Origin of the sequence: Streptomyces sp. NBC_01198 (assembly GCF_036010485.1) — a bacterium.
GTDB lineage: Bacteria > Actinomycetota > Actinomycetes > Streptomycetales > Streptomycetaceae > Actinacidiphila.
In genome coordinates this window covers 1,713,001-1,768,565 of record NZ_CP108568.1, presented here as the reverse complement: position 1 = coordinate 1,768,565, position 55,565 = coordinate 1,713,001, and the positions used below count along the sequence as shown (strand labels likewise).

Below are 55,565 nucleotides of genomic sequence, written 5' to 3'. Positions count from 1 at the left end.
ACCCTCGCCGGCCTGACCTGACCCCCAGGCGTTGACTGGGTCACACGCCGAGGTTCGAGCGCCCCGTAAAGTGGTCCGATGTTCGATCGCCTGAAGATCAGCGTGTTGCCGCCCGGGCGCCGGTTCCCCGCCCAGGTGCGGTTCTGGGTCAACGACGAGGACGTGGTCGAAGAAGCGGTCGGCAAAGGGGGCCGCGGACCCTACGCGGCTGATGTGTTCCCAGCCGGCCGGCCCAGCACTCTCCGGGCGACCAGCGAGGCGCGGCGCGTGGAGCTGGGGGAGCCGGAGTGCACCGGTGGTTGCTGCGGCTTCATGACCGTGGTCGTGCAGCGGTTCGGGGAGATCGTGCAATGGTCGGACTGGGAGGTCCCATGGGAGTGGGGCCCACCTCCCCGCCCCCCGATAGACCACCACTTCGAGGCGATCCAGTACGACGCCGAAGTAGCGCGCGCTGAGGCAGACCGCTGGTGGCAGGTGTATTCGTAGCCCGGCACGGGCTCGTCTTGTGGCGCTTGCGGACGGGGGCTCCGTGGCGGATCCGCCGGAGCGGTGCGGGCCGACCCATCGACCGTCAGGGGCTGTTCAGGCGGCGGCCATCACCCGGACCGCGCCAGCCGACGTGAATCCCGGCACCCGAACCGAGGTCAGAGTCAGACGCCATGCCTGTCCGCGTTCCCCCATCGCGCCGCTGCTACCGTCGCGCGAGCACTGGCCACATGCGACGCGCACTGGACACGACGGTAGTCGGTAGGTTCAGGAGGCAGACATGCGAGGCTGAGCGGCTGCGCCGCGTGCCGCTTGGACTCGTCAACAGGGGGACGGGATGAATGAGTCAGGAAGAGTCGAAGCGTTCAGTGATGGGGTCTTCGCCATTGCCATCACCCTGCTGATCCTGGAGATCAAGGTGCCCGAGGACGCAGGGGACAACCTGTGGTCCTCGTTGGGCAGGCAGTGGCCGTCCTACGCCGCTTACGTGGTGACCTTCCTGGTCATCGGCGTCATGTGGGTCAACCATCACACGGTCTTCCAGTACATCGCCCGGGTCGATCGGACGCTGCTGTTCCTCAACCTCATGCTGCTGATGGGTGTTGCCGCGCTGCCGTGGCCCGCGTCGGTGGTGGCGGCGTATCTTCGGGACGGCAACGCGGCGCATGTCGCCCTTGCCGTGTACGGGCTGTTCATGGTTTTCCACGGGGTGGTCTTCGGGGCCATGTGGTGGCACCTGACCCGCAGCGGTCATCTCTTCATCGACCGGGTGGACGTCGAGGGGGCCCGGGCGACCCGGGCGCGGTTCGCGCTCGGCACGATCGTGTACCCCGTCACGGTGGGACTGGCCTTCGTGTCGGCGCCGTTGACGCTGGCGGTGCACGGGTTGCTCGCCGTGTACTACGCGTTCAACCAGGTGCCCGTGCCGACCAAGGCGGAGGCCTTGCCCGGGTGAGCCCTGCGGCGGCCGGGACGGGTCCCTGCCCCGGACCGTCCGGAGCAGGGGGCGGGGGCCGTGCGTCTCACGAGAAGGGACGGGGGGCGGGGCTCAGTCCGTCAGCTGCTCGTAGGCGGGGAGCGTCAGGAAGTCGACGTATTCGGCGTCCAGCGCGGTGCGCAGCAGCAGGTCGTACGCGTCGGTCCAGCGGCCCGCTGCGAAGGCGGCTTCGCCGGCCTCGGCGCGGATGGCGGCAAGTTCGTCGGCCGCGACACGGCGGACCAGTTCGGGGGCGGCCTTCTCGCCGTTGTCGAAGACCACACCGGTGTTGGTCCACTGCCAGATCTGCGAGCGGGAGATCTCCGCGGTCGCCGCGTCCTCCATCAGGTTGAAGATCGCGACCGCGCCCATGCCGCGCAGCCACGACTCGATGTAGCGGATGCCGACCTGGACGGCGTTGCGCAGCCCCTCATAGGTCGGGTGGGCGTCCAGCGAGGCGATGTCGATCAGCTGGGCCGCGGTCACCTGGACGTCCTCGCGCTGCCGGTCCTTCTGGTGCGGGCGGTCGCCGAGGACCGCGTCGAAGGAGGCGCGGGCGATGGGCACCAGGTCGGGGTGCGCGACCCAGGAGCCGTCGAAGCCGTCCGCCGCCTCGCGGTCCTTGTCCGCCTTGACCTTCTCGAAGGCGACCTTGTTGACCTCGGCGTCCCGCCGGGACGGGATGAAGGCGGCCATGCCGCCGATGGCGTGCGCACCGCGCTTGTGGCAGGTGCGGACCAGCAGTTCGGTGTAGGCGCGCATGAAGGGCGCGGTCATGGTCACCGCGTTGCGGTCCGGCAGCACGAAACGGGCCCCGCCGTCACGGAAGTTCTTCACGATCGAGAACAGGTAGTCCCAGCGGCCCGCGTTGAGCCCGGAGGCGTGGTCGCGCAACTCGTAGAGGATCTCCTCCATTTCGTACGCGGCGGTGATCGTCTCGATCAGCACGGTCGCCCGGACGGTGCCCTGCGGGATGCCGAGCCGGTCCTGCGCGAAGACGAACACGTCGTTCCACAGCCGGGCTTCGAGGTAGGACTCGGTCTTGGGCAGGTAGAAGTACGGCCCCTTGCCCAGGTCGATCAGCCGCTGCGCGTTGTGGAAGAAGTACAGCCCGAAGTCGACCAGGCCGCCCGGCAGTTGCTCGCCGTCCACGGTGAGGTGCCGCTCGCTGAGGTGCCAGCCGCGCGGCCGCATCACCACGGTGGCCAGCTGGTCGGCGGCGGCCAGCGCGTAGGACTTGCCCTCGGGGGAGGTGAAGTCGATCCGCCGCTCGTAGGCGTCGATCAGGTTGAGCTGGCCGCCGATGACGTTCTCCCAGGTGGGCGCGGAGGCGTCCTCGAAGTCGGCGAGCCAGATCCGGGCGCCGGAGTTCAGCGCGTTGATCGTCATCTTGCGGTCGGTCGGGCCGGTGATCTCCACCCGGCGGTCGTTCAGCGCGGCCGGGGCCGCGGCCACCCGCCAGCTCTCGTCCGCCCGGATGTGCGCGGTCTCCGGGCGGAAGTCCAGCGTCGCGGTGCGGGCGATCTCCGCGCGGCGCTCGGCACGCAGCGCCAGCAGTTCCGCGCGGCGCGGGGCGAAGCGGCGGTGCAGTTCGGCGAGGAAGTCCAGCGCCTCGGGGGTCAGCACCTCCTCCTCACGCGGTACGCGGTGCCCGGCGGTCCCGGTGACGACAGCGGCGGACGAAGGGGTCGGTGCGGACATGCGGTCATTCCTCCAGAGCGGGCCGGCGTCCGTCGGTGCGTCGTGCGGACGGGCACGCCGTCGTGCGTCGGGGCACGCCGCCGTGCGTGCCGTGGCACCCGGGGGTACGGGTGGTGGCACGCGGTGCCCGGCCGCCGCGAGCGACGGGCGCTTCTGCACAATGGAGCATAGTTTTCGCAGTGCGGAAGTTCAACGTTTTGTGGCACGTGGTGCGGGCGGCTTCAGAAGCCGCAGGTCGGCGGGGGTGTCGATATCCGCCGGGTCGGCGATGTCGGAGCAGTCCACCAGGAGCGTCTGGTCGACGTGCTCGCGCAGATACGTGCGCGCCCCCCGGTCCTCGCCCGCGCTGCCCGCGACCCCGGCCCAGCGGGCGGCACCGATCAGCACCGGGTGCGCGCGGCGCTCCCCGTACGCGGCCGACACCAGCGCCGACACCAGGTCGTCGCCCGCCCGGGCCGCGGCCACCACCCGGGCGACCGCCGCCGCGCCCACCCCCGGCTGGTCGACCAGCGCGATCACCACCGCAGCCGGCCGCCGGGCCGCCGCCGCGAGCGAGGCAAGGCCCGCGCGCAGCGACGAGCCCATGCCCTCCGGCCAGTGCGGATTGTCGACCAGGACGCAGCCGGGCAGCTCCGCGGCGGCCCGCACCTCGTCGGCCGCCGCACCGAGCACCACGTGCAGCGGGCCGCAGCCGCCGTCCCGCAGCGCGCCCAGCGCGTGCTCCACCAGCGGGCGGCCGCCGTACGGCAGCAGCGCCTTCGGCCGCCCGCCGAGCCGCCGCCCCCCGCCGGCCGCCAGCAGCAGCCCGGCCACCTCGTCCCTTGTGTCCATGCCTCCTGCTTACCGCGTGCGAGCCCGCAGCGGAACAGGCCGCGGACGCCTCGGCGTGTTCCGGTATCGTCTGGCCAGGGCCGGGAGGGGCGATACGAGGGCGTGTCCGCGCAGGCCTTCCGCCTTGTCCGGGTAGGCCTTGTCCGGGTGGGCCGGAGGAACGGGGACTGATGGGCGCTCAGCACACCGGCGGCGAGGTCCACGCCGGGCACCCCGGGCATCCTGGGCCGCTGTACCAGCCGCCCGCGCCGGACGACCCCGCGATGGTCGGCGGCCACCGGATCGCCGCCAGGCTCGGCGTCGGCGCCCTCGGCCCGGTCTACCTCGCCTACGCGCCGGACGGCAGGCCCGTCGCGCTGACCGCGGTCCGGCCCGAACTGGCCGCGCGCAGCGGCTTCGCGGCGGCCTTCGAACACGACGTCCAGGCCGTGCGCCGGGTGCACGGCCCCTACGCCGTGCCCGTTCTCGGCAGCGGCCACGACGGCACCCGCTACTGGCTGGCCGCCGGCTACGTGCCCGCGCTCACCCTGCACGCCGCCGTGTCCGACAGCGGGCGGCCGCTTCCGGTGCCGATCGTGCTGCGCCTGGTGGCCGGCGTCGCCGAGGCACTGCGTGCCGTCCACCACGCCGGCGTCGTCCACGCCGGGCTCGGCCCCGGTACGGTCCTGCTCGCCGCGGACGGCCCGCGCGTGACGGGTTACGGCGTCACCCGGGCCACCGCCGACTCGCCCGGGATACCGGCGTTCTCCTCGCCGGAACAGGCCGCGGACAAGCCGCCGGTCCCGGCCACCGACGTCTTCGCGCTCGGCCAGATCGCCGCCTACGCGGCCATCGGCGCGGCTCCGTTCGGCGCGCGCGCCCTGCACGAGGAGCCGGACCTGTCGGAACTCCCCGGTGAGCTGCGCGAGATCGTCACCCGCTGCCTGATCAAGGACCCGGCCCTGCGGCCGTCCCCTTCCCAGGTCATCGCCATGTGCACCCAGGCCACCCACCACCGGCCGCCCACTCCCTGGCTCCCCACCTTCCTCCAGACCCTCCTGACCCTGCCCCCGCCCCTCCCCCCTCTCCCGCCCCCGGGCACCTGGCCCCGCCCCACCCCGCCGCCGCCCGGCGGGACGCCGGCGCACGGGCTCGTCCCGGGTGCGCCGGCGGCGCCAAGTGCTCCTCCGGCGGGGCCGGGTGGCCTGCGAGCGCCCGCACCGCCCCCGGCGGCCCCCGGGCCCGGCCCGGGTGTGCCGGTGCTGCCTGCGGGGTCGACTCCGCCCGGGGGTACGGCGATCCCGGCGCCTGGCGCCCGGCCCGCGCCGCCAAGTGCGCCCCCGGCCACGCCGGTTGGCGGCGCGGCGCCCCGCATGCCGACCGGCCCCGTAACGCCCGCCGGGGCGACCCGGGGCGGCGCGACGACGGTTCCGCCCGGGGCGCCGCTTGGCGGGCAGCCGGGGGAGCCGTACCGGGAGGTCCCGCGCGGGACCGGGACGCGGGGGAGGCGGCGCGCCGGCGGGTGGGTGGCCGCGGCCGTGGTGACGGTGGTGGGGGCGCTGGCGCTCGGTGGCCTGTTCGGATGGGGGCACGGCGGCGCCGGGCAGCCGCGGACCGACGCGGCGCAGGCCGGCCCGCCCGGGCAGCGGGAGTACGACGGGGTCGGGCTGGACGCGGGTGACGGGCTCGTACTGGAGACCGATCCGCCGCAGACCCGGCCGGGAGCCGAGAACGGCACGTTCGGTTACTCCCCCGACGGCGAGTCCTTCGTGTCCGCCGCCACCCGCGGAGCGCTGGTGCTGCTCGGCCCCCGGGCCCCCGGCACCCTCGACGGGTGCCGGGCCGCAGGCGACCTGGTCGGATCCGTTCCCCGGACGCACCTCACCGCGGGCTCCCGGCTGTGCGTGGTCGGCGCTGACGGCACCACCGCGCTGGTGACGTTCCGTCAACTCTCCGCTCCCGGTGGCCCCTCCGCCCACGCCACCCTCGACCTCACCGTGTGGCCCGCGCGGCAACTTTGACGCAGATTTCGCCGACCGTGTGGCGCAAATGCGTCGTGTCGCGTTTACTGATCGACCCCGGACCCCATGACTCGGAGGCGCCGGGACCTGAGTACGTGTGAGGCAGGGGCACATGGTGGTGGGGGAAATGCAGGCGGTCGACGCTGACCGCAGCGGATCGGTCGCAGGAATGTCGGCGGGCGGTGGCGTGGCGTTAGGCGCCGCGGTCGCCCGGATGGAGCGGGACCTGGCGGCGTACCGCGCCGTCTTACCGGATCGGGCCGTCGCCGAGGACCAACTCGCGGAGCTGGCCCGGCAGTCGGCGGGCGCTCCGGCGCCGGAACAGCTGCGGCACTCGCTGCTGCTCATCGCCTCGGCCCTGGGGTCGGTCAGCGCGCTGACGGCCCCGCTCGCGGTCCTGCGCGAGGCCGTCGAACAGGAGTTGAACCGGTAGCGGCGGGGGCCTGCCCTACACCGCCGGCGCCGCGCTGCTCAGCGCCAGCGCCAACTCCCTTGCCACCCCGTGCAGTACAGGCACGATCTTCTCGGTGGCCTCGTCCGTGACCCGCCCGGCGGGTCCCGAGATGGAGATCGCCGCGGCCCTCGGGGACCCCGGCACCGTCACCGCGAGGCACCGCACCCCGGTCTCCTGCTCGCCGTCGTCCACGGCGTGACCGGCCGACCGGATGCGGTCCAGCTCGGCGAGGAAGGCATCCGGCTCGGTGATGGTGCGCTCGGTCGCCGCGGGCATACCGGTACGGGCCAGCAGTGCCCGCACCTCGGCCGGCGGCACCTGCGCCAGCAGCGCCTTGCCGACGCCGGTGGAGTGCGGCAGCACCCGCCGCCCGACCTCGGTGAACATCCGCATCGAGTGCCGCGAGGGCACCTGCGCCACGTAGACGACCTCGTCACCGTCGAGCAGCGCCATGTTCGCCGTCTCGCCGGTCGCCTCGACCAGTTCCGCCAGATAGGGCCTGGCCCAGGTGCCGAGCAGCCGGGACGCGGTCTCGCCGAGCCGGATGAGCCGCGGCCCGAGGGCGTACCGCCGGTTGGCCTGCTGGCGTACGTATCCGCTGCCCAGCAGGGTCCGCATCAGCCGGTGGATGGTCGGCAGCGGAAGGCCGCTGCTCGCGGACAGTTCGCTCAGGCCCACCTCGCCGCCCGCGTCGGCCATCCGCTCCAGCAGGTCGAAGGCCCGTTCGAGCGACTGGACGCCCCCGGCGCGGTCAGCTGACACGTGCGATCCCCTCTGATCCGTTGCTCGCGGAAGGTGACTTTCGCTGTGCGGAATCGTACCGCTCTTGACGCCCGGGCGAAGGCTATCCACCATGTCCGTCAACAGAACGTTGAATTCTTCCGGCCCGTACGAGCTCCCGCTCCCGCACCTGGAGGTCACCTGGTGGACGCCGTGGACGAAGGCGCCGTGGACGAGCTGGTGCTGCGCTCGACCCGGGTCGTGACCCCGCAGGGCGAGCGCCCGGCCGCCGTCGCGGTCCGCGCCGGCACCATCACCGCCGTCCGCGCCCACGACGCGCCGGTCCCGCGCGGCGTCCCGGTCACCGACCTGGGCGACGACGTGCTGCTGCCCGGCCTGGTGGACACCCACGTGCACATCAACGACCCGGGCCGTACCGAGTGGGAGGGCTTCGCGACCGCCACCGCCGCGGCCGCGGCCGGCGGGATCACCACCGTCGTCGACATGCCGCTGAACAGCATCCCGCCGACCACGACCACCGCCCACCTGGAGATCAAGCGCGACACCGCCCGCGGCCGGCTGCACACCGACGTCGGCTTCTGGGGCGGCGCGGTGCCGGGCAACCTCGCCGACCTGCGCCCGCTGCACGACGCAGGCGTCTTCGGCTTCAAATGCTTCCTGCTGCCCTCAGGCGTCGAGGAGTTCCCGCAGCTGACCTGGCCCGAGGTCGAGGCCGCGCTCACCGAACTCCGCAGGTTCGGCGGCCTGTTGATCGTGCACGCCGAGGACCCGGGCACCATCGACGGCGCCCCCCGGCACACCGGCCGCCGCTACGCCGACTTCCTCGCCTCCCGCCCGCCGACCGCCGAGGACCGGGCGATCGCCGGCCTGATCGCGCTGGCGAAGCGGCTCGACGCCCGCGTCCACATCCTGCACCTGTCCTCCGCGTCCGCGCTGCCGCTGATCGCCGCCGCGAAACGGGACGGCGTACGCCTGACCGTCGAGACCTGCCCGCACTTCCTCACCCTGACCGCGGAGGAAGTCCCGGACGGGGCGACCGAGTTCAAGTGCTGCCCGCCGATCAGGGAGGCCGCCAACCAGGACGCGCTCTGGCAGGCGCTCGCCGACGGCACCATCGACTGCGTGGTCTCCGACCACTCACCCGCCACGATCGGCCTGAAGGCCAAGGACACCGGGGACTTCGCCGCCGCCTGGGGAGGTATCTCCTCCCTCCAGCTGGGCCTGCCCGCGGTGTGGACCGAGGCCCGCCGCCGCGGCCACAGCCTCTCCGACGTGGTCCGCTGGATGTCCGCGGGTCCCGCGGCACTGGCCGGCCTCACCGCCAAGGGCGCCATCGCCGAGGGCCGTGACGCCGACTTCGCCGTACTCGACCCGGAGGCGTCCTTCACGGTCGACCCGGCCCGGCTGCGGCACCGCAACCCGATCACCGCCTACGCCGGCCGCACCCTGCACGGGGTGGTCCGCGGCAGCTGGCTGCGCGGCCGGTGCGTCGCGGCCGACGGCGCCGTCACCGAGCCGCCCACCGGCCGGCTGCTGTCCGCGCCGAGCTGACCGGCCCGTGCCGAGCCCGCGCCGGGAAACACCGAGCGCCAAAGCGCGCCCGGGAAAAAACAGGGCGAGGGGCGACGCACCGGCGGACCGGTGGCGTCACCCCTCGTCAACGGGCGCCCTGGCGGGCGGACCCGCTCAGGCCGCGCGGCGGGCCTTGCGGCGGTGGGCCGCGATGATCTCCGCGTAACGGCGACCGCTGCCCTTGATGGTGCGCTTCTGCGTGGTGTAGTCGACGTGGACAAGGCCGAAGCGCTTGTCGTAGCCGTACGCCCACTCGAAGTTGTCCAGCAGCGACCAGGCGTAGTAGCCGGCCAGCGGCACCCCGCGGCGGACCGCGCGGGCGCAGGCCGCCAGGTGCTCGTCCAGGTAGGCGGTCCGCTCGGGGTCGTCGACCTGGCCGTCGGCACCCACCGTGTCGCGGTAGGCGGAGCCGTTCTCCGTGACGAAGATCTTGCCGGCGCCGTACTCCTCGGACAGCCGCACCAGCAGCTGCTCCAGGCCGTCCGCGTTGACCTCCCAGTCCATCGCCGTCCGCCGGACGCCCGGCAGGTAGACCGACTTGGCGTACGGGGCGGGCCCGGTCGGGTCGTCGGTGATGACGTTGCGGAAGTAGTAGTTCAGGCCCAGCCAGTCCAGCGGGGCGGCGATCGACTCCAGGTCGCCGTCCTTGATCGGCAGGTCCACACCGTAGAGGTCGAGCATGTCCTGCGGGTAGCCGCGGCCGTGGATCGGGTCGAGCCACCAGCGGTTGGTGTGGCCGTCGGCCCGGCGGGCGGCGGCCACGTCGGCGTCGCGGTCGGTGGCCGGCTCGCACGGGCTGAGGTTGTTCACGATGCCGACCCGCAGGTCGGAGTGCGCCGCCCGCAGCGCCTGCACGGCCAGGCCGTGCCCGACGTGCAGGTGGTACGACGCGCGCACCGCCGCTGTCAGGTCCGTCCAGCCGGGGGCCATGGTGCCCTCGAGATGGCCGATCCAGGCCGAGCACAGCGGCTCGTTGAGCGTCGCCCAGTCCTTGACGCGGTCGCCCAGTGCCTCCGCGACCACGGCCGCGTAGTCGCCGAAACGTTCCGCCGTCTCACGCTCGGGCCAGCCGCCCCGGTCCTGCTGGGCCTGCGGGAGGTCCCAGTGGTAGAGGGTGGCGTTGGGCGTGATGCCCGCTTCGAGCAGCGAGTCCACCAGCCGGTCGTAGAAGGCCAGACCGGCGGGGTTGACCGCCCCGCCGCCCTGCGGGACGATCCGCGGCCAGGCGATGGAGAAGCGGTACGAGTCGAGGTCGAGGGCCTTCATCAGGTCCAGGTCCTCGGCCGTGCGGTGGTAGTGGTCGCAGGCGACGTCGCCGGTGTCGTCGCCGTCGATCTTGCCGGGGGTGTGGGAGAAGGTGTCCCAGATGGACGGGGCCCGGCCGTCCTCGTCCACCGCGCCCTCGATCTGGTACGCGGCGGTGGCCGCACCCCAGACGAAATCGGCGGGAAGAGCGCTGAGGTCGTTCACAAGCTGCCTTTCGGGAGGGGTTACTTGACGGCGCCGGCGGTGAGCCCGGCGACGAGGTAACGCTGCAGGAGCAGGAATCCGGCGACCACGGGTACGCTCACGACGATCGAGGCAGCCATGACCTGGTTCCAGTACACGTCGTTCTGGGTGGCGTACTCGCGCAGGCCGACCGCCAGGGTCCTGGTGGACTCGTTGGTCATCACCGACGCGAACAGCACCTCGCCCCAGGCCGTCATGAACGCGTAGACGCTCACGGCGACGATGCCGGGGACCGCGGCCGGGACCACGACCCGGAACAGCGCGCCGAGCGGGCCGCAGCCGTCCACCTTCGCGGCCTCGTCCAGATCCCGCGGGATCGAGTCGAAGTAGCCCGCCAGCATCCAGATGGAGAAGGGCAGCGAGAAGGTGAGGTAGGTGATGATCAGGCCGAGCCGGCTGCCGTTGAGCGTGATGCCCGTGGTGTTGCCGATGTTGACGAAGATCAGGTACAGCGGCAGCAGGAACAGGATGCCGGGGAACATCTGGGTGGACAGCACCGTCACGGTGAAGACCTTGCGGCCCATGAACCGGTAGCGGCTCACCACGTAGGCGGCGAAGATCGCCAGCACCACCGAGAAGACGGTGGCGCTGACGCAGACGATCACCGAGTTCACGAAGTAGTGCGCGAGCGGGATGGTCTTCCAGATGTCGATGTACGGCTTGAACGTCAGGCTGTGCGGTATCCACTTGAACGAGCCCTGCACGTCCTGAAGGCTCTTCAGGGACGAGCTGAGCATCACGTACACGGGGACGAGCACGAAGGCCAGCAGCAGTGTCAGGACGACCCGCCGGGTCCACAGGAAGGACTTCGGCTGCGCCATCGGGGACGGCTGGTCGGTGAACCTAGACATCGTTCTCGCTCCTTCCCCTGGAGGTGACCAGCAGGTAGACAGCCGTTACCACGAGCAGGAAGAGCAGCAGCAGGACGGACATCGCAGAACCCGACCCGAAGTTCCAGTTGATGAACGACGACTGGTAGATGTGGATCGAGATCAGGTCCGCCTGGTGCGGCGGGTTCTGACCGAACATCACGAACGGGGTGTTGAAGTCGTTGAAGGTCCACAGGAACAGGACCAGCACGATGACCTGGTTCACCGGCCGCAGCGACGGCATGGTGATCTTCCTGATCTGCTGCCAGACGCCGGCGCCGTCCATCGCGGCGGCCTCGTACAGCTCGCGCGGGATGTTCTGCAGACCGGCCATCAGCGCCAGGAAGGCGAACGGCCAGGACTTCCAGACCGAGACGATGACCATCGCCCAGAAGCTGTTGTCGCCGATGAGCCAGAACGACTTGCTCGACGTCACGTGCAACTGGTCGTGCAGGACGTGGTTCACCAGGCCGGTGTCCTGCTGGAACATGAACGTCCAGGTGATCAGCGCCGCGTAGGCGGGCAGCGCGTAGGGCACCAGGAAGATGGTGCGGATCAGCCCGCGGCCGCGGAACTTGTCCTGCAGCAGGATGGCCGCGGCGACGCCCAGCAGCCAGGAGAACGCCACGGACAGCAGGGTGTAGGACAGCGTCACCCAGAACGAGTGCAGCAGCGCCTGGCCGATCGGCTGGTGGATCTTTACCGCGGCTTTGTAGTTGTCGAACCCCGCCCAGGGAGCGGTGTTCCAGTGATGGATGTAGAACAGTGTCAGGTTCTTGAAGCTGATCAGGATGCCGAAGAACATCGGCACGATGTGGATCAGCAGCTCGGCGAGGACGGCGGGGAGCAGGAGCAGGTACGGCAGTCCGCCTTGGCGGAGCCGTTCGACGATACGCGGCCGGAGCCGGCGCCCGGCAGCGGACTTGCCGCTGCTGGGGCCGGCTTCGGGTGCGCGCCTCGGGGGGGCGGTGGCAGTCATGGAGGAGAGCCGATCCTTACGAGGCGGGCATCTGCTGCTGCGCCTTGGTCAGCGCCGCCTTGACGGATGCGTCGGTCACGGGCTTGCCCGCGGCGGCCTCGGCGAACAGGCTCTTGACGGCGGGGCCGACCAGGTTCTCGAACTGGCTCTCGTTGGCCACCTGCGGCAGCGGTGCGGCGGACTTCTGCAGCACGCCGGCCAGCACCTTCAGGTCCGGGGTCTGGAAGGCCGGGTCGCTCTGCGCCTCGATGACCGGCGGGATCGAGCCGTACTTGCCGTTGAGCGCCTTCTGCTCGTCGGTGCTCGTCATGAACTTCACGAACGCCTCGGCGGCGTCCTTGTGCTTGGTGTCCTTGAAGACGGCGATGTTGATACCGGCGACCATCGAGGTCACACCGGCGTCACCGGTGGCACCCGCGGTCTGCGTCGGCACCGGCACCACGCCGTACTGGTCGGGCTTCATGCCGTGCGAGGCGATCGCCGGGGCGGCCGACTGCCACATCATCATCGCGGCCTTGCCGGTGGCGAAGTCGGTGATGGTCTGGTTCTGCACGTACTCGGCGTTGCCCTTGGCCGCGATCTTGTCGCCGGCGATGAAGTCGACGTACTGCTTGACCGCCGCGACCTGCTGCGGACCGGTGAAGGTCGGCGCGCCCTTGTCGTCGAACCAGCTGGCGCCGCGCTGCTTGGCGAGCACGAAGATGTGGTGGATGTTCTCCGCGCCGTTGGCGCCCTCGACGGCTATGCCGTAGTGGCCGTCCTTGGTCAGCTTCTTGCCGTCGGCGACCAACTCGGCCCAGGTGGTGGGCGGGTTGGCGATACCGGCGTCAGCGAACTGCTTCTTGTTGTAGTACAGGCCGTATGCCATCGAGTACAGCGGCACCGCGGCGGGGTCCTGGCCCGGCGCGCCCGCGGAGGCGATCGCGGCCGGTGCGAAGCGGTCCTTGCCGCCGATCGTACTGAACGCGGCGCTGTCCCACGGCATCAGGGCGCCGGTCGCCTGCAGCGAGGCCGACCAGGTGTTGCCGATGTTGAGCACGTCGGGGCCCTGGCCGGAGGTGGCGGCCGCCAGGATGCGGTTGAGCAGGTCGGCCCAGCCGATGACCTCGAGCTTGACCTTGATGCCGGTGGAGGCGGTGAACTTGTTCAGCTCGGCGGTCAGGGTCGTCTTGTCGGCGTCCAGGCTGGTGCCCTGGTTGCTCGCCCAGTACGTGATCGTCTGGCCCTTGAGGCTGTTGGGGTCGGCGGTCTTGCCGCTGCCGGAGCTGCCGCTGCTGTCGTCGTCGGAACCCCCGCCGCACGCGGCGAGAGTCAGACCGAGCGCGGCCACGAGGGCGGTGGCCGCGAGGAGTCTGCTGGAGGTGCTGGAAGAGCGCATGACGGTTCCCTCTCAGGGGTGGGATCGCTTCAGGAAGTGAACAGCGCCTGTGTCTTAATTCAGGGCGTGATTTAACTTGTGAGAAAAGGTGGCGTCAAGACCTTGTGCAGCGATAGATTCACGCCGGACCCCCCGGGAGGGAGACGAGATGGCTGAGCGAGGCAAGCGCACCGTTCGTGACCTGCGGCGCGGCAACCGTGCATCGCTTCTGCGTCATTTGTATTTCGAGGGTCCCCTGAGCCGCCAGGAGCTGGGTCGGGACACGGGTCTGAGTGCGGGGTCGATCAGTAACGTCGTTGGAGAGTTGATCGCGGACGGCATGGTCGAGGAGGCCGGCGCCGTCGAGTCGGACGGCGGACGGCCGCGGATCCTGCTGCAAGTCGCCCCCGGGTACGGCTACGTGGTCGGCGTGGACGTCGGCGAGACCCGGGTCAGGGTCGAGCTCTTCGACCTCGCGCTGACCGAACTGGCCGCCGCTGACCTGCCGTTGTCCGACAGCGGCCACGACGTGGACCATGTGGTGCGCCTCGCCCTCGACGGCATCGAGCGGGTGGTCCGCGAGGCCGGGATCGACGACAGCGAAGTGCTCGGGGTCGGCATCGGCGTCCCCGGCATCGTCGCCCAGACCGACGCGCCCGGCGCCGCCCCCGGCGAGGGCGACGGCATCGTGGTCCACGGCCAGACCATCGGCTGGGACGCCGTACCGCTCGGCCGGCTGCTGCGGGCCGGCACCGCGCTGCCGCTCTTCATCGACAACGGCGCCAAGACCCTCGGCCAGGCCGAGATGTGGTTCGGCGCCGGACGCGGCTCGGACAACGTGGTGATCGCGCTGCTCGGCTCGGGCGTCGGCGCCTGCGTCGTCACCAACGGCAAGCCCTACCACGGCGCCAGCAGCAGCGCGGGGGAGTGGGGCCACACCACGCTGCGGGTCGGCGGCCGCACCTGCCGCTGCGGCTCCCGCGGCTGCCTGGAGGCCTATGTCGGCGCCGAGGCGCTGCTCGGCCGCTGGCCCGGCGCGCGCGGGGAGGTCAGCGAGGAGATCGCGCTGGCCGAGCTGATCGCCGCCGCGGACCGCGACCCGCAGGCCGGCGCACTGCTCGCCGAGGCCGCCGAGTACCTGGGGGCCGGCATCGCCGACCTGATCAACCTCTTCAACCCGCAACGCATCGTGATCGGCGGCTGGGCCGGGCTGATGCTCGGCCCGCGGATCCTGCCCACCGTCCGCGAGGTCGCCGCCGCCTACGCCCTGCACCACCCCTGCGCCCAGACCTCCATCGAGCTGGGCCGGCTCGGCGCCGACGCGGTCACCGTCGGCGCGGCCACCCTGCCGCTGGCCCGCTTCCTGGATACCGGCGGCGAGCGCCCGGTCGGCCTGCCGGCCCAGGCCGACGCCGAGCGGCACCCTGAGCCCGGGTCCGTGCGGAACAGAATCGCCCGGGCGGTACGTTGACGGGACGGCGCCACCCGCGCCGTTATCGCCCCATTCGGCACCGCTCGTCCCAAGGAGTACCGCCGTGACCCTGCAGCAGCAGATCGTCGGCAATGCCATGCAGATGGCCGTCTGCACTCTCAACCCGGGCCAGACGGTCTACTGCGAGGCCGGGAAGTTCCTGTTCAAGACCGCCAACGTCTCGATGGAGACCCGCCTCGGCGGCCCCGGCACCCGCGGTTCCGGCGGCGTCGGCCAGCAGGGCGGGGGCGGCGGAGGCATGGGCGGGCTGCTGCGGCAGGCCGTGGGCACCGCCATGCAGGTCGGCCAGCGGGCACTGGCGGGGGAGTCGCTGGCCTTCCAGTACTTCACCGCGTCCGGCGGCGAGGGCACCGTCGGCTTCGCCGGGGTGCTGCCCGGCGAGATGCGGGCCCTGGAGCTGACCGGGTCGCGGGCCTGGTTCGCCGAGAAGGACGCCTTCGTGGCCGCCGAGGACACCGTGCAGTTCGGTATCGCCTTCGCCGGCGGCCGGCAGGGCATGAGCGGCGGCGAGGGCTTCATCCTGGAGAAGTTCACCGGCCACGGCACCGTGATCATCGCCGGCGCCGGCAACTTCATCGACCTCAACCCCGCCGACTTCGGCGGCCGCATCGAGGTCGACACCGGCTGCATCGTCGCCTTCGAGGAGGGCATCCAGTACGGCGTCCAGCGCATCGGCGGCCTCAACCGCCAGGGCATCATGAACGCCGTCTTCGGCGGCGAGGGCCTGTCGCTTGCCACCCTGGAGGGCAACGGCCGGGTGATCCTGCAGTCCATGACGATCGAGGGTCTGGCCAACGCGCTGAAGAAGGCTCAGGGCGGCGACAAGCAGGGCCCCACCGGTGGCCTGTTCTCGACCCACACCGGGTGAGCCGGGGGGCCGCCCCTTCCCTCTCATGCTCCTCTCATGTCACGGTGCGGTGACAGCTCCCCGATCGACCGGCGGCGGGCCCCCGCCCGGCGAGTAGCGTGCTGATCGCGGTCCACACCCGCCGCATCATCCGGGCAGCACCATCCGGGCAGCACCGTCAGGAAGGACCGCGATCCTCCGTGTACCGCTGGGAGACCACTAGGACCGCGCTCGCACAGCGGGTTTTCGCCACGATCCGCAGCGAGACGTACGACCAGGCCGCGGCGACCGCGGACACGCTGCTGTCGGCCGGCCTCACCACCCTGGAGATCTCGCTCACCACGCCCTTCGCGCTGGAGGCCGTCACCACCCTGGTCCGCGAGGTCGGCGACGACGCGGTCATCGGGGCGGGCACGGTAGTCGACGCGGTGTCCGCGCGGATGGCCATCGACGCCGGCGCCCGCTTCCTGCTCGCCCCGAATCTGGACGAGGAGGTGCTGCGTACCGGCCACCGCTACGGGGTGCCGGTCTTCCCCGGGGTGGCCACCCCGACCGAGGCGGTCCTCGCGATGGAGCTCGGCGCGGACGCGCTGACCCTCTACCCCGCCTCGTCCTTGACCCCGCGCTGGGTCGCGGACCTGCGGACGATCCTCCCGCAGGCGGCGCTCATTCCGATCGGCGGCATCACGGTCGCCGCCGCCCCCGAATGGGTCGCCTCCGGCGCGGTCGCCGTGGGCATGGGCTCCGCCCTCACCGACGGCGACCGGCCCACGGTGACCAAGCGCCTCACCGACCTCCTCGACCGGCTGGCCGACCCGACCTGACCTGATCCGACCACCCGGCGGGCCCGCGCAGGGGGCACCACCCGCACGGCAACGCCGCGCTCCGGGCGAGGAACCGCCCCCGGGCCCGCCGCGTTGGGACATTCAGCGGTGCCACACACCGGTGGCCCGGGGACGAGCCCCGCGGGGCGGATGAGGGGGCGGGCATGGGAAACGTCGAGGACTTACGGGCCGAGGGATTCGTCGAGGACCCGTATCCGACGTATGCCAGGCTCCGGGAGAAGGGCCCGGTGCACCGGGTCAGGATCGCCGACGACGAGGAGACCTGGCTCGTGGTGGGCCACGAGGCCGCCCGCGCGGCGCTCGCCGACCCGCGGCTGGCCAAGGACTTCCGCAAGATCTCCCCGGACGTCGACTTCACCCCGGGGAACGCGAACATGCTGAACGCCGACCCGCCCGAGCACACCCGGCTGCGCCGCCTGGTGGCCCGCGAGTTCACCCCCCGCCGGGTCACCGCCCTGCAGCCCCGGGTGCAGCAGATCACCGACGAGCTGCTGGACGCCGCGCTGGGCGAACCCACCGCCGACCTGGTCGACACGCTGGCCTTCCCGCTGCCGATGATGGTGATCTGCGAACTGCTCGGCGTCCCCGACCTGGACCGCAAGGCCTTCCGCGGCTGGTCGAACGACTTCGTCAGCGGCACCCCCGAGGCCGAGGTGCGCGCTGCCCGCGCCATGTCGGAGTATCTGGCCGAGCTGATCGAGGACAAGCGCTGCGGCGGCCCGGCCGACGACCTGCTGAGCGCGCTGATCAGGACGCGCTACGAGGACGACGACCGGCTCTCCTCCGACGAGCTGGTCGGCATGGCCTTCCTGCTGCTCATCGCCGGCCACGAGACCACCGTCAACCTCATCACCAACGGCGTGCTGGCGCTGCTCCGCCACCCCGACCAGCTCGCCGCGCTGCGCGCGGAGCCCGAGCTGATCGACGGCGCCGTCGAGGAGATGCTGCGCTACGACGGCCCGGTCGAGACGACGACCTGGCGTTACGCCGCCGAGCAGATGACCGTGGCCGGCACCGTCATCGCGCAGGGCGACTCCGTGCTGATCTCGCTGGCCGGCGCCGACCGCGACCCGGAGCGCTTCCCGGCGCCGGACACGTTCGACATCCGCCGCCCGGCGCAGGGCAACATCGCCTTCGGCCACGGCATCCACTACTGCCTCGGCGCACCGCTGGCCCGTATGGAGGCCAGGGTCGCCATCCCCACCCTGCTCACCCGCGCCCCCGGGCTCGCCCTGGTGCCGGAACCGCTCACCTGGCGCCAGGGCCTGATCGTGCGCGGTCCCACCCGGCTGGTGGTCAGCTTCAGTAAGCGGCGGTGAAGCGCCGCCCCCGGTGCCTGGGCTGCTCCGCCTCGTCCAGCAGGACGACGGCCAGGTCCTCGTAGGACAGCGCGGACACCCCGCCGGCGTCGGCGACCAGCTCGTCGCCGCCCAGCCGGTGGCGGCCGGTGCGCTCCCCCGGCTGGAGCAGGGCGGCGGGGCTGAGATAGGTCCAGTCCACGTCGGCGGCCGCCCGGCAGCGGGCCAGCTGGTCGGCGCAGGCGTCCGCTATCGGCTTCAAGACGGCGGGGAAGTCCGGCGCGTCGGCGACCGTGCCGCCCCCCGGCAGGGTGAGCGTGCCGGCCCCGCCGACGACCAGCAGCCGCCCGCCCGTGGCGGCGAGCGCGGGCAGCATCACCTCGGTGACGGCGACGAGTTCGGCCTCCCTGCCGGGTGCCGGGCGGGTCGCGGTGATCACCACGTCCCGCCCGGCCGCCAGGTCCACGACCGAGTCGTAGGACAGCGCGTCCCCGACCAGCCCGCGCGCCCCGGCGGGCAGTTCCCCGAGACGGGCGGAAGACCGTACGACGGCGTCGACCCGGTGGCCGCGGGCCAGCCCTTCGGCGACGATCTGGCGGCCGGCGGCGCCCGCGGCTCCGAAGACGGTGATGTGCATCAGGTGACTCCTCGGGATTGAAGGGCGGATCAGCGGCGGACGGGCTGCGGCAGGACGGCCGGCGGCGGTACGGGCCGCAGTTGGGCGGCCACCAGGGCGCCCAGGATGAGCGCACCGCCCAGCGCCTGCACGGCCGTCAGCTGCTGGCCCAGCGCCAGCCAGCCCACCCCGGTGGCGACGACCGGGCTGAGCAGCCCGAGAAAGGTGACATTGGTCGGCGGCAGCTCGCGTATCCCGCGGAACCACAGGGCGTACGCCACCGCCGCGCCGACCAGCGTGAGGTAGCCGTAGCCGAGCAGATTCTGCGTCGTCAGCGAGGACGGGGGCGGCCCTTCCGCGAGCAGCGCGACCGGCAGCAGGACGAGCCCGCCGGCGACCAGTTGCCAGCCGGTGGTCGCCAGCAGCGGCGCCGGCGCGGGCCAGCGCTTGCTCAGGACGACGCCGGTCGCCATCACCACGGCGCTGCCGAGCGCGGCGAGCACGCCGAGGGCGTCGAGCCGTGCGCCCGACTGGAGCACGAGCAGGCTCACGCCGAACACCCCGGTCAGGCCGGTCAGCACGGTCCGCAGGGTGAGGCGGTCGCCCAGCAGCCCGGCGGAGAAGACGGCGACCAGCAGCGGCTGGAGCGCGCCGATCGTGGCGGCGACGCCGCCGGGGAGCCGGTAGGCGGCGATGAACAGCAGCGCGAAGAAGGCGCCGATGTTCAGGGTGCCGAGCACCAGCGAGCGCCACCACCACACGCCGTGCGGGAGCCGGCGGGTGCCGGCCACCAGCAGCAGGCCCGCGGGCAGCGCCCGCGTCACGCCGGCCAGCAGCGGGCGGTCGGGCGGCAGGTACTGCGTCGTGACGTAGTACGTCGTCCCCCAGACGCCGGGGGCCAGGGCGGTCAGCAGGATGACGCCCGATCGATTTCTTAGCACTAAGATAAAGTATCTCAACGCTAAGGGATTGGCTAGTCTCCAGGAATGGAACCGACCGAGGACACCGACCACGTCGACCTGGTGCTCGCCCAGTGGGCCAGGCAGCGGCCCGACCTGGACGTCTCGCCGATGGCCGTGATCGGCCGGCTCAAGCGGCTCGGCCGCCTGCTGGACACCGAGCTCCGCAAGGTCTTCTCGGAGTACGGGCTCGACCATCCGTCCTTCGACGTCCTCGCCACGCTGCGGCGCAGCGACCCGCCGCACCGGCTGACGCCCGCGCAGCTGATGCAGGCGTCGATGGTCACGTCCGGGGCGGTCAGCCAGCGCCTCGACCGCCTGGAGGCCGGCGGGCTCGTCACCCGCACCCGCAGCGAGGAGGACGCCCGCGTCGTCCACGTCGCCCTCACCCCATCGGGCCTGGCCCTGATCGACCAGGCCCTCCCGGCCCACGTGGCCAACGAGCACCGTCTCCTCGGGGCGCTCCCGCCTTCGACCCGCACCGAGCTGGCCGCGACCCTCCGCACCCTCCTCCTGTCCCTGGGTGACGCGCCCTGACCGCGGGCGGCGGGCCACCGCGAGTGGCATCCCCAAGTCATCGCACCCGCGGAAGGGCACGTGGCCCGGGCCACGTAAAATTGCGCGGCCGGGGGGAGGATCCCCCCACCCCCGCCTGGAGGCAGCCGTGATCCTCGCCGTACCCGGTTCGAAGTCCGTGACGGCGCGCGCGCTTTTCCTGGCGGCGGCGGCCGACGGGGAGAGCGTTCTGCGCAAACCCCTGGTCTCGGACGACACGGACGGCTTCGCGCAGGGCCTGGCGACCCTCGGCTACGACGTGCACCGCGCGGCCGGCGAGTGGCGCGTCACCGGCCGCCCGCAGGGCCCCTCGCGGCCCGCCGCCGAGGTGAACTGCCGCGACGCCGGCACGGCTTCCCGCTTCCTGCCGGCCCTGGTGGCGGCCGCCCAGGCCGGCACCTACCGCTTCGACGCCTCGGCCCAGATGCGCCGCCGCCCCGTCGCCCCCCTCACCGAAGCGCTCCGCGCGCTGGGCGTGGACCTGACGCACGACGAGGCCGAGGGCCACCTCCCCCTCACCGTGCGGGCCGCCGGGATGAAGGGCGGCGAGGTGGAGCTCGACGCGAGCCTGTCCTCGCAGTTCCTGACCGCGCTGCTGATGACCGGCCCACTGACGGCGGAAGGCCTCCGTATCAAGGTCACCGGTATCGTCTCGGTGCCGTACGTCGAGATCACCCTCGCGATGATGCGTGACTTCGGCGTCGAGGTGGCCCGCGAGGGCGACACCCTCGTCGTGCCGCCCGGCGGCTACCGGGCAGCGGACTACGCGATCGAGCCGGACGCGTCCGCGGCCAGTTACTTCTTCGCCGCCGCCGCGCTGGCGGGCCGTACGGCCACCGTCCCCGGCCTCGGGCGCGGCGCCCTGCAGGGCGACCTGCAGTTCGTCGAGGTGCTGCGTGCGATGGGCGCCGACGTGGAGATCGGCCAGGACGCCACCACGGTGACCGGCACCGGCCGGCTGTCCGGCGTGACCGTCGCCATGCGGGACATCTCCGACACCATGCCCACCCTCGCGGCGATCGCGCCCTTCGCGGACGGCCCGGTGCGGATCGAGGACGTCTACAACACCCGCGTCAAGGAGTGCGACCGGCTGGACGCGTGCGCGGAGAATCTCCGCGCCCAGGGCGTCGCGGTCCTGACCGGCCGGGACTGGATCGAGATCCAGCCGGGCACCCCGGCCCCGGTGGAGATCGCCTGTCACGGCGACCACCGGATGGCGATGAGCTTCGCGGTGGCCGGCCTGCGCACCCCCGGCACGACCTTCGACGACCCGGCGTGCGTGAAGAAGACCTTCCCGGGCTTCCACGAGTTCTTCGCGGACGTGCGGGCCGGCTGGGGCGTCTGAACCGGGCAGTCCGACCCGGGCGGTACCCGCCGGCGACGCGCCGGGACGAGGTCCCGGCCGAAGAAGCGTTTCGCCCGGTGTGCCCCGTTTTACGGTGATCCCTGTTCGTGTCACTCCCCACGAGAGGGTCCACCCGTGCGTATCCGTACGACCTTTGGCGCCGCCGCCTGCGCGGTCGGCATCGCGCTGTCCTTCCCGGTGTCCGCCCACGCGGCCGACGGCCCGTTCCTCTACTCCTACGGCGACGGCCAGGTGGGCGCCCTGGACAGCCCGCCCAGCCGGGAGTGCATCACGCTGCCCCAGGTCGCGGACGAGAGCGTGCCGCCAGCCCACACCCCGTACAACGAGACGGACTCCGCGGCCACCGTCTTCAGCGGCGCGGACTGCACCGGCGACTACTTCACGCTGCGCCCCGACGGCGGCCACGCCTCGGCGCGCCTGAAGCTGCGCTCGGTCGTCTTCTCCTGACCCGGCTGACCCGGCCGGCGCGACGCCACGCTCGGCTTCACACGGCCGAGGTGGAGAAGCGGAGCGCGGCGCTCGTGGAGCAGGCGGTGAGCTGGGCCGCGCCCCGGCTCGGGCCCGCCGGCTCGGGCTCTCCCGGGTCCGCTAGGCGATCGGGGCGACGGCGGGCACGCGGTCGAGCGCGATGCCGAAGTGCTCACGGTAGGCGGTCAGGATCTCGCCGTCGCTCAACTCCCGCTCCTCCCGGCGATCCTCGCCCTCGGTCAGCACCAGCTTGCGCCCGCTGAGGGTGACCCGGCCGGTCCCGGTCAGCCGGGAGCAGACCAGCGACTGCCGGAAGTGCGAGGCGGGCGAGGTGCGCTGCCACCAGCAGGTCGCCTCGAAGTCGCCCAGCGCGCGCGGACGCTGGTCCAGCCGGTAGGCCGGGCTGCCGTCGCGCAGGACGTCCAGGTCGCCGTCCGGCGCCTCGGCGATGCGAAAGGCGCCGCCGGGGTCGTGCTGCTCGTCCCGGTGGTTGTACGCCAGCGGGTACTCGCTGTGCCGGCCGAACCCGACGTCTGCCAGCCACGGGCCGTCACCGTCCGCCGTGGTGACCCGCAGCGCCAGGTGGTCGTACGGCGGCCCGAGCCGCCCGCCGTCCCCGAACACCCGGGCCGCCAGCAGCTCCACCCCGTAGCCCAGCGAGCGCAGCAAGGCGGCGAAGGCACCGTTGAGTTCGTAGCAGAAGCCGCCGCGCCCGGCCCCGACGATCTTGTCGAAAAGGGCCGCTTCCGTCAGGACGATGTCCTGCCCGAGGTGGATGGACAGGTTCTCGAACGGCACGGCCAGCAGGTGCCGCCGGTGGAGCGCGCGCAGCGCGGCGATGTCGGCGACGGCCGGTCGGTCGGCGCCGATACGGCGGAGGTAGGCGTCGGCCCGGGTGGAGTCCATGCCACCTTTCTACGCTCCTGTGCCGACGGATCGGCAGGGTCCCCGCCACCGGCCGTGCGAAGGTCGAAGGCTGCAACGAGCGGTCATGCGCGGCGACGCTTGGGTCTCGGCGACTGTCCGTGAAGCTCTGCGAGGGCGTTGCGTACGGCAACGTGTCCGGCCGCTTCGAAGGCTCTTGGGTGGGAGTCGACTTCGTGCACTCGCATGCTGTGCAACACGACCGCCACCGCTGCGGGCAGCCGGGCGCCCAGCTCAGCCAGTTCCTCGCGGATACCTGTCTCCAGCGCAGTTCGGTACGCGGACAGCTCCTCCGTGCTCGCGGATCCGTGAGAGGCCAGGTCGGTGGCCACCTCGAACACGATGCCGGCCTTCCGAGGCACGAAGTCCACGACGACCTCCGCGAAATCGGAGGGGCAGCTGCTCTGCCGTGCGTACACGGCACGGACACCGCGGATCGGGTGGGGAGGAAACGTTCTGGCCTCGGAGTCCACGGGATCACCGTAGTCCGAGGGGCGGCGCATGCCGGCATCACCCTGCGCGCTTCGGCTCAACTCCGGCCGGATCGCCCGTGCCCGGGGGCAGCGGGAAGAACCGGGCGACCACCGCGACGGGTACGGCGTCCGCCGGGCGGGCGGCCCGGTCGTCGTCGCGCTCCCTGAAGCCGGCCAGCAGGCGGTGGACGGCGGCGGCCACCTCGGCCGTCTCGGTGGGGGTGAGGTGGACGACCGTGCTGAACGACTCGTCGTGCCGCCACTCGGCCGGTCCCTGGTCGAGTTCGGCGAGGCGGCGCCGGTAGGCGGCGTCCTCCAGGTCGCGGGTCAGCGCGGTGAAGCCGTCCTGCGGCGCCGTCCGCGCCCCCTCCCAGCGCAGCTGCCACGGCCGGGGGCCGCCCCGGCCGCCCGCGCGCGGCGCCTCCTCGATCAGCCCGTGCCTGGCGAGCTGGCGCAGGTGGAACGAGCACAGCCCCGAGCTGTGCCCGAGGCGGGCCGCGGCCTGCGTGGCGGTGACCGCCCCGGCCTCGGCGAGCAGGTCGAGCAGCGCGACCCGCACCGGATGGTCCGGCAACGCCCGGCGGGCGGCGGTCGGTCGGGCTGCGGAGTTCTCGGGCGGGCTCTCGCTCATTTGCAAAGAGTGCTACTTTGCAAATCGCCGCGTCAAGCCGGCCCGTCCGCACGGAAGGCGTCCGAATGAGTACCGAAGTCCGGCCCGAGGTCGAGCGTGGCGCGGTGCGCCGGATCGCGGTCATCGGCGAGGACGTGCTGCGCCGCACCTGTGACGACGGACACGCTTCGGCACGCCCGGGCTGTCCCGGCTCATCGATGACATGTTCGCCACCAACGCGGCAGCCGAGGGCGCCGCCATCGCCGCCAACCAGGTCGGTGTCCCGCTGCGGCTCTTCGTGTGGGACATGGAGGACGACTGGGGGGTGCGGCATGCCGGCCACATCGCCAACCCGGTGCTCGACGACCTCCCCGCCGAGCGCCGCCGCCTCGTGGAGGAACCCGAGGGCTGCCTGTCGGTACCCGGCCCCTACCGGCCGCTGGCCCGCCCCGACCTGGCAGTCGTCCGCGGCCGCGACCAGCACGGCGAGCCACTGGTGGTAGAGGGCCGCGGCTACTTCGCCCGCTGCCTCCAGCACGAGACCGACCACCTCCACGGCAGCCTCTACGTCGACCGGCTGACCGCCCGCGAACGACGTTCCGTACTGCGGGAGATGGAGTCCTCCCGCCCCGACGTGCAGGCCCGCAGGGCCGCCCGCGCGGCGGCCCTGGGCAAGTCAATCGATGAGCGCCCAGACGAGCTAGCGCGATGTAGAGGTGCGGGTGGCCAACCGGTTGGAACGCGCCAGGATTCTTGACGGCCCGGACGGCCCTTGCATGTGGGTGCTCCTGGACGAGCACGTACTGCGGCGACCGGTCGGCGGCCCCGTTGTCATGGCCGCCCAGGTGAGCCACATCGAAGCGCTCGCCCGGTGCGGGCGGGTCCGCCTCCACGTCGTCCCGTTCGCAGCGGGAGCACATGCCCTCCTGGAGAGCATGCTCGTCCTGATGCGGTTCGCCGACGCCCCACCCGTGGCGTACGTTGAGGGCGTCCAGACCGGCCAGGTCCTGGACGATCCGGCAGTAGTCGACAAATGCCAGGCCGCTTATGACCTTGCTCTGGGCGATGCGCTGTCGGCGGAAGAGTCGCTTCCGGCCTGTGCCGAATTCGCCGCCGACGTGAAGGCGGGCCCGCCTCCCGTTCGAGGATCAGCCCGCGGTGCGGGGTGCGGGGACGTTCCAGAGGCGGATCAGCGTGTCGTCGGCGGCGGCGACTGTTCTGCCGTCCGGGCTGAACGCCACTTCCTGGACCTGGGAGGTGGTGGTGGTCCACGTCGCCAGGCTGCGGGCGGTCAGGGTGTCCCACAGCGTGACCGCGTGCTTCGCCCCGCCGGTGACGAGCGTCGTGCCGTCCGGGCCGAAGGCCAGCGAGTTGATCCGGCCGCTGACGCCGGGCCAGGCGGGGAGCGGCTCGTGGGTGGCGGCGTCCCACATCCGGATCCCCGGCTTGCCGCCCGCGGCGACCGCCCTGCCGTCCGGGCTGAACGCGACCGCGTTCACCCGCCCGCCGAGGTCGGACCAGGCCGCGGCCTCCTTGCGGGACGCGACGTCCCACAGTTGCACGACCCTGCCGCTGCCCGTCGCGAGTGATCTGCCGTCCGGGCTGAACGCCACTCCCCGGACCCAGCCGGGAAGACCGGTCAGCAGCCCGGCGACGGACCCGGTGGCGAGGTCCCACAGCCGTACGGCCTTGTCGTCGCCCGCGCTGGCCAGGGTGGTGCCGTCCGGGCTGAACGCCAGCGCGCGGACCCAGCCGGTGTGGCCGGTCAGCGTCGCGGTGTTGTCGCCGGTGGCGAGGTCCCACAGCTGCACGGTGCGGTCGTCGCCCGTGCTGGCCAGGGTGGTGCCGTCCGGGCTGAACGCCAGCGCGCGGATCCAGTCGGTGTGCTCGCTCAGCGCCGTGCTGAAGCCGGGGGCGGTGGTGAGGTCCCACAGCCGTACGGTCTGGTCGTCGTCGCCGCTGGCCAGGAGGGTGCCGTCCGGGCTGAAGGCGACGGTCCGTATCTGGTCGGTGCCGGTGAGGACGATCGGACCGGGGAGCCGGTCGGGCAGCGGCCGTTCCCGCAGCGGGACGGCGGGCGGCGGCGCGTCCTGCGGCACGTCGACCATGGCCAGTGCCTCGCGGGCGGTCGGGCGCCGCCCGGGGTCCTTGGCCAGCAGGCGCGTGATCAGCGGCGCCAGCCGGCCCGCGCGGCGCGGCGGCGCGGCTTCGCCGGTGGCCACCGAGAGCGGGTCGTCGGTGTCGAAGGGCGGCCTGCCCTCCAGCGCTTGAAACAGCGTCGCACCCAGCGAGAACAGGTCGCCCGCGCCGCCTGCCTCGGCGCCGCTCACCCGCTCCGGCGCGACGAAGCCGGGGGAGCCGACGAGCACGCCGAGGGACGTGAGCGCGGTGTCGGTGCCCTCCGCCGTGATCCCGAAGTCGGTGAGCAGCACCTCGCCGTGGCTCGCGAGCAGGACGGCGGCCGGGGTGATGTTCCGGTGCACGACGTCGGCGGCGTACGCGGCCGCGAGGACGCCGAGCACGGCCCGTGCCACGTCCGCCGCCCGGTCCACGGACAGCGGTCCGTGGGCGTCGAGGTGCTCCCGCAGCGAGCGCCCCTCGACGAGCTGCATGATCGTCCACGGCGCGTCGTCCTCCACGACGACGTCGTAGACGGCGACGACGTGGGGGTGGTCGCGCAGCCGGGCGGCGTTGCGGGCCTGCTGCGCGGCGCGGGCCAGCACCTCGGCCCGGTCGGCGCCGGCGGACACGGCGGGCAGCCGGAAGCGCTTGACCGCCACGTCGATCCCGAGGTGCTCGTCCCGCGCCCGCCACACCTCGCCGGCAGCGTCTGCCCCCAGCCTGCCGACCAGCTGGTACCGCCCGCCTACCACCCGCCCGGGCTCAAGCCGATCCGACACCTTCGCTTCCCCCACCCCGTCGCCTCCGGTACGTACCGGCAGCGTACGCACGTGTCCGCGGAACCGCCGTATCCGGCGGCGGTTGTGACCGTCATGCGACATGCGCGCAGGGGCCGTCCGTCCGCCGTTCGCGCGGGCGCCACCTTTCCGCCGGGGGCGGTCCTGCGGCGGCCCGGCGGCGATGTCCGTGGTCGACCCTAGAGTCGGCGGTGACGACGGAACCTGTATTCGCCGGGAGGCGCCATGACCACGCTGGAGAATCGACCGCATACGGCCCTGCTTGTCATCGACGTGCAGAACGGAGTGGTGGATCAGGCCCACGACCGGGACGCCGTCGTGGCGAACATCGCCACCCTCGTGGACAAGGCGCGGGCCGGCGACGTGCCCGTCGTCTGGGTGCAGCACAACAGCGAGGAGCTGGTCACCGGTACGGAGAGCTGGAAGTACGCCCCGGAGCTGGTACGGGAGGAGGCCGAGGCGCTGGTGCAGAAGGCCTACGGCGACTCCTTCGAGGCGACCGACCTGGAGGCGGTGCTGGCCGCGCGCGGCGTCGGGCGGCTGGTGGTGGCCGGCGCCCAGACCGACGCGTGCATACGGGCGACGCTGCACGGGGCGATCGCCCGCGGCTACGACGCGACGCTGGTCGCGGACGCCCACACGACGGAGGACCTGACGGCCTTCGGCGCCCCGCCGCCGGAGCGGGTCATCGCGCACACCAACCTCTACTGGCGCTTCCACACCGCGCCCGGCCGCACCGCCGGCACGGTCACCACCGCCGACGTCGACTTCGTCCCGGCGGAGAAGCCGCAGGACTGACCCCGACCCCGCCCCGCCCGGCCCGCGTCAGCGGGCCGCGGCGAGGACCAGGGCGACGCGCTTCATGGTCTCGTCGTGGTCCGCCTTCGCCGCCGTGAAGTCGGCCTGGTGGGACGCGATCCACCTGCGCTGGTAGTCGACCTCCGAGGCGAACCAGAGGTCGACGAGGTGTGTCTGCTGCTTGCACCGCGCGTCGTCCTTGGCCATGGCGGACTCCGCGGGGGAGACGGTCGGCTTGTCGATGTCGAAGCCGGGGTCCCCGAGCGGGTCGCTGAGCGTGTGCCCCCTGGCGGCCATACACGCCGACCAGGCGTGCGTGGCCGCGACCACCTCCGGGTCCTCCCGCGACTGCTGGAAGGACGCGCTGCGCAGCGAGGCCACGGCGGTGGCTTCCCCGAAGGGACCGCTCTTCCCCGCGACGGCCTCGTCACCGGTGGCGGCGCAGCCGCCCGGTGGTATCGGCTTGCCCTGGCGCGTGCGGGTCACCGGCGCGTTCTTCTCGTCGGCACCGTAGAGGACGCGTTTCTCCGCGGTGCCCAGGTCGCCCAGGCCGCTCGCGCCGTCTGTGCCGCCGGCCCCGACGACCGTCGAGACGAGGTGGTAGCCGTAACGGGCCGCGGCCACCGGGTCGGTGACCATGTACCGCCGTTTGTTGTCGTAGCGGCCGAAGTCCATCAGGTCCTTGCGCACCGTGGCGGCGTTCTCCGCCTTCTCGGCGGCGAGGTCGTAGGGGTAGCCGAACCCGTGCAGGCATTCGCCGATCGTCACCGCGCGGGCCAGCAGGGCGCGGTCGCGCTCGGACACGTCGAAGGCGTACGCGTCGGCCGGCAGGGCGATCTGGTCGTGAGAAGGCCCGCCGTGCAGCGTTGCGAACGCGGAGGGCCCGGCCGCCCCTTGCCCGTCCTGCCCGTGACCACCCGTTGATCCGCAACCGGCCGCTGAGACCGTGACCGCCGCGAGAAGGGCGAGGCCGAATAGTCGCCGGGAGACCGAACTGGCGTGCATGGAATGTCCTTTGTGCCGCAGGAGGTGCGCGAGTGTCCCCGCCGGACGCTGGTGCGCACCGGCGGGGACGCCCACGGCAGGGGTCTGCTACCGCTGACCCCGGCTCAGGAGACGGAGATGGAACGGGCGTTTGCCAGCGTGTTGTGCAGCTTCCCGACCTGCCCGGCGGCCAGCCAGTCGTCGTTGCCCCCGTAGTTCACCCCGGCCCAGATGGTGCAGGCCGAGCTCGTACGCGTGGTGCAGGCCACGGCTTGCGCGGTGGTCGAGACCACCTGGCCGGAGCCGGCGCCCTCGTCGGCCCGGAAGTGTTCGTTCGTGATGTCCTTGTGGGCGATCTGGGTGCCGTAGAAGGAGTACGCGGTCAGGATGCTGGGGCCTGCGAAGAGGCAGATCTTGGCCGAGGCGGCGTCGCAGCGCGGCGAGTCGCCGTTCGTGCCGACAGGGTAGGAGGGCGGCGAGGCTGCCTGGGCCGGGGCGGTGACCGCGATCGGGGCGATCACGGCGGCTGCGCCGATCAGGACACCTGCCAGACGACGACTGAACATGAAGCTTCTCCATCCGTACTGACCCTATGAGGGTCAAAGTGGTTTGACTGCTTCCGTAAGGCCGGTGATGAGGCGTGAAGGGCGTATTTCGCGACGTCAGAGCCCATCTGATCGGCCGTTGGGAAAGTGACTGAGCGCGGTGGTGAAGATCATGTCCACTGTCTGAATCAAAATGGAACCGGTAGGAAGTTGTGAGTCGGATCACAAGGGTTCCCGGCGGCCGTGACGCGTGCGGATGCATCTGCGCAAGTGGAGGGGCGCGCTGCCATGTGCGAGGTCCACGCGCGTCGGGGAGTGCACCCGGAAGTGGAATCGGCGGCAGGCCGCAGAGCTACGCGCGTCCCTGACGTGGGCCCGTCATGAGTGATGGCCGTGTGACAAGGGTCACAGCGTCGGGCGGGTCCCCGGGGAGGGGCGGGACGCCTCGTAGGTGGTGCGGGCTTCGCGGGTGGACTCGCGGGTGGAGGTCTCGGCGACCGGGACGTCCCACCAGGCCTCGGCGGGCAGGCCGGGACGGGCGGGGTCGGTCTCGACGTAGACCGCGGTCGGCCGGGGGGAGGTGCGGGCGGCCGCGAGCGCCGTGCGCAGCTCCTTCGCGCTGCCCGGGGTGAAGACCTCAAGGCCGAGGCTGGCCGCGTTGGCCGCCAGGTCCACCGGGAGCCGCGGGCCGGTGAAGTCGCCGCCCGCGCCGGGGAAGCGGTAGGCGGTCGCGAAGCCCTCCGCCCCGACCTGGGCCGACAGGCCGCCGATCGAGGCGTAGCCGTGGTTCTGGACGATCACCAGGTTGACCGGGATGCCCTCCTGCACCGCGGTGACGATCTCCGTCGGCAGCATCAGGTACGTACCGTCGCCGACCAGCGCGAAGACCTCCCGGTCCGGGGCCGCGAGCCGGACGCCGATGGCGGCGGGGATCTCGTAACCCATGCAGGAATAGCCGTACTCGACGTGGTACTGCTCCGGGTCCCGGGACCGCCACAGTTTGTGCAGGTCGCCCGGCAGCGACCCGGCCGCGTTGATCAGCACGTCCCGGTCGGCCAGCACGGCGTCCAGGGCGCCGATCACCTCGCCCTGCGAGGGCGGCCACGGGCCGTCCCCGTCGCCGAGGACCGCGTCCGTGCGCGCCCGCCACTCCCCGACGGCGTGGGAGCGCTCCGGCGCCCGGAAGCCCGCCAACTCGGCGGCCAGCGCGGTCAGTCCGGCCCGCGCGTCGCCCACCAGCGCCAGCCCCGACATCTTGTGGCCGTCGAAGGCCGCCGCGTTGAGGTTGACGAAGCGTGCCCGCGGCGGGAAGAGCGTGCCCGAGGCGGTCGTGAAGTCCGTCCAGCGGGTGCCGACCCCGAGCACCACGTCGGCCTCCCGGGCCGCCGCGTCGGCGGGGGCGGTGCCGGTGTGGCCGATGGCGCCCAGCGCCTGCGGATGGTCCCAGCGCAGCGACCCCTTGCCGGCCTGCGTCTCCGCCACCGGGATGCCGGTGGCGGCGGCGAACCGGGCCAGCGCCGGGGCGGCTTCCGAGTGCCGTACGCCGCCGCCCGCCACGATCAGCGGGCGCCGGGCGGAACGCAGCAGGGCGGCGCCCTCGGCCAGCGCCGCCGCGTCGGGCAGCGGCCGCCGCACGTGCCAGACCCGCGGCCGGAACAGCTCGTCGGGCCAGTCGTGGGCCTCGGCCTGCACGTCCTGCGGCAGCGCGAGGGTCACCGCACCGGTGTCCACCGGATCGGTCAGCACTCGCATCGCCTGCAGCAGCGAGGCCGGCAGCATCTCCGGCCGCCAGATCCGGTCGAAGTAGCGGGACACCGGACGCAGCGTGTCGTTGACCGACACGTCGTACGCCCACGGCACTTCGAGCTGCTGCAGCACCGGGTCGGCGGGCCTGGTCGCGAAGACGTCGCCCGGGAGCAGCAGCACCGGCACCCGGTTGACGGTGGCCAGCGCCGCGCCGGTGACCAGATTCGTCGCACCGGGGCCGATCGAGGTGGTGCAGGCCAGCGTGGACAGCCGGTGCTTCATCCGGGCGTAGCCGACCGCGGCGTGCACCATCGCCTGCTCGTTGCGGCCCTGGTGGAACGGCATCGCCTCCGGGCCCGCCTCCAGCAGCGCCTGTCCGACCCCGGCGACGTTGCCGTGCCCGAAGATGCCCCACATCCCGGCGACCGTGCGGTGCCGCACCCCGTCCCGCTCGGTGAACTGCACCGACAGGAAACGGACCAGCGCCTGCGCGACGGTGAGCCTCATGAGCCGTCCTCCCGTGCCGGGACCTCGTACAACGGCAGCCGCGGGTCCGGGCGTTGGTCCGCCCAGCCGTCCCGCACCCACGCGTGCGCCGGGTCGTCGGTGATCAGCCAGGACCGCGAAGGGCCGGGCCCGGCCATGACGTTGAGGTAGTACATGTCGTAGCCGGGCACCGCCATGCTCGGGCCGTGCCAGCCGTCCGGGATCAGCACGGCGTCGCCGGACCGGACCTCGGCCAGCACGTCGGTGGCGCCGTGCGGCGACGGGTAGACCCGCTGGTAGCCCAACGCGGCCGGGCCGCCGGCCAGTTCGTAGTAGTAGACCTCTTCGAGCCGCGACTCGTGCGGGCCGGCCTCGTCGTGCTTGTGCGGCGGGTAGGAGGACCAGTTGCCGCCGGGCGTCAGCACCTCCACCGCGATCAGCCGGTCGCACTCGAAGACGTCCGCGGCGGCGAAGTTGTTCACCTGGCGGGTCGCACCGCCGGCGCCCCGCAGCTCCACCGGCACGCCGGCCGCCGGGCCGTAGCGGGCCGGCAGCCGCCGCGAGCAGCGCGCCCCGGCGAGCGCGAAGCGCCCGCCCGCGGCGGAGGCGACCACCGCGTGCGCGTCCCTGGGCAGGTAGCCGAAGTCGCTCACCCCGGAGAAGACGTCGGCGCGGCCGTGCAGCGCGAAGGTCTCCCCGTCGACCAGCACCGTGCACGCCCCGGCCAGCGGCAGCAGTACCCACTCGCTGTCCCCGGTCGCCAGCGTGCGCTGCCCGCCGGGCTCCAGGGTGAGGATCCGCAGCGCCGAATACGCCCAGCCGGCCGACGCCGGGTCGATCCACAGGTCATAGCCGTCCCGGGCGCCGCGGCCCGCGGGGAGGTGTGTCATGGCAGGTCAACTCCCGACGCGGGCGCGCGGGTTCCCCGCTCGGCGCGCTCGGCGGGCGGGCCGCTGCCGGCCGGCGGGCGGCTCATCCGCCGTCAGCTCCCCGGCCGGGCGCGTCCGGGTGCAGCATCGCCTCGATCTCCGCCCGGGTGGGCATCGCGTCGGCGCACGCCAGCCGGGACGCCACGATCGCGCCGGCCGCGTTGGCCGCCCGCAGCACCTCGGGCAGCGGGTCGCCGGCGAGCAGGCCCGCGCACAGGGCGCCGCCGAAGGCGTCGCCGGCGCCGAGGCCGTTGACCACCTTCACCGGCAGCGGCGGCGCCGCGTGCTGCTCCCGTACGGTACGCACCAGGGCGCCCGCCGGACCCTGCTTGACCACCGCGGTGTGCACGCCCCGGCGCAGCAGCAGCCCGGCCGCCGTCTCGGGGTCCGCGCTGCCCACCGCGACCTCGACCTCGGCCCGGTTGCCGACCGCGACCGTGGCGTACGACAGCGCGCGGGCGTAAAGTGCCGGGGCCTGCGCGGGATCGGCCCAGAAGCCGGGCCGCCAGTCGAGGTCGAACCAGACCTCGCCGCCGGCCCGCCGCTCCAGCGCGGCGAAGACCGTGGAGCGGGTCGGCTCGACGGCCAGCGCCGAGCCGGTGATCCACAGCGCCCGTGCGTCGCGCACCGCCGCCGCGACGGCGGGATCGTCGAGCACCGCCGGGGTCAGGCACTCGTCGGGCGCGACCGGGCGGCGGTAGAAGTGGATCGGGAAGTCGTCCGGCGGGAAGAGCTCGCAGAAGACCACCGGGGTCTGCGCCTCGGGCACCGTCGCGACGAGCCCGGCGTCCACGCCGAATCCGGTGAGCGCGGTGCGCACGAAGTCGCCGAACGGGTCCGCCCCGACGCCGCTGAGCACCGCCGTCCGCAGGCCGAGGCGGGCGCCGGCCACCGCGACGTTCCCCGCGGTGCCGCCGAGGTACTTCGCGAAGCTCCGCACCTCGGCGAGCCCGACCCCGCTCTGCTCGGGATAGAGGTCCACCCCGACCCGCCCGAAGGTGACGACGTCGTGGGGCGCGGCAGCGGGTCCGTCGCCGCCCGCGGGCTCCGAACGGCCGCCGGGGACGGGGGCCGGGGGCCGGTCGGAGCCCGCGGGCGGCGGGGGCGGGGTCATCGGCCGTCCGTCCGCGCCCGCAGCCAGGACAGCGAGGTGCGGACGTCCGTGAGGGGACCGGTGCCCGGCGGGGGGTCGGCGTGCAGGACGGTGTCCTGCTCCATGACGTACCAGCCGGGGTAGTGCGCGCTCTCCAGGGCGGTCAGCAGCGCCGGCAGGTCCAGGTCGCCCTCGCCGAGCGGGCGGTACAGGCCCGCGTTGACGGCGGAGGTGTAGCTGGTGCGGCCGCTGCGCACCGCGGCCGCGGTGGCCTCGTCGACGTCCTTGAGATGGACGTGGGCGACGCGTTCCGCGGCGCGCTCGGCGAGGGCGACCGGGTCGGTGCCGCCGATCAGCAGATGGCCGGTGTCCAGGCACAGCCCGATCCCGCTGCCGTCAAGCACCCGCTCGACCTCGCCGGGACCCTCGACGACCGTGCCGACGTGCGGGTGCAGCGCCGTGGTGACGCCCAGCGACGCCGCCAGGCCGGCGATCTCGTCCAGCCGGGCCAGCAGCGTGCGCCAGCCCGCCGCGTCGACGTCGGGGCGCCCGTCGTAGCCGTCCAGGCCGGTCGCCGCGGCCAGCACGAGGGTGCGGGCACCGGCGGTGGTGAAACGGTCCAGCGCGGCCCGTACGTCCGGCATCGGGTCGTGGTCGGGGTCGTGCAGGACGGCGGGCACGAAGCCGCCCACCGCGGTGACGCCGTAGGCGGCGAGCATCGGCCCCGGCAGGAAGCCGTCCGGGCCGAACTCGCTTGCCGTGACACCCAGCGCCGTCATCTCCTGCAGCACCCGGTCGGGGGTCAACTGGTGGCCCCAGTCCGGCACTTCGCACACGCCCCAGGAGATCGGCGCCGCCGCGATCCGGTCCTGCCTCACGCCACCACTCCCTTTCGCCCGCCGCGCCAGGCCGGGTTTTGCGCGTCGTCCCGGCAGGCCCGCGCCGCCGCCTCGACCTCGGCGACCGGCACCGGGCGCCGCTCGCGCCGGGAGACCTCGCAGGCCTCGGCGACCAGCAGGGCCCGCAGCGCGTCCCGACCCTCGCAGGGATTGGCCTCGGCCCCGCGCGCGACGCGCAGGAAGGTGTCCATTTCGGCCCGGTAGGCCGAGCCGAAGCGGTCGAGGAAGCCCGCCCAGGGGCTGCGCGGCGGTGCCGCCCCGCCCGGTTCCACCGAGGTCAGCGGGGTGCGGGCGCCGGTGCCGACGGCGATCTGGTCCTGGGTGCCAGCCAGTTCCATCCGCACGTCGTATCCGGCGGCGTTGTAGCGGGTCGCCGTCGCGGTGGCGAGCACCCCGCCCTCCAGGGTGAGCAGCACCGCCGCGGTGTCCACGTCGCCGGCCGCGAGGAAGAAGTCGGCGCCGACGTTCGCCCCCGCCGCGTACACCTCGGTCACCGCCCGCCCGGTCACCCAGCGCAGGATGTCGAAGTCGTGGATCAGGCAGTCCCGGTAGAGACCGCCGGACAGCGGGACGTAGCCGGCCGGCGGCGGCGCCGGGTCGGAGCTGACGGTGCGTACGGTGTGCAGCCGGCCGAGCCGCCCGCCGGCGACGGCCTGCCGGGCGGCGGCGTAAGCGGCGTCGAAGCGGCGCTGGAAGCCGATCTGCAGCACGGCGCCGCCGGCGTCCACCGCGTCCAGCGCGGCGACCGTCCCCGCGAGGTCCACGGCGATCGGCTTCTCGCAGAAGGCCGGCAGGCCCGCCTGCGCCGCCCGGGCGATCAGCCCGGCGTGCGCGGCGGTCGCCGAGGCGATGACCAGCGCGTCGGGCCGGGTCGCGAAGACCTGGTCCACCGGCATCGCGCGGCCCCCGTGCGCGGCCGCGACCTGCTGCGCGCGCGCCGGGTCCGCGTCGGCGACCAGCAGCTCCCCGACGTCGGGGTGCGCCCGCAACGTCCCGGCGTGAAAGCCGCCGATCCGCCCCGCGCCGATGAGTCCGATCCGCATACCTGCTCCTGCCCCTTCGGAAGAGGAGACGTGACGGCTGTCCGCGCCGTCCCAACCTCCCGCGCCACCGCGCTGGTGTCAACGCTTTGTCCGGACATAAGGACTTCCCGTCATCATGCCGTCCCGCTACGCTCCCAGCGTGCCCAAGCACGAGCCCGCACAGCTGCGGCTCGCCGTGGACCGGGCGAGCCCCGTACCGCTGTACTTCCAGCTTGCCCGCCAGCTGGAGACGGCCATCGAGGACGGTGCGCTCACCCCGGGCAGCCTGCTCGGCAACGAGATCGAGCTGGCCGCCAGGCTGGGGCTGTCACGCCCCACCGTCCGGCAGGCGATCAGGTCGCTGGTCGACAAGGGCCTGCTGGTGCGCCGCCGCGGTGTCGGCACCCAGGTGGTGCACACCGGTGTGGCCCGCCCGATGGAGCTCAGCAGCCTCTACGACGACCTCGCCGCCGCCGGCCTGCACCCCACCACCCGGGTGCTGCACAACGCCCGCGGCCACGCCCCCGCCGAGGTCACCGCCGCGCTCGGGCTGCCGGAGTCCTGCCAGGTCAGCGTGGTGCACCGGCTGCGGCTGACCCGCGGCGAACCGATGGCGTATCTGTGCAACTACCTGCCGAGCGACCTGCTCGACCTGCCCACCGGCGAGCTGGAGACCAGCAGCCTGTACGCCCTGATGCGGCGGCACGGCATCACCCTGCACAGCGCCCAGCAGAGCGTCGGCGCCAGGCCGGGCACCGCCGAGGAGTGCGGGCTGCTCGGCGAGCCCGCCGGTTCGGCGCTGCTCACCATGCGCCGGGTCAGCTACGACGACCGCGGCAGGCCGGTCGAATTCGGCGCCCACGTCTACCGGGCCTCGCGCTACACCTTCGAATTCCGGCTGCTCGTCCGCGGCTGAGCCGCATACCGCAGGCCCAGGGCCGTCCGCGGCCTCCCTGCGGCAGGGGCGCCGCACCCCTTGACGGATACTTGGCCCGCCGGGATGGTCATCGCTCGAAGCACGTCGCAGCACTCCCATCACGGCTGCACCAGGATCGGTAAGGAAAGGCAGGGCCTCGTGGCGATGGCAAGGGCGGGAACGAAGGCGCTCGGCGCGCTGCTGGCGGTGGTGCTCGGCGCGGCCGGCCTCGCCGGCTGCAGCAGCACCGGCGGCAAGCGCGCGGAGGACCGGGCCAAGAAGCTCGCGGCGAACGGCTCGGCGGTCAACACGCCGAAGTGGACCGTCGCCATGGTCACCCACTCGGGCGCCGGCGACACCTTCTGGGACATCGTCCAGAGCGGGGCCAAGCAGGCCGCGGCCAGGGACAACATCAAGTTCGTCTACTCCAACAGCGACCAGGGCGACCAGCAGGCACAGCTCGTGCAGGCCGCGATAGACAGCCACGTGGACGGCCTGGTCGTCACGCTGGCCAAGCCCGACGCGATGAAGGCGGTCGTCGCCAAGGCCGTCAAGGCCGGCATCCCGGTGATCACCATCAACTCGGGGGCCGCCCAGTCCAAGCAGTTCGGCGCGCTGACCCACATAGGCCAGGACGAGACGATCGCCGGCAACGCCGTCGGCGAGGAGCTGAACACCCGCGGCAGGCAGCACGCGCTGTGCATCCTGCACGAGCAGGGCAACGTCGGCCTCGAACAGCGCTGCGCGGGCGCCAAGGAGAAGTTCCACGGCCGGATGGACAACCTCTACGTCAACGGCACGAACATGCCGGACGTGCTGTCCGCGATCCAGGCCAAGCTGCAGTCCGACAAGTCCATCGACTCGGTCGTCACCCTGGGCGCCCCCTTCGCCGACACCGCGGCCAAGGCCAAGGCGCAGTCGGGCTCCAGCGCCGAGATCGACACCTTCGACCTGAACCCGCAGGTCGCGAGCTCGCTGAAGAACGGCACCATCGGCTTCGCCGTGGACCAGCAGCCCTACCTGCAGGGCTACGAGGCGGTGGACCTGCTGTGGCTCTACCGCTACAACAAGGACACCCTCGGCGGCGGCCAGGCGGTCCTCACCGGGCCGCAGATCGTCACCAAGGACGACGCCGACGCGCTGCTGTCGTACGCCAAGCGGGGGACCCGATGACCGGCCTCGCCCTGGCGCCGGACGAGCGGCTGGCGCCGCGGTCCACGGTGCGGCGGCTGCTCGGGCGGCCCGAGTTGGGGGCCGTCGTCGGCGCCGCGGCCGTCTTCCTGTTCTTCGCCGTCGCCGCCGACCCCTTCCTGCAGTGGTCCAGCTTCGGCACCGTCCTCTACGCCTCCTCCACCATCGGGATCATGGCGGTGCCGGTGGCGCTGCTGATGATCGGCGGCGAGTTCGACCTGTCGGCCGGTGTGATGGTGACCAGTTCCGCGCTGGCCTCCTCGATGTTCAGCTTCCAGTTGACCGCGAACGTCTGGGTCGGCATCGGCGTCTCGCTGCTGGTGACGCTGGCGCTCGGCGCGTTCAACGGGATCATGCTGGTGCGCACCAAGCTGCCCAGCTTCATCATCACGCTGGGCACCTTCCTGATGCTGACCGGCCTGAACCTGGGACTGACCAAGCTGATCAGCGGCACCGTCGCCACCAAGTCGATCGGCGACATGGAGGGCTTCCCCGCCGCGCACGACGTCTTCGCGTCGCACTGGACGATCGGCTCGGTCGACCTGCAGGTGACGATCCTGTGGTGGCTCGGCCTGGTCGCGGTCGCCACCTGGGTGCTGCTGCGCACCCGGGCGGGCAACTGGATCTTCGCGGCCGGCGGCAACGCCGACGCGGCCCGCGCGGTCGGCGTCCCGGTGGCCCGCACCAAGGTCGGGCTGTACATGGGGGTGGCCTTCTGCGCCTGGATCTCCGGCCAGCACCTGCTCTTCTCCTTCGACGTGGTCCAGTCGGGGGAGGGCGTCGGCAACGAGTTCCTTTACATCATCGCGGCCGTGATCGGCGGCTGCCTGATGACCGGCGGATACGGCAGCGCCATCGGCTCGGCGGTCGGCGCGTTCATCTTCGGCATGACCAACAAGGGCATCGTCTACGCCCAGTGGAATCCGGACTGGTTCAAGTTCTTCCTCGGGGCGATGCTGCTGCTCGCCACCCTGCTCAACGCCTGGGTACGCAAGCGGGCGGAGGCCACCGCATGACCACGACCACCGAGACCGCCGCCGACGGCAGCACGGAGGCGGCCGCCCCGCTGATCGCCCTGACCGACGTCTCCAAGTCCTACGGGAACGTCCGCGCCCTGCGCGACGTCTCCCTGGAGGTGCACGCCGGCGAGATCACCTGTGTCCTCGGTGACAACGGCGCGGGCAAATCCACCCTCATCAAGATCATCGCCGGGCTGCACCCGCACGACTCAGGCGACTACGCGGTGGCCGGCGAGCCGGTACGGCACGCCACACCGCGCGACGCCCTGGACCGCGGCATCGCCACCGTCTACCAGGACCTGGCCGTGGTGCCGCTGATGCCCGTATGGCGGAACTTCTTCCTCGGGTCGGAGCCCACCAGGGGCCGTGGCCCGCTGCGCCGCCTCGACGTCGCCGCCATGCGCGGCACCACCCACGCCGCGCTGCTGCGGATGGGCATCGACCTGCGCGACGTCGACCAGCCCATCGGCACGCTGTCCGGCGGCGAGCGGCAGTGCGTGGCCATCGCCCGTGCGGTGCACTTCGGCGCCAAGGTGCTGGTGCTCGACGAGCCCACCGCCGCGCTCGGCGTCAAGCAGTCGGGCATGGTGCTCAGATACGTGGCCGCGGCCCGCGACGCCGGGCTCGGCGTGGTGCTGATCACCCACAACCCGCACCACGCCTACCTGGTCGGGGACCGCTTCGTTCTGCTGAAGCGGGGCACGATGTCCGGCAGTCACCTCAAGAAGGACATTACGCTTGACGAGCTGACCCGGGAGATGGCCGGGGGCAGCGAGCTGGACGAGCTGACGCATGAGCTGAGCCGCACACCGGCGGCTGAGGACACGCCGGCGGAGGGTCCGCCGGTCAGGGACGCACTGGCCGAGGACCCGCAGGACGCCACCGACCCGGAGACCCGCGCTTGAGTGCCAATCGTGAACGTGTGTACCGCGGCAGCGCCGCCAGAGCGACGGTGTGGCGCAACGTCAGCGGCGCCGAGCGCCGGGAGAGACGCAGCCACCTGACCGCGCCGCGGGTGCCCACCGTGGGCATCGACATCGGCGGCACGAAGGTGATGGCGGGCGTGGTGGACGCCGACGGCGTCATCCTCGAACAGCTGCGCACCGAGACCCCCGACAAGTCCAAGAGCCCCAAGGTGGTCGAGGACACCATCGTGGAGCTGGTGCTCGACCTGTCGGAGCGGCACGACGTGCACGCGGTCGGCATCGGCGCGGCCGGCTGGGTGGACGCCGACCGCTCCCGCATCCTCTTCGCCCCGCACCTGTCCTGGCGCGACGAACCGCTGCGCGAACGGCTCGCGGAGCGGCTGCTGGTCCCGGTGATGGTCGACAACGACGCCAACACCGCCGCCTGGGCCGAATGGCGCTTCGGCGCCGGACGGGGCGAGGCCGACCTGGTGATGATCACGCTCGGCACCGGCATCGGCGGCGCGATCCTGGAGGACGGCCAGGTCAAGCGGGGCCGCTACGGCGTCGCCGGCGAGTTCGGCCATATGCAGGTGGTGCCGGGCGGCCACCGCTGCGCGTGCGGCAACCGCGGCTGCTGGGAGCAGTACAGCTCGGGCAACGCCCTGGTCAGGGAGGCCCGCGAGATGGCCGCCGCGGACTCACCGGTGGCCTACGGGATCATCGACCGGGTCGGCGGCCACATCGGCGACATCACCGGGCCGCTGATCACCGAGCTGGCCAGGGCCGGCGATCCGATGTGCGTGGAACTCTTCCAGGACATCGGCCAGTGGCTCGGCGTCGGCATCGCCAACCTCGCCGCCGCCCTCGACCCGTCCTGCTTCGTCATCGGCGGCGGCGTCAGCGCCGCGGACGACTTGCTGATCACTCCCGCGAGGGACGCCTTCCGCCGCACCTTGACCGGCCGCGGGTACCGGCCGGAGGCCAGGATCGCCAAGGCGGAGCTCGGCCCTGAGGCCGGCATGGTCGGCGCCGCCGACCTCGCGCGCCTGGTGGCCCGCCGCTTCCGCCGCGCCAACCGCCGCCGGGTCGAGCGCTACGAGCGCTACGGCAGGATCTACGGCCGCCAGGAGGCCGACTCGTGACGACGACCCCGGAGCGGGAGGCCGTACCGCAGTATCCGGACGAGGACGAGGCCGCCGAGCGCGCCGCCGACCCGGTCATCCCCGCCGAGCGCACCCCGAGCGGCGACGGCCCGGGCGGACCCGGCGGTGAGGGCGCCGGCGGACCCGGTGGCGCGGGCCCTGGCGGCGGCCGCGGCGGCGGCGGGCCGTCCGCGCTGCCGCCGCGCGAACTGCCCCGCTGGGTGCGCTGGGTGGTGGTGCCGCTGCTGGTGCTTGTCCCGCTCGGCTACGTGATCATCTCCGCCGCGCAGAGCCGCGACAGCGGCCAGGACGTGCAGAAGCAGGCCGCCGCGCGCCACCTGACCTGGGTCGTCCCCAGCGAGCTGCAACGCCGCATCTACCAGGTGCCGATTCCCGACGGCACCGTCCACGACGGCTACCTGGAGACCAACTCCTGGGACACCAGCGAGTTCTACTGCCAGTTCACCACCAGCGCCGGCGGCCTGGACACCTTCCTCGCCCAGCTGGGCACCAGCAGGGCTGCGCTGCGCGACGGCCAGAACGCCATCAGCGCCGAGCAGGCCGCGCAGGTCGGCTGGAACTTCGCGGTGCCCGGCCACCACTGGGCCGGCCGGTCCTCCAGCCAGGCGGGCGACAAGCCCGACCACGACATCACGGTCGATCTCACGCACGCCGACACGCCCGTGGTGTACGTGGTCTCCACCGTCAACTTCCAGCACGGCTTCGGGGGTGGGTGACCCGGGTGAGCCCAGGAGTCGGTAGCGTGAAGCGATGAGCGAGCTGACGACCGACGCGCCCTTCGGCGCCGCAGCCGACTACGCGGCCGGCCCTCCGGCGGACCGTATGGCCGACTACGACGACATGGACGACATGTACGCGGGAGCGCCGCCGCTGCAGTACCGCTTCGACGGACCCGACCGCGCGCCGGTGCTCGTCCTCGGGCCCGCGCTCGGCGCGACCTGGCACATGTGGGACCGGCAGCTGCCGATGCTCACCACCAACTGGCGGGTGCTGCGCTACGAGCTGCCCGGGCACGGCGGCGCGCCCGCCGAGCCCGCGTCCTCCGTGGACGACCTGGCACGGCGGCTGCTCGCCGTCCTCGACGACGAGGGCATCGACACCTTCGGCTACGCAGGCTGCGCCCTCGGCGCGGCCATCGGCGCCCGGCTGGCGCTGCTGCGGCCCGACCGGGTGGCCGCGCTGGCCCTGGTGTCGGCCGCCGCCCGCTTCGGCACCGCCGACACCTGGCGGCAGCGCGGCGTCGTGGTGCGCGCCAACGGGCTGGAGCGCACCGCGCAGGCCGGCCCCAAGCGCTGGTTCACCGACGCCTTCCTTGCCACCCAGCCGGCGATCACCGAATGGGCCGTCCAGATGGTCGCCACCACCGACCCGGCCTGCTACGTGGCCGCCTGCGAGGCGCTGGCGGCCTTCGACATCCGGGACGCGCTCGGCAGCATCGGCGTCCCCACCCTGGTGGTGGCCGGCGCCGACGACACCGAGACGCCGCCGGCCGACGCCCGGCTGCTGGTCGCGGGCATCCCCGACGCCCGGCTCGCGGTCGTCCCCGCCACCGGCCACCTCGCGCCCGTCGAGGAGCCGGTCGCGGTCGGCGAGCTGCTTGCCACCCATTTCGGCAGCGCCTGGCAGGACCACGCCTCCACCGCCGTGCCGCTGCCCCCGCCGCCGGTCCCGCCGGTGCCGCCCGCCCGCATCCCGGCGTCCGCGACCCCCGACCGGCTCGCCGAGGGCGGACGGATCCGCAGCGAGGTGATCGGCGACAGCGCGGGCGCCGACCGCCCGCTGGCCACCGGGGACGGCTTCGGCAGCGGCTTCGACGCCTTCGCCACCCGTTACTCGTGGGGCGAGATATGGGCCAGGCCCGGCCTCGACCGGCGCACCCGCGCCTGCGTCACGCTCACCGCGCTGACCGCGACCGGCCAGCTCGCGGAACTGGCCGACCACGTCAGGGGGGCACTGCGGATCGGCCTGAGCCCGGCCGAGATCGAGGAGGTGCTGCTGCACACCGCGGTCTACTGCGGGCTGCCCGCCGCACGCGCCGCGCTGGCCGCGGCGCGGACCGTGGTCGAGCAGGAGACCGGGGGCCATCCGTAGCAGGATGGAGGGTAGGGACATACGGACGCCGCCGACCCGCGCGGCGTCACAGGAAGCCATGACCCCCAGGGGCGTCCGTGAACCCATCGGGCGCCCAGAGTCCGACCGACGCGTACCGGCGAGGGTGGAATCCAGTGAAGCTGACCAAGAAGCGGCATTCCTGCGTGCGGATGGAGAAGGACGGGCTCACGCTCGTCATCGACCCGGGTGTCTTCAGCGAGCAGGACGCGGCGGACGGCGCCGACGTCATCCTGGTCACCCATGAGCACCCCGACCACTTCGACCCCGGCCGGCTGCGGGCCTCGCTGGACGCCAACCCGGCGGCCGAGCTGTGGACGCTGGCGAGCGTCGCCGACCAGCTCTCGGCGGCCTACCCCGGCCGGGTGCACACCGTGGGCCACGGCGACACCTTCACCGCGGCGGGCTACGACGTCCAGGTGCACGGCGAGCTGCACGCCGTCATCCACCCCGACCTGCCGCGGATCACCAACGTGGGCTATCTGGTGGACGGCGCCGTCTTCCACCCCGGTGACGCCCTGACGGTGCCCGGCTACCCGGTGGACACCCTGCTGCTGCCGGTGCACGCGCCCTGGAACAAGATCTCCGAGGTCATCGACTACGTCCGGGAGGTCAAGCCGCGCCGGAGCCTCGACGTCCACGACGCGCTGCTCGCCGACCTGGCACGGCCGATGTACGACGCCCAGCTGGTCGACCTGAGCGGTGCCGAGCACGTGCGCCTCGCACCGGGTGAGGGCACCTCGACCTGACCGACCGGGGCGTCGGGCCCGTTGTCGTACCCAGCGGCTAGGTTGGTGGACATGCGCATCGCGACCTGGAACATCAACTCGATCACGGCCCGGCTGCCCCGGCTGCTCGGCTGGCTGGAGAGCAGCGGCACGGACGTGCTGTGCGTCCAGGAGACCAAGTGCACCGACGAGCAGTTCCCCTACGACGAGCTGCGCGAGCTGGGATACGAGGCGGCGGTCAACGCCGACGGCCGGTGGAACGGGGTCGCGCTGATCTCCCGGGTGGGCCTGACCGACGTGGTCAAGGGCCTGCCCGGCGGCCCGGCGTACGAAGGGGTGCAGGAGCCGCGGGCGGTCTCCGCGACCTGCGGCCCGGTCCGGCTGTGGTCGGTCTACGTGCCCAACGGACGCGAGATCGGCCACCCGCACTACGCCTACAAGCTCCAGTGGTTCGAGGCGCTCCGTGCCGCGGTCGCCGACGACGCGGCGGGCGAGCTGCCCTTCGCCGTCCTCGGTGACTACAACGTGGCGCCGACCGACCAGGACGTCTGGGACATCGCGGTCTTCGAGGGCCAGACCCATGTCACCGCCCCCGAGCGCGACGCGCTGGCCGCGCTGCGCGGCACCGGCCTGACCGACGTGGTGCCGCGGCCGCTGAAGTACGACCACCCGTTCACCTACTGGGACTACCGCCAGCTGGGCTTCCCGAAGAACCGCGGCATGCGCATCGACCTGGTGTACGGCAACGGGCCGTTCGCCAAGGCGGTCTCCGACGCGTATGTGGACCGCGAGGAGCGCAAGGGCAAGGGCGCCTCCGACCACGCCCCGGTCGTGGTGGACCTCGACGTCTGACCGGCCGCGAGCCGCGCGGCCGGCCTGTCCTCCACCGCGCCGCCTGCCGCCCCGGGTCCGCCGCCCGCCGGCCTCCGCTGTCGGCGAACCCCGGCCGTCCGGCGTGGCGCCCGGGCTACGGTCGGCCCATGGAGATCATCGAGCTGCTGCCGTCCCTGCACATGCTGCGCTTCCCGGTCGGCGCGGCCTACCTGTGGTCCGACACCGAGGGCGGCACGGACGCCCTGACGCTGATCGACACCGGGGTCGCGGGGTCGGCTGAGGAGATCGCGGCGGCCGTGCGCGGCCTCGGCCGCGATCCGGCCGACATACACCAGGTGGTGCTGACGCACTTCCACCACGACCACACCGGATCCGCCGCCGAGATCCGCGCCCGCTACGGCGCCGCGGTGCTGGCGCACCGCCGGGAGGCTCCGGTGATCCGGGGCGAGGCCGCCGGGGCGCCGCCGGTGTTCGCCGAGTGGGAGCGTGCCCTCTTCGACAGCCTGCCGCCGCTGCCGCCCGCGCCGCCGGTACCCGTCGACCGCGAGCTGGAGGACGGCGACACGATCGATTTCGGCGGCGGCGCGGAAGTGGTGTGGGTGCCGGGCCACACCGAGGGCAGCATCGCCCTCCATCTGCCGGGCCCGCGGTTCCTCTTCACCGGTGACACCGCGGCCAACGTCGAGGGACGCACGATGCCCGGCGTCTTCAACAGCGACCCGGCCGGCGCGCTCGCCTCCTTCCGCCGGCTCGCCGCGCTCGACGTGGACGTGGCCTGCTTCGGCCACGGCGAACCCGTCACCGCCGGCGCGTCGGCGGCGCTGCGGGCGGCGGCCGGCGGCCTCGGCGACTGACCCGCGCCCGGCCGGCCGGACGTGTGCGCCGTACGCCGCGCGCCTGGTATCGGCCCGGGGACGCGGGTGCGAAGCTGGGGGAATGGACATTCCCCTTCTCACCAAGTGGCGCAAGCGGCATGTCCCGTCCGGCCTCGCGGCCTTCGGCAGCGGGCAGCAGCCCGACCCCGCGATGCTCGCCGAACTCCTCGGCGAGTGCCCGCTGCTGCGCGCCCGCGCGGCTGACGACGGGGTGGAACTGGACGACACCGCGGAGTCTTTGAGCGCGCTGGACCAGCTCGTGCCCAACTGGCGCGACGAGGAGGAGCAGGCGCTCGACCGGCTCGGCAACGACGCGGGCCTCTACCTCGGCACTGTCATCGTCCGTACGCTCCCCGGCGCGGTCTGGCAGGTGTGGCCCAACGGCCGCCCGGTGGTGCGCCTGGCGAGCGGCCGCGAGATCGACGCCGTCGAGTTGGGCCACAGCTGGGCCGAGAACGGCACCCCGGAACTGTCCCAGGTGCTGGCGGAGACCACCGAGGACTGACCGCGCCCCGGTGGCCCCGCACGGGTGGCGCGCCGTCACCCGAACCGGTGGCACGCTCGCCACGGCGGGGGACCGCCAGGCGTGTCAAGGGCGTGGTCGCCCGGCTGCGGTGCGGCATATGTGCATGATGGCGGCAGACGTTCCCTTGACTCACCATCAGCCTGGCACCGGAGGCACCACGTGGACTCCCTACAGCAGCTGCCGAACATCGGGGCGGTGCTCGCCGACCGCCTGCGCCGCGCGGGCGTCGACGACGCGGGCGAACTGCGCCGGCTGGGATCGGGCCGGGCCTTCGAGAAGATCCGCCCCGACCTTCCCGACGACGCCTGCACCCACACCCTGCTCGCCCTGGAGGGCGCCCTGCGCGGCATGCGCTGGACCGCGATCCCGCAGACCGAACGCGACACGCTCGTCCACCGCGTCCTCGGCTGACCGCCGCGGTGCCGGTGGAACCACTGATCGTCCTCAGCGGCGTCAACAAGCACTTCGGACAGCTCCATGTGCTCAAGGACATCGATCTGACCGTCGGCCGCGGCGAGGTGGTGGTCGTCGTCGGTCCGTCGGGCTCGGGCAAGTCCACCCTGTGCCGGGCGGTCAACCGGCTGGAGCCGGTGGAGTCCGGCACCATCACCGTGGACGGGCGGCCACTGCCCGCCGAAGGCCGGGCGCTGGCCCGGCTGCGGGCCGACGTGGGGATGGTCTTCCAGTCCTTCAACCTCTTCGCCCACCGGACCGTGCTGGACAACGTGATGCTGGCGCCGCTGAAGGTCCGCCGCCGCCCCAGGGCCGAGGCCGAGCGCAGGGCCCGTGACCTCCTCGACCGGGTCGGCCTGCCGGCCCAGGCCGACAAGCTGCCCGCCCAGCTGTCCGGCGGCCAGCAGCAGCGGGTGGCGATCGCCCGGGCCCTGGCCATGGACCCCAAGGCCATGCTCTTCGACGAGCCGACCTCGGCCCTTGACCCCGAGATGATCAACGAGGTGCTCGACGTGATGCGGCAGCTCGCCCAGGAGGGCATGACGATGGTGGTGGTCACCCACGAGATGGGCTTCGCCCGGTCGGCGGCGGACCGGGTGGTCTTCATGGCCGACGGGCGGATCATCGAGGACCGGGCGCCCGGGGAGTTCTTCACCGAGCCGCGCACCGACCGGGCCCGTGACTTCCTGTCCAAGATCCTCCACCACTGACCGGCCGCCGTGACCCCGACCCGCCGCGGCCCCCGCCCGCTCCCGGCCCTGCTGCTCGGCCCGGTCCTGCTCGCACTCCTCCTCGCGCCCACCGGCGGCTGCGGCCGGCCGGGCAGCCCGCCTGCCAAGGGGCCGCGGGCCGGTGACCTGGCGGCCTACCGCGTCGAGCCCGCCGTCTCGCTGCCGGCCTCGCCGACCTGGACCCGGGCCCACCGCCGCGGCAGGCTCGTCGTCGGCGTCAAGGACGACCAGCCCTACCTCGGCGAGCGCGACCCCGCGACAGGGGCGTACTCCGGCTTCGACATCGAGATCGCCAGGATGGCGGCCGCCTCGCTCGGCTTCCCCGCCGGCCGGATCACGTTCAAGGCCATCGCGTCGGCCAACCGGGAGACCTCGCTCAGCAACGGCCAGATCGACCTCTACGTGGGCACCTACACCATCAACGCGCTGCGCCGCCGGCAGGTCGGCTTCGCCGGGCCCTACTACCTGGCCGGGCAGGGCCTGCTGGTGCGCCGCGGCGAGCGCGACATCCACGGGCCGCGGGACCTCAGCGGCAGGAAGGTCTGCTCGGCCGCCGGCTCCAGCTCCATCCAGCGCATCGAGGCCGACTACCCCGACGCGAAGCCGGTCACCTACGACACGTACTCGGTGTGCGTCGACAACCTGCTCACCTACCAGGTCGACGCGGTGACCACCGACGACTCGATCCTGCTGGGATACGCCGCCAAGGCCCCCGGCGAGCTGAAGACGGTCGGCCGGCCCTTCTCCCGGGAGCCCTACGGGATCGGCCTGTCCAAGGGCGACTCCGCGCTGCGGCTGGCGCTGGACGACGCCCTCGTCGCCCATGAGCGCAACGGCGACTGGAAGCGGGCCTACGACGCCACCCTCGGGCTGTCGGGAGTCCCCGCGCCCGCCCCGCCGCCGGTGGACCGTGACTGAGGGAGGGCGCGCGTGAGCGTGCTGACGGACAACTTCTCGCTCTACGGCAGGGCCCTGTGGGGCACCGTGCAGCTCACCCTGCTGGCCGGCGCCTTCGCGCTGGCCGCCGGAGTGCTCATCGCCGGCTGCCGGCTCTCGCCGGTCAAGGCGCTGCGGGCGTTCGGCACCGGGTGGGTGACGGTACTCCGCAACACCCCGCTGACCCTGCTGTTCTTCGCGGTGCTGCTCGGCCTGCCGCGGTTCGGCGTCGTGCTGCCCTTCACGGTCTTCGCGGTGCTGGCCCTCGGCGCGTACACCTCGGCCTTCGTCTGCGAGGCGGTGCGGGCCGGCGTCAACACCGTGCCGCCCGGCCAGGGCGAGGCGGCCCGCAGCCTCGGGATGTCCTTCACCCAGACGCTGTCGCTGGTGGTGCTGCCGCAGGCGGTCCGCGCGGTGATCCCGCCGCTCGGCTCCACCCTGATCGCCCTGGCCAAGAACTCCGCCATCGCCGGCTCCTTCTCGGTCACCGAGCTTCTCGGCACCTACAAACCGCTCAACGAGCTGGGCTACGGCATCGTGTGGATCTTCGTGTGGATCGCGGCTGGCTACCTGCTCGTCACGCTCAGCCTGGCCGGCCTCTTCGGCCTGCTGGAGCGGAAGCTGGGAGTGGCCGGATGACCGCGGGCAGCGCCCTCTACGACCTCCCCGGTCCGAAAGCGCTGGCCAGGCACCGGCTGTACGGCTGGATCAGCGGCGCGTTGCTGGCCGCGCCGGCCGGCCTGGTCGTCCACAAGCTGGTGGCCACCGGGCAGTTCTCGGCCGTCAAGTGGCGGCCCTTCGCCTACCAGGGCATCCAGCGGCTGCTGCTGACCGGGCTGGCGAACACCCTGACCGCCTTCGGCTGGGCGGCGCTCGCCTCGCTGGCCTTCGGGGTGGTCCTCGCGGCCGGCCGGCTGTCGGACCACCGGGTGGTGCGCTGGGCGAGCACGCTGGTGGTGGAGTTCTTCCGGGCGATGCCGCTGCTGGTGATGATCTTCTTCATCTTCGTCGCGCTCCGGCTGGAGCCGCTGCTCGCGCTTGTCGTCGGCCTGACCCTCTACAACGGCTCGGTGCTCGCTGAGGTCTTCCGCGCCGGGGTCGAGGCGGTACCGCGCGGCCAGCGGGAGGCGGCGTACGCGCTGGGGATGCGCAAGACCCAGGTGATGGCCCACGTGCTGGTGCCGCAGGCGGCCAGGGCGATGCTGCCGGCCATCATCAGCCAGCTGGTGGTGGCGCTCAAGGACACCTCGCTTGGCTACCTCATCACCTACCAGGAGTTCCTCTACTCCGGGAAGCTCATCGCCACCAACCTGGACTACGACCTGCCGTTCATCCCGGTGGTCATGGTGATCGCCCCCGTCTACATCGGCATGTGCATGCTGCTGTCGTGGTCCGCCCACCGGATCGCCGGGTACGAGCGGCGCAGCCCCAGGACGAAGGGCGCCACGGTGGTGACGGCACTGCCCGAGGAGGTCTGAGGCCGCCCGGCGCGTCCCCTGCCGAAGCCCCGCGCCCGCGGAAATCCGACCTCGGGCTTCGCCGCAGGTGAGCGGCCGGTATGGGACCGGTGGGGCGGGATCCCGGTTTGTCCCGGCAGGGGACGGGCAGCCGCTCCGGTGGGACGGACCGACCCTGTGAGGAAAGAGACGGCGCCATGAAGGACACGATCACCCACCCCCCGATCATGACCGACACCGACCTCGTCGAACTGGCCCAGCAGCTGCGGGTGGACTCCGTCCGGGCGGCCGCGGCAGCCGGCTCCGGGCACCCGACCTCCTCGATGTCCGCCGCCGACCTGATGGCCGTACTGCTGGCCCGGCACCTGCACTACGACTTCGACCGGCCGGAACACCCGGGCAACGACCATCTGATCCTCTCCAAGGGCCACGCGTCCCCGCTGCTGTACTCGGCCTACAAGGCGGCCGGCGCCATCTCCGACCAGGAGCTGCTGACCTTCCGGAAGTTCGGCAGCCGCATGGAGGGGCACCCCACCCCCCGGCTGCCCTGGGTCGACGTGGCCACCGGATCGCTCGGCCAGGGCCTGCCCGTCGGGGTGGGCGTCGCCCTCGCGGGCAGCCGCCTGGACCACCTGCCGTACCGCACCTGGGTGCTGTGCGGGGACAGCGAGATGGCCGAGGGCTCGGTCTGGGAGGCCTTCGAGCACGCCGGTATCGAAGGGCTCGACCACCTCACCGCGATCATCGACGTCAACCGGCTCGGCCAGCGCGGCCCCACCCGGCACGGCTGGGACCTGGACGCCTACGCCCGCAGGATCCGCGCCTTCGGCTGGCACACCCTGGAGATCGACGGCCACGACATCGAGGCGATCGACCAGGCCATGACCACCGCGGCGGCCACCCGCGGCGCGCCCACCGCGATCATCGCCCGCACCCGCAAGGGCCGCGGCGCCTCCGAGGTCGAGGACCGCGAGGGCAAGCACGGCAAGCCGCTGGCCGACCCCGAGGCGGCCATCCGCGAGCTCGGCGGCCTGCGTGACCTGCGGGTCGCCGTCCAGGCCCCGCCGGACGCCGAGCAGCCCGCCCGCGGCGGCGGCGACCCGCACACCGACCTGCCGCGCTACCCGGTCGGCGGCGACCCGGTGGCGACCCGTACCGCCTTCGGCGAGACGCTGGCCGCGCTCGGCTCGCTGCACGACGACATCGTGGTCCTCGACGGCGAGGTCGGCGACTCCACCAAGGCCCAGCTCTTCGCCGCGGACCACCCCGAGCGGTACATCGAGTGCTACATCGCCGAGCAGCAGATGATCGCCGCCGCAGTCGGCGTCGGGGTGCGCGGCTGGACGCCCTACGCGTCCACCTTCGCCGCCTTCCTCACCCGCGCCCACGACTTCCTGCGGATGGCCGCGATCAGCCGCTCCGCGGTCAACGTCGTCGGCACCCACGCGGGCGTCTCGATCGGCGAGGACGGCCCGTCCCAGATGGCGCTTGAGGACCTGGCGATGACGCGCGCCATCCACGGCACCACCGTGCTCTACCCCTGCGACGCCAACCAGACCGTCCAGCTGCTCACCGCCATGGCGGACCGCCCCGGCATCTGCTACCTGCGGGCCACCCGCGGGAACAGCCCGGTGATCTACGGGCCCGGTGACGCCTTCCCGGTCGGCGGCAGCAAGGTCCTGCGCTCGCACCCCGACGACCAGGTCACCCTGATCGGCGCCGGCGTCACCGTCCACGAGGCACTGGCCGCCGCCGACCGGCTGGTCGCCGACGGCATCCGCGCCCGGGTGATCGACCTCTACTCGGTCAAGCCGGTGGACACCCAGACGCTGCGCACGGCAGCCGAGGACACCGGCCGCTTCGTGATCGCCGAGGACCACCACCCCGAGGGCGGACTCGCCGACGCGGTCATGGAGTCCTTCGGCAACGGCCACCCCACCCCCCGGCACACCCGGCTCGCCGTCCACACCATGCCCGGCTCCGGCACCCCCGACGAGCAGCTGGAGGCGGCCGGGATCAGCGCCTCCGCGATCGTGGCCGCCGCCCGCAAGCTCGCCGCGACCTGACGGCCCCCGCCCGGCTCCGTACGCCCCCGTCACCGCCGGAACGGGGGCGTACGCACGCGATGTGACGCCGGAGCAGCCCGGCGGCGTCCCGGCCATTGACACCACACCCCCCGGCCCCGAGCCTTGATCGACGTCAGCGTCGACGCAGGGGAGGGGCCACATGGCCGCCAGGTGGGTCAGGGGCAGCAGCAGGAGCGCGGGTACGGACGCCGGAGCGCAGGAGCGGCCCGCGCCGGTGCGCCGACGGGCGGTGGGGGTCGGGGCCGCGGCACTCGGCGGCGCCCTCGCGCTGACCGCGGCGGCCGTCACCCCGGCCGCCGCCCATTCCGGCGGGCACCCGGGCGCCGGGCACGGCCGACCGGCGGCGGTCCGCTACGTGGCGCTCGGCGACTCCTACACCTCCGGGCCCGCGATACCCACCCAGGTCGACGCGAACTGCGCCAGGTCCGACGAGAACTACCCCTCGCTGGTCGACCGGGCCGGACGGTTCGCGCGCTTCACCGACGTCAGCTGCGGCGGCGCCACCACCGCCCAGATGTGGCAGGCGCAGGGCACCAACGGACCGCAGCTGGACGCCGTCACCCAGGACACCACCCTGGTCACCCTGCAGATCGGCGGCAACGACATCGGCTTCAGCTCGATCATCGCCACCTGCGCGGGCCTGAGCGTCACCGCCCCCACCGGCAGCCCCTGCAAGCAGCACTACCGGGCCGTCGGCATCGACCAGCTCACCGTCGACGTCGTCAAGACCGCACCGAAGATCGCCCAGGTGCTGCACGAGGTCCACCACCGGGCCCCGCACGCCCGGGTCGTCGTGGTCGGCTACCCCGACCTGCTGCCCGACGACGGCGTCGGCTGCTTCCCGGCCGTGCCCTTCGCGGCCGGTGACTTCCCGTACCTGCGGGACACCGAGAAGCAGCTGAACGCGATGCTGAAGATCGAGGCGCTCTTCGGCGGCGCCGAGTACGTCGACACCTACCGGCCGACGGTGGGGCACGACATGTGCAAGGCGCCCGCCGACCGCTGGATCGAGCCGCTGGTGCCCGCCTCGCCGGCCGCCCCCGCCCACCCCAACGCCAAGGGCGAGCAGGTGATGGCGCAGGCCGTGACCGCGAAGGTCGGCGGCCGGCGCGGCTGACGTCCTCGCAGGTAAGGCGACCCTGAGTCGCGAGCGCGCGCGACGTCATGGATCATCGATCCATGCCGGTCCTGATAGCCGCGTGCGCCTTCGCGATGACCCTCGTCGGCGGAGTCGTCGCCCAGCACATCGGGGACCGCCGCCACCTCGTCCTCGGACTCGCCGCCGGGCTGATGCTCGGTGTCGTCGGATTCGATCTGCTGCCTGAGGCGCTGGAGACCCAGCGCAAGGTGGTCTTCGGGGTGCCCTCGGCCCTGCTGATGTTCGTCGCGGGCTTCCTCGCGCTGCACATCATCGAGCGTTCCGTCGCCATCCACCGTGCCCACGAGGGCGAGTACGCCCCGCATGCGCACGGCCTCGGGCACGCCCACGACCCGGTCAAGGGCATCGGCCTCACCGCGGCCGCCGCGCTGGTGGGGCACAGCGTCATGGACGGCTTCGCGATCGGCGCCGCCTTCCAGGCCGGCAACACCGTCGGCATCGTGGTCGCCATCGCCGTCGTCTCGCACGACTTCGCCGACGGCTTCAACACGTACACGATCACCAGGATGTACGGGAACGGGCGGCGCCGCGCCCAGTTGCTGCTCGGGGCCGACGCCATCGCCCCGGTGGCGGGCGCGGCCGTGACGCTGGCCTTCACCATCCCCTCCGGGGCGCTCGGCCTCTACCTCGGCTTCTTCGCCGGCTTCCTGCTCTACCTGGCGACCTCCGACATCCTCCCCGAGGCGCACAGCCCGCACCCGTCAAGCTCCACGCTGCTGTGCACGGTGGCCGGCACCGGCATCATGTGGCTGGTGATCGGTCTCGCTGACTGAGCTTCTTGGACGTCGCGGTGGCCTGCTTGGTGACATCGGCCACCAGCTCCACCACGTCGGAGCCGTACGCCTGGGAGTTCACCACCCGCAGCAGCAGGCAGAAGGTGGAGTCCACCCCGTGCTTGCGGGCCAGCCGCCCGTGGTGCCTGGCCAGATACCGCACGGCCGCCTGGTTGGCGATGCCGCGCTGGCCCGAGGACAGGAAGACCGGGCGGTCGTTGCCGCTGTCGCCGGCCGAGGCGAGCCGGGCCAGCAGGACGTACTCGACGGCGCCCTTCTCCAGCCGGTAGGTCTCGCCCCCGACGGTTATCGCGCCCTGCTCGGGACCGGGCGCCGGATCGACGTTGATCTCGACGCCCGGCAGCATGGACCGCAGGTGTGCCCCGAGCCGCAGGTTCTCCGCGGGGCCGCCGATGCAGAACTCGGTGCGCGCACCGAAGCCCTGCCAGGCGGTGTCGTGCGCGAGGATCTCCGCGTGCGCCCCGCACTCCTTGATCACCGCGGCCAGCTCAAGAAGGGCGAAGGCGTCGTGCCGCGCCACGCTCCAGCCGCGCGACCCCGGGTCGCGGGGCACCACGAGCAGGCACTCCGAATCCTTGGGCAGCCCGAAGAAACGCTGCTTGCGCTGCAGCTTGCGCTGCCACAGGTAGCTGCGGGCGAACCAGCCGAGCGCCACGCAGACGGCGGCCGCGGCCAGGCCAAGGACGAGATTGCGGAGGTCGTCGCTCATGGCGCGGCATCGTAGCGGTGTTCGAGCGGTGCCGACTACGGTGCGGGCCGCGCCCCGCCCGCCGGGTCAGGCCGGGAGCAGCCCGAGGATGTCCGCGGTACTGCCCGTCTCGCCGAGCCGCGGGAAGATCGTCGTGACGGCGCGCTCGTGGGCGGCGGCGTCCGTGTCGGTCACCGCGTCGGTGGCCACCGTGACGTTGTAGCCGTGCTCGTACGCGTCACGGGCCGTCGACTCCACGCCGATGCTGGTGGAGATGCCGCACAGCACGATCTGGGTGACCCCGCGGCGGCGCAGCTCCAGGTCCAGGCCGGTGCCGTAGAAGGCGCCCCACTGCTGCTTGGAGACGGTGACGTCGGACGGCTGCCGGTCGAGCTCGCCTGCCAGGTCCGCCCAGCCCTCGGGGAAGGACACGGTGCCGCCCGGGCCGCCGTCGGTGCGCCCGGGCGCCATGCCGGTGACGTTGACCAGCACCACCGGCAGGTCGGCCTTGCGGAAGGCGGCGGCCAGCTGCGCGCTGCGGGCGACGACCTCGTCCGCCGGGTGGGCGGTGGGCAGGGCGACGATGCCGCGCTGCAGGTCGATGACGACCAGGGCGGTACGGGGGTCGAGGGTGGTGGCGCTCATCGCGGGACATCTCCTGTGGGGTTGCGGTGGTGCTGTTTGCGGCGGTGCGGGTTGCCGCAGGGGGGCCGGTGGCGCGGGTGCCGTCAGGCGTCCCCGTGCTGCGGGCCCTCGGGGCGCGGGTCCGGTGGCCGCGGGGGTTCCACCAGGCGGCGGAGCAGCGGGAGGGCGCAGGCCAGGGCGCGGTGCTCGTCCGGGGTGAGCCGGCTGTCGAGCGCGTCCGCGAGCCAGCCGCGGCGGGCCGTCCGGCCGGAGCCGAGCAGGTCCGCGCCCTCGGCGGTCAGCGAGAAGACCACAAGCCGGCCGTCGGTGGCGTGCGGGGCGCGGGCGACGAGCCCGCGCTCCTCCAGGGCGGCCAGCGTCATCCGCATCGACTGCGGCCTGACCAGCTCGCCGCGGGCCAGCGCGGCCGTCGTCGCCGGCCCCTCCCGCTCCAGCCGGCCCATCACCGACTGCTGCGAGGGGGTCAGCTCCGCGCCGCCGGACGCGGCCCGCAGCCGCCTGCCCAGCTGGGCGACCAGCGTGGTCAGCTCGTCCGCGGTACGCGCCCGGTCGGCTCTCGGCATGCCCCCACCGTAGGAGTCCGGCAGGAAAACTGGCAAGTTTGCCTGCCGAGTCCGGCGGAGATTCCTGTCACTGCCAGAAAACTTTCCGTAGCAGGGCCGTAACGCACCGGGTGTCCAATGCCGGACGAGCGGGTGTCGGCACGCGGTGGCGGAGGGTTTGGTGACGGCGGACTTCACGTACTACTTCCGGTCCCTGGTGGCGGCGCTCGGCGACCGGCCGGGCTGGTACGGGCTGTACGCACAGCGCGAACCGGCCGCCGCCCGGGACCATGAGAGCGGGCGGGAGACACCGCCCTGGGACGTGGTCAGGACCGTGCTGCGCGACCTCGCGGTCAACTCCGGTGCCGAGGACATCGACCCCGGCGAGGCGGGGCGGGTCTTCGCGCTGCACCGGGCCGCGCTCGCCGCCGAGGACGCCGCGCCGGACGCCGACGC

At 73.0% G+C, this 55,565-nt stretch carries 57 protein-coding genes and 2 pseudogenes (2 of these 59 only partly in view); 36 read left to right on the top strand and 23 right to left on the bottom strand.

Translation table 11 applies throughout. The features are described 5' to 3' along the window. The 3 genes from OG702_RS08035 to OG702_RS08025 all read left to right on the top strand — a co-directional run. Positions 1-21 carry the 3' end of an 8-oxoguanine deaminase gene (locus OG702_RS08035; protein WP_327288169.1) on the top strand. It extends 1,350 nt beyond the left edge of the window, so 21 of the gene's 1,371 nt are visible here — the last part of the coding sequence; its start codon lies off the left edge, out of view; it ends in the stop codon at positions 19-21. 57 nt (positions 22-78) lie between these two features. Then, positions 79-486, top strand: coding sequence for a hypothetical protein (locus OG702_RS08030; RefSeq protein WP_327288168.1), 408 nt, complete (start codon positions 79-81; stop codon positions 484-486). A gap of 337 nt (positions 487-823) precedes the next feature. After that, positions 824-1,441, top strand: a complete 618-nt coding sequence (locus OG702_RS08025; RefSeq protein ID WP_327288167.1) for a TMEM175 family protein — start codon at positions 824-826, stop codon at positions 1,439-1,441. A 93-nt stretch (positions 1,442-1,534) separates the two neighbouring features. On the opposite strand, the gene aceB is transcribed toward OG702_RS08025, so the two are convergent. Continuing rightward, the gene (gene aceB, locus OG702_RS08020; protein WP_327288166.1) at positions 1,535-3,163 is read right to left on the bottom strand and encodes a malate synthase A; all 1,629 of its coding nucleotides are present in this window, start codon (positions 3,161-3,163) and stop codon (positions 1,535-1,537) included. Positions 3,164-3,352: 189 nt separating this feature from the next. Beyond that, on the bottom strand, positions 3,353-3,994 hold the full coding sequence (locus OG702_RS08015; protein WP_327288165.1) for a nucleotidyltransferase family protein: 642 nt from the start codon (positions 3,992-3,994) through the stop codon (positions 3,353-3,355). Between the two features lie 170 nt (positions 3,995-4,164). On the opposite strand from OG702_RS08015, the gene OG702_RS08010 reads away from it, so the two are divergent. Together OG702_RS08010 and OG702_RS08005 are read left to right on the top strand one after the other, a co-directional pair. Continuing rightward, positions 4,165-5,994: a serine/threonine-protein kinase gene (locus tag OG702_RS08010; RefSeq protein WP_327288164.1), complete on the top strand. Its 1,830-nt coding sequence runs from the start codon at positions 4,165-4,167 to the stop codon at positions 5,992-5,994. Positions 5,995-6,106: 112 nt separating this feature from the next. Continuing rightward, on the top strand, positions 6,107-6,427 hold the full coding sequence (locus OG702_RS08005; protein WP_327288163.1) for a DUF5955 family protein: 321 nt from the start codon (positions 6,107-6,109) through the stop codon (positions 6,425-6,427). A gap of 15 nt (positions 6,428-6,442) precedes the next feature. On the opposite strand, the gene OG702_RS08000 is transcribed toward OG702_RS08005, so the two are convergent. Next, positions 6,443-7,210 carry an IclR family transcriptional regulator gene (locus OG702_RS08000; protein ID WP_327288162.1) on the bottom strand — a complete coding sequence of 256 codons (768 nt, stop codon included), beginning with the start codon at positions 7,208-7,210 and terminating at the stop codon, positions 6,443-6,445. A gap of 162 nt (positions 7,211-7,372) precedes the next feature. Between OG702_RS08000 and allB the strand changes: the two genes are divergently transcribed. After that, positions 7,373-8,740 (top strand): allantoinase AllB, encoded by a 1,368-nt coding sequence (gene allB, locus OG702_RS07995; protein ID WP_442814334.1) that lies wholly within the window; start codon positions 7,373-7,375, stop codon positions 8,738-8,740. 135 nt (positions 8,741-8,875) lie between these two features. Here the strand turns inward: allB and OG702_RS07990 are convergent, their stop codons facing one another. From OG702_RS07990 to OG702_RS07975, 4 genes are read right to left on the bottom strand one after another with little or no spacing between them, the layout of a single operon-like run. Beyond that, on the bottom strand, positions 8,876-10,231 hold the full coding sequence (locus OG702_RS07990) for a GH1 family beta-glucosidase (RefSeq protein WP_327288161.1): 1,356 nt from the start codon (positions 10,229-10,231) through the stop codon (positions 8,876-8,878). Between the two features lie 20 nt (positions 10,232-10,251). Continuing rightward, on the bottom strand, positions 10,252-11,121 hold the full coding sequence (locus OG702_RS07985) for a carbohydrate ABC transporter permease (RefSeq protein ID WP_327288160.1): 870 nt from the start codon (positions 11,119-11,121) through the stop codon (positions 10,252-10,254). Further along, positions 11,114-12,118, bottom strand: coding sequence for a carbohydrate ABC transporter permease (locus OG702_RS07980; protein ID WP_327288159.1), 1,005 nt, complete (start codon positions 12,116-12,118; stop codon positions 11,114-11,116). Before OG702_RS07980 ends, OG702_RS07985 begins: the two co-directional genes overlap by 8 nt. A gap of 16 nt (positions 12,119-12,134) precedes the next feature. Next, positions 12,135-13,496: an ABC transporter substrate-binding protein gene (locus OG702_RS07975; RefSeq protein ID WP_327288158.1), complete on the bottom strand. Its 1,362-nt coding sequence runs from the start codon at positions 13,494-13,496 to the stop codon at positions 12,135-12,137. A gap of 148 nt (positions 13,497-13,644) precedes the next feature. On the opposite strand from OG702_RS07975, the gene OG702_RS07970 reads away from it, so the two are divergent. The 4 genes from OG702_RS07970 to OG702_RS07955 all read left to right on the top strand — a co-directional run bounded on the left by OG702_RS07970 (position 13,645) and on the right by OG702_RS07955 (position 17,978). Further along, positions 13,645-14,946, top strand: coding sequence for an ROK family transcriptional regulator (locus OG702_RS07970; protein ID WP_327288157.1), 1,302 nt, complete (start codon positions 13,645-13,647; stop codon positions 14,944-14,946). 64 nt (positions 14,947-15,010) lie between these two features. After that, positions 15,011-15,835 carry an AIM24 family protein gene (locus OG702_RS07965; protein ID WP_327288156.1) on the top strand — a complete coding sequence of 275 codons (825 nt, stop codon included), beginning with the start codon at positions 15,011-15,013 and terminating at the stop codon, positions 15,833-15,835. A 179-nt stretch (positions 15,836-16,014) separates the two neighbouring features. Further along, a complete protein-coding gene (locus tag OG702_RS07960) occupies positions 16,015-16,638 on the top strand; it encodes a bifunctional 4-hydroxy-2-oxoglutarate aldolase/2-dehydro-3-deoxy-phosphogluconate aldolase (RefSeq protein WP_327288155.1) in 624 nt (207 codons plus the stop codon). A gap of 164 nt (positions 16,639-16,802) precedes the next feature. Then, the gene (locus OG702_RS07955; protein WP_327288154.1) at positions 16,803-17,978 is read left to right on the top strand and encodes a cytochrome P450 family protein; all 1,176 of its coding nucleotides are present in this window, start codon (positions 16,803-16,805) and stop codon (positions 17,976-17,978) included. Here OG702_RS07955 and OG702_RS07950 read toward each other — a convergent pair. Both OG702_RS07950 and OG702_RS07945 read right to left on the bottom strand, forming a co-directional pair. Continuing rightward, the gene (locus OG702_RS07950; protein ID WP_327288153.1) at positions 17,962-18,594 is read right to left on the bottom strand and encodes an NAD(P)-dependent oxidoreductase; all 633 of its coding nucleotides are present in this window, start codon (positions 18,592-18,594) and stop codon (positions 17,962-17,964) included. The genes OG702_RS07955 and OG702_RS07950 overlap by 17 nt on opposite strands. Positions 18,595-18,623: 29 nt before the next feature. Then, positions 18,624-19,514 (bottom strand): EamA family transporter, encoded by an 891-nt coding sequence (locus OG702_RS07945; RefSeq protein ID WP_327288152.1) that lies wholly within the window; start codon positions 19,512-19,514, stop codon positions 18,624-18,626. Positions 19,515-19,559: 45 nt separating this feature from the next. On the opposite strand from OG702_RS07945, the gene OG702_RS07940 reads away from it, so the two are divergent. From OG702_RS07940 to OG702_RS07930, 3 genes are all read left to right on the top strand, one after another. Further along, complete coding sequence (locus OG702_RS07940; protein ID WP_327288151.1) at positions 19,560-20,069, top strand: MarR family winged helix-turn-helix transcriptional regulator; 510 nt, start codon at positions 19,560-19,562, stop codon at positions 20,067-20,069. A gap of 127 nt (positions 20,070-20,196) precedes the next feature. After that, a complete protein-coding gene (aroA, locus tag OG702_RS07935) occupies positions 20,197-21,432 on the top strand; it encodes a 3-phosphoshikimate 1-carboxyvinyltransferase (RefSeq protein ID WP_442814333.1) in 1,236 nt (411 codons plus the stop codon). 135 nt (positions 21,433-21,567) lie between these two features. Continuing rightward, positions 21,568-21,900: a hypothetical protein gene (locus OG702_RS07930; RefSeq protein ID WP_327288150.1), complete on the top strand. Its 333-nt coding sequence runs from the start codon at positions 21,568-21,570 to the stop codon at positions 21,898-21,900. A gap of 141 nt (positions 21,901-22,041) precedes the next feature. Here the strand turns inward: OG702_RS07930 and OG702_RS07925 are convergent, their stop codons facing one another. The 3 genes from OG702_RS07925 to OG702_RS07915 form a co-directional block, all read right to left on the bottom strand. Then, positions 22,042-22,827 carry an arylamine N-acetyltransferase family protein gene (locus OG702_RS07925; protein ID WP_327288149.1) on the bottom strand — a complete coding sequence of 262 codons (786 nt, stop codon included), beginning with the start codon at positions 22,825-22,827 and terminating at the stop codon, positions 22,042-22,044. An 83-nt stretch (positions 22,828-22,910) separates the two neighbouring features. Beyond that, entirely contained in the window at positions 22,911-23,318 is a 408-nt protein-coding gene (locus tag OG702_RS07920) for a hypothetical protein (RefSeq protein WP_327288148.1), read from the bottom strand. Positions 23,319-23,355: 37 nt separating this feature from the next. Next, a complete protein-coding gene (locus OG702_RS07915; protein WP_327288147.1) occupies positions 23,356-23,949 on the bottom strand; it encodes a helix-turn-helix domain-containing protein in 594 nt (197 codons plus the stop codon). A 65-nt stretch (positions 23,950-24,014) separates the two neighbouring features. On the opposite strand from OG702_RS07915, the pseudogene def reads away from it, so the two are divergent. Together def and OG702_RS07905 are read left to right on the top strand one after the other, a co-directional pair. After that, positions 24,015-24,604: pseudogene (gene def / locus OG702_RS07910) on the top strand (peptide deformylase); the annotation flags it as partial. Between the two features lie 40 nt (positions 24,605-24,644). Beyond that, positions 24,645-24,962: pseudogene (locus tag OG702_RS07905) on the top strand (DUF5753 domain-containing protein); the annotation flags it as partial. Between the two features lie 114 nt (positions 24,963-25,076). Here the strand turns inward: OG702_RS07905 and OG702_RS07900 are convergent. Continuing rightward, a complete protein-coding gene (locus OG702_RS07900) occupies positions 25,077-26,828 on the bottom strand; it encodes a WD40 repeat domain-containing serine/threonine protein kinase (RefSeq protein ID WP_327288146.1) in 1,752 nt (583 codons plus the stop codon). Between the two features lie 243 nt (positions 26,829-27,071). Here OG702_RS07900 and OG702_RS07895 point away from each other — a divergent pair, with 243 nt between their 5' ends. Then, positions 27,072-27,644 (top strand): cysteine hydrolase family protein, encoded by a 573-nt coding sequence (locus OG702_RS07895; RefSeq protein WP_327288145.1) that lies wholly within the window; start codon positions 27,072-27,074, stop codon positions 27,642-27,644. Between the two features lie 27 nt (positions 27,645-27,671). Here OG702_RS07895 and OG702_RS07890 read toward each other — a convergent pair whose 3' ends face one another. From OG702_RS07890 to OG702_RS07860, 7 genes are all read right to left on the bottom strand, one after another. Continuing rightward, complete coding sequence (locus OG702_RS07890) at positions 27,672-28,649, bottom strand: hypothetical protein (RefSeq protein WP_327288144.1); 978 nt, start codon at positions 28,647-28,649, stop codon at positions 27,672-27,674. A 104-nt stretch (positions 28,650-28,753) separates the two neighbouring features. After that, on the bottom strand, positions 28,754-29,194 hold the full coding sequence (locus OG702_RS07885) for a hypothetical protein (protein WP_327288143.1): 441 nt from the start codon (positions 29,192-29,194) through the stop codon (positions 28,754-28,756). 384 nt (positions 29,195-29,578) lie between these two features. Beyond that, on the bottom strand, positions 29,579-31,426 hold the full coding sequence (iolD, locus tag OG702_RS07880; RefSeq protein ID WP_327288142.1) for a 3D-(3,5/4)-trihydroxycyclohexane-1,2-dione acylhydrolase (decyclizing): 1,848 nt from the start codon (positions 31,424-31,426) through the stop codon (positions 29,579-29,581). Continuing rightward, positions 31,423-32,295, bottom strand: a complete 873-nt coding sequence (gene iolB, locus OG702_RS07875) for a 5-deoxy-glucuronate isomerase (protein WP_327288141.1) — start codon at positions 32,293-32,295, stop codon at positions 31,423-31,425. Before iolB ends, iolD begins: the two co-directional genes overlap by 4 nt. Before the next feature lie 82 nt (positions 32,296-32,377). Next, a complete protein-coding gene (gene iolC / locus OG702_RS07870; protein WP_327288140.1) occupies positions 32,378-33,448 on the bottom strand; it encodes a 5-dehydro-2-deoxygluconokinase in 1,071 nt (356 codons plus the stop codon). After that, complete coding sequence (locus OG702_RS07865; protein WP_327288139.1) at positions 33,445-34,305, bottom strand: TIM barrel protein; 861 nt, start codon at positions 34,303-34,305, stop codon at positions 33,445-33,447. Before OG702_RS07865 ends, iolC begins: the two co-directional genes overlap by 4 nt. After that, a complete protein-coding gene (locus tag OG702_RS07860; protein ID WP_327288138.1) occupies positions 34,302-35,369 on the bottom strand; it encodes a Gfo/Idh/MocA family protein in 1,068 nt (355 codons plus the stop codon). Before OG702_RS07860 ends, OG702_RS07865 begins: the two co-directional genes overlap by 4 nt. A gap of 115 nt (positions 35,370-35,484) precedes the next feature. Between OG702_RS07860 and OG702_RS07855 the strand changes: the two genes are divergently transcribed. The 19 genes from OG702_RS07855 (at position 35,485) to OG702_RS07765 (ending at position 53,213) form a co-directional block, all read left to right on the top strand. After that, on the top strand, positions 35,485-36,264 hold the full coding sequence (locus OG702_RS07855) for a GntR family transcriptional regulator (RefSeq protein ID WP_327288137.1): 780 nt from the start codon (positions 35,485-35,487) through the stop codon (positions 36,262-36,264). Between the two features lie 165 nt (positions 36,265-36,429). Beyond that, on the top strand, positions 36,430-37,437 hold the full coding sequence (locus tag OG702_RS07850; RefSeq protein ID WP_327293124.1) for a sugar ABC transporter substrate-binding protein: 1,008 nt from the start codon (positions 36,430-36,432) through the stop codon (positions 37,435-37,437). After that, positions 37,434-38,471 carry an ABC transporter permease gene (locus OG702_RS07845; protein ID WP_327288136.1) on the top strand — a complete coding sequence of 346 codons (1,038 nt, stop codon included), beginning with the start codon at positions 37,434-37,436 and terminating at the stop codon, positions 38,469-38,471. The genes OG702_RS07850 and OG702_RS07845 overlap by 4 nt, the downstream gene beginning before the upstream one ends. Beyond that, positions 38,468-39,379 (top strand): ATP-binding cassette domain-containing protein, encoded by a 912-nt coding sequence (locus tag OG702_RS07840; protein ID WP_327288135.1) that lies wholly within the window; start codon positions 38,468-38,470, stop codon positions 39,377-39,379. Before OG702_RS07845 ends, OG702_RS07840 begins: the two co-directional genes overlap by 4 nt. After that, positions 39,376-40,524 carry an ROK family glucokinase gene (locus OG702_RS07835; RefSeq protein WP_327288134.1) on the top strand — a complete coding sequence of 383 codons (1,149 nt, stop codon included), beginning with the start codon at positions 39,376-39,378 and terminating at the stop codon, positions 40,522-40,524. Before OG702_RS07840 ends, OG702_RS07835 begins: the two co-directional genes overlap by 4 nt. Beyond that, entirely contained in the window at positions 40,521-41,261 is a 741-nt protein-coding gene (locus OG702_RS07830; RefSeq protein ID WP_327288133.1) for a hypothetical protein, read from the top strand. The genes OG702_RS07835 and OG702_RS07830 overlap by 4 nt, the downstream gene beginning before the upstream one ends. Positions 41,262-41,394: 133 nt before the next feature. Beyond that, positions 41,395-42,636, top strand: a complete 1,242-nt coding sequence (gene pcaDC / locus OG702_RS07825; protein ID WP_327293123.1) for a bifunctional 3-oxoadipate enol-lactonase/4-carboxymuconolactone decarboxylase PcaDC — start codon at positions 41,395-41,397, stop codon at positions 42,634-42,636. 134 nt (positions 42,637-42,770) lie between these two features. Then, the gene (locus OG702_RS07820) at positions 42,771-43,403 is read left to right on the top strand and encodes an MBL fold metallo-hydrolase (RefSeq protein WP_327288132.1); all 633 of its coding nucleotides are present in this window, start codon (positions 42,771-42,773) and stop codon (positions 43,401-43,403) included. Positions 43,404-43,454: 51 nt separating this feature from the next. After that, positions 43,455-44,234 carry an exodeoxyribonuclease III gene (locus tag OG702_RS07815; protein ID WP_327288131.1) on the top strand — a complete coding sequence of 260 codons (780 nt, stop codon included), beginning with the start codon at positions 43,455-43,457 and terminating at the stop codon, positions 44,232-44,234. Between the two features lie 128 nt (positions 44,235-44,362). Then, the gene (locus OG702_RS07810; RefSeq protein ID WP_327288130.1) at positions 44,363-45,070 is read left to right on the top strand and encodes an MBL fold metallo-hydrolase; all 708 of its coding nucleotides are present in this window, start codon (positions 44,363-44,365) and stop codon (positions 45,068-45,070) included. An 82-nt stretch (positions 45,071-45,152) separates the two neighbouring features. Then, complete coding sequence (locus OG702_RS07805) at positions 45,153-45,596, top strand: DUF6278 family protein (protein WP_327288129.1); 444 nt, start codon at positions 45,153-45,155, stop codon at positions 45,594-45,596. Positions 45,597-45,776: 180 nt separating this feature from the next. After that, positions 45,777-46,028, top strand: a complete 252-nt coding sequence (locus OG702_RS07800; protein WP_073500133.1) for a TfoX/Sxy family DNA transformation protein — start codon at positions 45,777-45,779, stop codon at positions 46,026-46,028. Between the two features lie 8 nt (positions 46,029-46,036). Next, positions 46,037-46,780 (top strand): amino acid ABC transporter ATP-binding protein, encoded by a 744-nt coding sequence (locus OG702_RS07795; RefSeq protein WP_327288128.1) that lies wholly within the window; start codon positions 46,037-46,039, stop codon positions 46,778-46,780. Between the two features lie 9 nt (positions 46,781-46,789). Then, entirely contained in the window at positions 46,790-47,719 is a 930-nt protein-coding gene (locus OG702_RS07790) for a glutamate ABC transporter substrate-binding protein (RefSeq protein ID WP_327288127.1), read from the top strand. A gap of 12 nt (positions 47,720-47,731) precedes the next feature. After that, on the top strand, positions 47,732-48,376 hold the full coding sequence (locus OG702_RS07785; protein WP_327288126.1) for an amino acid ABC transporter permease: 645 nt from the start codon (positions 47,732-47,734) through the stop codon (positions 48,374-48,376). After that, complete coding sequence (locus tag OG702_RS07780) at positions 48,373-49,215, top strand: amino acid ABC transporter permease (RefSeq protein ID WP_327288125.1); 843 nt, start codon at positions 48,373-48,375, stop codon at positions 49,213-49,215. The genes OG702_RS07785 and OG702_RS07780 overlap by 4 nt, the downstream gene beginning before the upstream one ends. Positions 49,216-49,421: 206 nt before the next feature. Next, a complete protein-coding gene (locus OG702_RS07775; protein ID WP_327293122.1) occupies positions 49,422-51,260 on the top strand; it encodes a transketolase in 1,839 nt (612 codons plus the stop codon). Positions 51,261-51,420: 160 nt separating this feature from the next. Then, positions 51,421-52,398 carry an SGNH/GDSL hydrolase family protein gene (locus OG702_RS07770; protein ID WP_327288124.1) on the top strand — a complete coding sequence of 326 codons (978 nt, stop codon included), beginning with the start codon at positions 51,421-51,423 and terminating at the stop codon, positions 52,396-52,398. Positions 52,399-52,460: 62 nt separating this feature from the next. Then, entirely contained in the window at positions 52,461-53,213 is a 753-nt protein-coding gene (locus tag OG702_RS07765; protein ID WP_327288123.1) for a ZIP family metal transporter, read from the top strand. Here OG702_RS07765 and OG702_RS07760 read toward each other — a convergent pair. From OG702_RS07760 to OG702_RS07750, 3 genes are all read right to left on the bottom strand, one after another. Then, positions 53,182-53,943 (bottom strand): hypothetical protein, encoded by a 762-nt coding sequence (locus OG702_RS07760; protein ID WP_327288122.1) that lies wholly within the window; start codon positions 53,941-53,943, stop codon positions 53,182-53,184. The two genes, OG702_RS07765 and OG702_RS07760, sit on opposite strands and share 32 nt — an antisense overlap. 66 nt (positions 53,944-54,009) lie before the next feature. Then, entirely contained in the window at positions 54,010-54,567 is a 558-nt protein-coding gene (locus OG702_RS07755) for an isochorismatase family protein (RefSeq protein ID WP_327288121.1), read from the bottom strand. A gap of 83 nt (positions 54,568-54,650) precedes the next feature. Beyond that, on the bottom strand, positions 54,651-55,130 hold the full coding sequence (locus tag OG702_RS07750; protein ID WP_327288120.1) for a MarR family winged helix-turn-helix transcriptional regulator: 480 nt from the start codon (positions 55,128-55,130) through the stop codon (positions 54,651-54,653). A 160-nt stretch (positions 55,131-55,290) separates the two neighbouring features. Here OG702_RS07750 and OG702_RS07745 point away from each other — a divergent pair, with 160 nt between their 5' ends. Then, positions 55,291-55,565: the start of a hypothetical protein gene (locus OG702_RS07745; protein WP_327288119.1), read on the top strand. Its footprint extends 1,024 nt past the window's final position; only the first 275 of its 1,299 coding nucleotides appear in the window; the start codon lies at positions 55,291-55,293; its stop codon lies off the right edge, out of view.

What these genes read in the sequence shown, in the direction of transcription:
- OG702_RS08030 (WP_327288168.1), top strand. Translation starts at nt 79, where the DNA reads ATGTTCGATCGCCTGAAGATCAGCGTGTTGCCGCCCGGGCGCCGGTTC.
- OG702_RS08025 (WP_327288167.1), top strand. Translation starts at nt 824, where the DNA reads ATGAATGAGTCAGGAAGAGTCGAAGCGTTCAGTGATGGGGTCTTCGCC.
- aceB (WP_327288166.1), bottom strand. Translation starts at nt 3,163, where the DNA reads ATGTCCGCACCGACCCCTTCGTCCGCCGCTGTCGTCACCGGGACCGCC.
- OG702_RS08015 (WP_327288165.1), bottom strand. Translation starts at nt 3,994, where the DNA reads ATGGACACAAGGGACGAGGTGGCCGGGCTGCTGCTGGCGGCCGGCGGG.
- OG702_RS08010 (WP_327288164.1), top strand. Translation starts at nt 4,165, where the DNA reads ATGGGCGCTCAGCACACCGGCGGCGAGGTCCACGCCGGGCACCCCGGG.
- OG702_RS08005 (WP_327288163.1), top strand. Translation starts at nt 6,107, where the DNA reads ATGGTGGTGGGGGAAATGCAGGCGGTCGACGCTGACCGCAGCGGATCG.
- OG702_RS07985 (WP_327288160.1), bottom strand. Translation starts at nt 11,121, where the DNA reads ATGTCTAGGTTCACCGACCAGCCGTCCCCGATGGCGCAGCCGAAGTCC.
- OG702_RS07980 (WP_327288159.1), bottom strand. Translation starts at nt 12,118, where the DNA reads ATGACTGCCACCGCCCCCCCGAGGCGCGCACCCGAAGCCGGCCCCAGC.
- OG702_RS07975 (WP_327288158.1), bottom strand. Translation starts at nt 13,496, where the DNA reads ATGCGCTCTTCCAGCACCTCCAGCAGACTCCTCGCGGCCACCGCCCTC.
- OG702_RS07970 (WP_327288157.1), top strand. Translation starts at nt 13,645, where the DNA reads ATGGCTGAGCGAGGCAAGCGCACCGTTCGTGACCTGCGGCGCGGCAAC.
- OG702_RS07955 (WP_327288154.1), top strand. Translation starts at nt 16,803, where the DNA reads ATGGGAAACGTCGAGGACTTACGGGCCGAGGGATTCGTCGAGGACCCG.
- OG702_RS07950 (WP_327288153.1), bottom strand. Translation starts at nt 18,594, where the DNA reads ATGCACATCACCGTCTTCGGAGCCGCGGGCGCCGCCGGCCGCCAGATC.
- OG702_RS07940 (WP_327288151.1), top strand. Translation starts at nt 19,560, where the DNA reads ATGGAACCGACCGAGGACACCGACCACGTCGACCTGGTGCTCGCCCAG.
- OG702_RS07925 (WP_327288149.1), bottom strand. Translation starts at nt 22,827, where the DNA reads ATGGACTCCACCCGGGCCGACGCCTACCTCCGCCGTATCGGCGCCGAC.
- OG702_RS07915 (WP_327288147.1), bottom strand. Translation starts at nt 23,949, where the DNA reads ATGAGCGAGAGCCCGCCCGAGAACTCCGCAGCCCGACCGACCGCCGCC.
- OG702_RS07895 (WP_327288145.1), top strand. Translation starts at nt 27,072, where the DNA reads ATGACCACGCTGGAGAATCGACCGCATACGGCCCTGCTTGTCATCGAC.
- OG702_RS07890 (WP_327288144.1), bottom strand. Translation starts at nt 28,649, where the DNA reads ATGCACGCCAGTTCGGTCTCCCGGCGACTATTCGGCCTCGCCCTTCTC.
- OG702_RS07885 (WP_327288143.1), bottom strand. Translation starts at nt 29,194, where the DNA reads ATGTTCAGTCGTCGTCTGGCAGGTGTCCTGATCGGCGCAGCCGCCGTG.
- iolD (WP_327288142.1), bottom strand. Translation starts at nt 31,426, where the DNA reads ATGAGGCTCACCGTCGCGCAGGCGCTGGTCCGTTTCCTGTCGGTGCAG.
- iolB (WP_327288141.1), bottom strand. Translation starts at nt 32,295, where the DNA reads ATGACACACCTCCCCGCGGGCCGCGGCGCCCGGGACGGCTATGACCTG.
- iolC (WP_327288140.1), bottom strand. Translation starts at nt 33,448, where the DNA reads ATGACCCCGCCCCCGCCGCCCGCGGGCTCCGACCGGCCCCCGGCCCCC.
- OG702_RS07860 (WP_327288138.1), bottom strand. Translation starts at nt 35,369, where the DNA reads ATGCGGATCGGACTCATCGGCGCGGGGCGGATCGGCGGCTTTCACGCC.
- OG702_RS07855 (WP_327288137.1), top strand. Translation starts at nt 35,485, where the DNA reads ATGCCGTCCCGCTACGCTCCCAGCGTGCCCAAGCACGAGCCCGCACAG.
- OG702_RS07850 (WP_327293124.1), top strand. Translation starts at nt 36,430, where the DNA reads ATGGCAAGGGCGGGAACGAAGGCGCTCGGCGCGCTGCTGGCGGTGGTG.
- OG702_RS07845 (WP_327288136.1), top strand. Translation starts at nt 37,434, where the DNA reads ATGACCGGCCTCGCCCTGGCGCCGGACGAGCGGCTGGCGCCGCGGTCC.
- OG702_RS07840 (WP_327288135.1), top strand. Translation starts at nt 38,468, where the DNA reads ATGACCACGACCACCGAGACCGCCGCCGACGGCAGCACGGAGGCGGCC.
- pcaDC (WP_327293123.1), top strand. Translation starts at nt 41,395, where the DNA reads ATGTACGCGGGAGCGCCGCCGCTGCAGTACCGCTTCGACGGACCCGAC.
- OG702_RS07815 (WP_327288131.1), top strand. Translation starts at nt 43,455, where the DNA reads ATGCGCATCGCGACCTGGAACATCAACTCGATCACGGCCCGGCTGCCC.
- OG702_RS07810 (WP_327288130.1), top strand. Translation starts at nt 44,363, where the DNA reads ATGGAGATCATCGAGCTGCTGCCGTCCCTGCACATGCTGCGCTTCCCG.
- OG702_RS07805 (WP_327288129.1), top strand. Translation starts at nt 45,153, where the DNA reads ATGGACATTCCCCTTCTCACCAAGTGGCGCAAGCGGCATGTCCCGTCC.
- OG702_RS07780 (WP_327288125.1), top strand. Translation starts at nt 48,373, where the DNA reads ATGACCGCGGGCAGCGCCCTCTACGACCTCCCCGGTCCGAAAGCGCTG.
- OG702_RS07775 (WP_327293122.1), top strand. Translation starts at nt 49,422, where the DNA reads ATGACCGACACCGACCTCGTCGAACTGGCCCAGCAGCTGCGGGTGGAC.
- OG702_RS07770 (WP_327288124.1), top strand. Translation starts at nt 51,421, where the DNA reads ATGGCCGCCAGGTGGGTCAGGGGCAGCAGCAGGAGCGCGGGTACGGAC.
- OG702_RS07765 (WP_327288123.1), top strand. Translation starts at nt 52,461, where the DNA reads ATGCCGGTCCTGATAGCCGCGTGCGCCTTCGCGATGACCCTCGTCGGC.
- OG702_RS07760 (WP_327288122.1), bottom strand. Translation starts at nt 53,943, where the DNA reads ATGAGCGACGACCTCCGCAATCTCGTCCTTGGCCTGGCCGCGGCCGCC.
- OG702_RS07755 (WP_327288121.1), bottom strand. Translation starts at nt 54,567, where the DNA reads ATGAGCGCCACCACCCTCGACCCCCGTACCGCCCTGGTCGTCATCGAC.
- OG702_RS07750 (WP_327288120.1), bottom strand. Translation starts at nt 55,130, where the DNA reads ATGCCGAGAGCCGACCGGGCGCGTACCGCGGACGAGCTGACCACGCTG.